Below are 42,412 nucleotides of genomic sequence, written 5' to 3'. Positions count from 1 at the left end.
GGGTTAAAGTGGGGAGGTTTTGGGTGGGATTGGACTTTTTTGTGCGCCCAAGCGCGTAAACTTGAGGGGGTTTGCAGGAGATAGGCATAGAGACTTTTGGCAGTGGCTTTAAATTGCGTGGGTGTGGCAATAAAAAGCATGTAAAGAATTAGCCCTAGTGTGAGAAGCCACGCCCCCACCACCCCTACATAGGTTTCAAGCACTTCTAAAAGAGCTTTGCCCACCAAACCTTGCGCCCCCACTAAAGCCTGCCCGAGCAGTAGGGCTAAAAACCCCAACACGCTAGCAAACAAAAGCTCTAAAGCTCTCAGAGTGGCTTTACGAATTAAGAATATCACAGAAGCTAGATAGAAGGGAAAGATATAGGCGAATACACCAAAAAAAGCGACACTCCCACGCGCCACCACACCCCCCCACACTCCAGCCAGCCCGCTAGACCCAAAGACGATTGCTAAAAATAGCAGGCCTAAGAGGGCATAGACTAGTCCAAGAATTAGTTTGATCATTCCCTCCCGCACATGTCTACATAGGCACAATAGGTGCAAGCACTTCGATCCTCTGTTTGATCAAATGCGATTTCCCGTTTACAACTCTCTAAAATTTCTAGTAGTCTCCTTTGATCCTCTTGCAAATCAGAGGAGAGCCTCTTTGGCAAAGACCCCTTTTTAAGGTCATAAAAATAGGCATGCTCGCAGGCATAGCCTAGAGATTGCGCGCCCAGAGCGTAGATTGCTAGTTGGTAACCCTCTTCTTGGGGCTTAAGCGTGCTTTTGAATTTATAGTCTAACAACTCGTAGCCGCCCGCGCTGTTTCGATCGATACGATCGATGATCCCACTAAAGACAAACCCTCCAATAGAAGTTTCAAAGCGTTGTTCGCACGCCACTACTTGCGCTTGGGCGAGTTGCTCTGCTTCGCGAGCAAAGAAAGGGGCAAGTTTTTGGGCGACCACTTCTAGTTCTAAGCGTTGGAGCGCATTTAGGCTAGCATAGCTCTCTAAACTTTGCGCGGTTTTTAAAAAATGACTTAGAGTGATGGGGGCATGCGTGCTTTGGTAATGCGATCCGCTGTAATAGGCCTCTAAGATGGCATGCAACAAAGACCCCATATTGAAACTCTCTTGTGGAGCAGGGGCAAGTTTAGCCAAATATTGTAGATAAAAACGCCGTTTGCATGCCATAAAATCTTTAATTTTTGTGGCGCTGAATCTAAAACTTGGCGGAATGCAACCCGTGATCTTGTCTTGCACACATTCCCAAGTGCGTGCTTCAGGGAAAATCACAAATTCTTTCTTTTCATTCTCAAGCAGCGGTGTTTCTAGTCCTAACTCTGCGAGCATTTTAGAGGGGATGGCATTTTGCGCGCTGCTATAAGCGATGTCCACATGGGCGGTGTTTTTGAGAAGTTGGTAATAATAGTGTTTTTGGAGATTTTCTTTATCCTTTAGGGTGGGAATGCCTAAAGCGGTGCGAGTGAATGTATTTAAGAAGAGATCATTATCCTGCACATTGGGAACTAAACGATCGTTAAAATCTAAAATCACAATACGCTCAAAGTGCAAACCACGACACTCTAGGACATCCAAAACTTTCACCTTGCCTCCGGTGGTGTGATCGAGGCGCACCTCTTGCAAATTGCGCATATAGAGTTCTAGTAAATCCACTACGCTGTATTGTTGCAAGCTAGAAGCAATGGCATTATAGGTTTCAAAAAATTCCTGATGAAAATCTTGGAGCTTATGGGCAGTGTGTTTTTCTAAGAGGGCTTGGGTGTGTTCTTGAAGGGTGGCTAGGGGGTTAGAGGTTTGGCAGGTTTGCAGGGTAGTTTTGAGCGCTTCTAAATCTTTAAAAAGGGGTGCAAACACTTCTTGGATATTTTCTCCTCGTGCAAAGTTGAGGTTATAACCCAAATCTAACAATTTAAGAGCACTGAGAATCTCCGCGCTGGGGGTGATGATGGCCAGAGTGCTGGGGTCCAACCCTTGGCTTAACCACTCTTGCACCCTTTGTAAGGCTAATCCGACTTGATCTAAGCGTTGGTTAAAGGCATAAATAGAGATATGATCTGCACACAAGGGAGATTGAGGGGTGGCTTGCACAATGGGATTTTCCCCCCTGCTTAAAGCCTGCATGTCTAAGATATAGCTATGCTCCTCTTTTAAATTAACCCCTAAAAAGCGCAAACAAGACTGGTTATAGCGATCGCTGGTGATGTGCAAAAACAAGGGCGCATGGGAAGCGATTTCTAACAACATCTCTTGTTCAAACTTGCTCAAAAAGCCCTCTAAATAAAATTCAATGCGCTCAAATTTGCATAAAACTTCAGGTATAAGAGTGGGGCGTATGCCCAAAATGGGATCGTAGTAGCCCTGTGCTTGCAAAGAGGCTTTATAGTGGCTATGGATGCGCTCTAGCACTTCTAAGTGGTGTTGGTAATCTCCGTAGATGTCTTTAGTGGGGATTTGGGCAATGTCAATGTCAAACTTGGCTAGCTCGTTAAAAAAGCGCGCCACAAAGTTACTCCCATCCAAATAGCCCAAAAAGCTTTTCTCAAAAACGATAAGATGCGCTTCTCTCTCCCCTGTGTCTTTAGCCACCTCTTTAATCGCCTCCATCAAGAGCACTTGGCGCACACTCTCGGGGATTTTTACCAGCCCTTCTACAAAACTGATCTGATTATAAAACTCCTGCACACTCCAAGCGATGGGCAAAAACCCTTCGGATTGTTTGGCATAAAAGGCATTACAAGCGCGGCGGCTACTAAAGACATACAAAGTAGGGGGGGTGTTTAAATCTAACATGACTCTTCTACGAGCGTGCACGCCCTCTTAGCGATATTTTGCGCACTAAAGCCAAAATGATCAAAGAGCACGCCCCCGGGGGCAGATTTACCAAAACTCTCCATGCTCAGCACGCTGTGCGCAAAACGCCCCCACTCCAACCCCCGCCCCGCCTCTACAGCCAACACTTTACCTCTAAACAGACTTTTTAAATACGCTTCATCCTGCTCTAAGAGCAGATCAAAGCAGGGGACACTCACCACCTGCGCCCCCACACCTTGATTTTGCAAAATCTGCACCGTCTCTAAGCAGGGGCTAACCTCGCTCCCACTACTCACTAGAGTGATTTGGGGATTAGGGTGGGCATGCACCACATACCCCCCCTTTTGCACGCTCTCTAAAGGCATATTAGCGTGCACGGGCAAGTTTTGGCGTGAGAGCACAAAGGCACAGGGTTTATTTAAAGAGAGGGCCACCTGCCAACAACGCACATTTTCATGCGCGTCCATGGGTCTAAAGACATAGAAATTTGGCAGAGCCCTTAAGTGGCTTAATTGTTCGATAGGCTGGTGGGTAGGACCATCCTCGCCCACCCCAATACTATCATGGGTAAAGATATAAAAGACTTGATTACCCATCAAAGCACTCAAGCGCAAGCTAGGGGCCACATAGTCGCTAAAGACAAAAAAGGTCGCACAAAAGGGCACAAACAAGCCATAATTAGCTAGGGCGTTGCTCATAGCCCCCATAGCGTGCTCACGAATGCCAAAATGCAGATTGCGCCCAAAGTGAGGAGATAAACAATCTTGCTGGGCTTTCAAATGGGTGTTATTAGAGGGGGCTAAATCTGCGCTCCCCCCCAAAAAGCCTAAATACGCCTCACTCAAGGCGTTTAAGATCGCCCCATTGCTCGCGCGTGTGGCGATCATTTTGCCCGCTTCAAAAGTGGGGTATTGGACTTTAGAGAAGTCTTTAGCCTGCAAGTGGGTAATGCGTGCCTTTAGATCGGGCTGACTCTCTAGGTAGCTTTGCCACTCTAACTCTAGGCGTTGTCCCTTTTCTTGCATGTTGAGCGCGCGCGCCACTTGCGCAGGGATGACAAAATCCCCGCTCAAACCCAAAGCCTCCTTAGAGCGCGCCAGCACCTCAACCCCTAAAGGCGCACCATGCACTTTTGCACTCCCCTCCAAACCTAAAGCTCCCTTGCCAATGGTGGTTTTAGCGATGATTAAAGTAGGTTTTGTGGTGGCTTGGGCGCGCGTTAACAAGCGATCGATCTCTAAAAAGTCGTGTCCATCGCCCTCCAACACCTCCCAATTTTGCGCCTTAAAGCGTTCGCGCACATTCTCACCAAAGGCTAGATTGGTGTCCCCCTCAATGGTGATCGCATTGCTATCATAGATCACAATCAAATTATCTAGCTGTAGATGCCCGGCTAAGGATGCGCTCTCATAGCTAATCCCCTCTTGCAAGTCCCCATCTCCACAGAGGCAATAAACTTTGTGGCTAATGCTTGTACTATCTAGTAAGTTTTGGGCGATCTTAGCTCCCAAAGCAAAACCTACCGCGTTAGCAAAACCCTGTCCTAGTGGTCCGGTGGTGATCTCCACGCCCGGGGTGTGCCTAAACTCTAAATGCCCGGGGGTTTTGGAGTCAAGCTGTCTAAAGGCTTTTAAATCGTCCAAGTTCAGATCAAAACCCCATAGATGCAGGAGCGCATATACCAACGCACTGGCATGCCCTCCGCTAAAGACCAGGCGATCCCGATTGAGCCAATGCGGGTTGTTAGGGTTGAGGCGCACATGCCGCCCCAAAACTACCCCCACCTCTGCCAAGCCCATCGCCACGCCCGGATGCCCGCTATTAGCCCTTTGCACCATGTCCGCGCCTAAAAAGCGCAGGGTTTGGGCGCACTCCCGCAAGAGGGGCAAATCCTGCTCTGTCAGCCTGTTGTCCATACAAGAAACCTTTAGAAGAATGCCCTCATGTTAACAAACTTGCTCTTAATCTAGGGTGCGCGCTAAAGCGATGTCTTGGCTAATCTGAGCTTTGAGGTCAGCTAAATCGCCAAAGTGGCGGTTGTCGCGGATTTTCTTTAAAAAACAAACGCGCAACACAGAGGGGGGGATTTGGATATGGCGATCTAAAATGTAGGTTTCAAATGCCATTTTTCCATCCGTGCTCAAACGATGTCCTAAAAAACTCACCGCGCGGCTGCATTGTTTGGCAAGAGGCACATTGGTGATATAGACCCCAGGGTGAGGCAATAATTCGGTTTGGAGAGCTTGGGTGTTGAGGTTTAGGGTAGGGTAGAGATGTGAACTGCCTAAGTTTTGATCGGCGATGATATGCCCTTGCAAACTAAAGGGACGACCTAAAAATTGGTGGGCTAGGCGCACATCACCCCGCTGGATACACTCCTTAATATGATAAGAGTGCAAAGCGATCCCCTTGATCTTGATGGCTTCCATGACTTGAAGCTGAATTTTAGGGGGCAAAAGGGCGCGCATTTGCTCTACACCCATGGATCGTCCCTGCGCGCATTTAAAATCATAGCCCACCACAATTTTTTGCAGATTGGGAAATTTGGCCTCTAAGAGGGCAATAAACTCGGATGCGCTAATGCCCCGTGCTTCCTCTAGGGGCAAAAAGTAGATGTGCCGGGCGTAACGCTCTAACAAGCGCGCGCGCTCCTCCAGGGGGCTCAAAGCCATTAAGGGATGGGTACGCTCCACAACTAAGACCGCACCTTGAGAACCTAGTGCGCTCAGTAGGTGCTGGTGTGCTAAGTGCACCCCGTCAAATTTTCCGATTGCCAGACTTAAACTTGTCTCATCTTTGGATATGGATAAAAATTTCTGCATTCCCAGCTTTACCTTTGATCTGTGAAGTCTCCAGCGCACACACACGCCAGCCCAAGAGCCCAATCTCTGTGAGAAACTCTTCCAAACGCGCGCTAATAGCATTTTCGTCGCACACCACGCCCCGCTTATCGCGTTTAGCCTTGATTCCCACTTCAAATTGAGGTTTGAAAAGCAACAACGCCTCTTCACTCAAAGCGCATAACGCTTTTAAAATTTTACTCAAAGAAATAAAACTCACATCACAAGTGAGCAAATCGTAGTGCTCTTGGGGAGTGAAGTGGCGAATGTCGCATTGCTCGATGACTTGTATACGGCTATTCTCCATTAAGCGTGCATCTAATTGGTTTGTGCCCACATCTACACAGACCACCTTTTTGGCCCCCTTTTCTAGCAAGACCTGTGCAAAACCCCCTTTGCTCGATCCCACATCTAAAATCACCTTACCCTTACAATCTAAAGGGTGACACGCCAAGTAATGCCATAATTTTTCTCCCGCGCGACTCACAAACACCCTTTGGAGTAATTGCACCTCTAGGCAAGCAGATACATCTAGGCTAGGTTTGCTCAAAAGTCGTCCCCCACTGGCTACCTTGCCCTGCAAAATTAAATCTTTAGCCTGTGATCGGCTTTGGGCTAGCCCTTTGTGCACCAAAAACTGATCTAAGCGCATCTAAAAGGTGGGGGCGGGCACTTTGTAGGCAAAGTTAAAGGTGATTGTGCCCAAACCCGCGATGTCCATTTCTAACTTGGCTTCCTCTTGTGCAATATGATTAAGCTTGTCAAAGGCAACTAGAAAGCCACGCGCATATTTATTGGTAGTATGTAGCACGCTGTCGAACTCGTCTTTGCTAATCTCGCGCACCCAAGCGGGGGTTTCAAACCCACGCAAGCCATAGAGTTTATAAGAAATCGCATCGTTATCCAAAAAGCTTTGATCCTCGGTAAAAATCTCTACAAAGAAAAATTCACGCGCATGGTAGAGCACGGGGTCGACATCGTTCAAATGCGTGGCTAGCGCGCTTAATACGGGTCGCAGATTTACGATGACTTCGCCCTTACGGGTGGCTTGCGTGCGCTTTTCGGCCAAAAAATCTGGTTTGTAAGCCTCTGCAAAATTATCGCTGCACGCCACTAAGCCCAGCATTAAGAGAGATAAAAGAAACCTAGCCATGCTATAATCCCACCCATGTTAACCCAACTTGTGCACACTCGAGATTTGAATCATAGCGAAATTTTGGCCCTTCTACATCGTGCCAATGCTTTTTTGCGCCAAGAAGCCGTCCCAATTAACTTAGCGCATAAACATATCCTCGCCCTTTTCTTTGAAAACTCTACCCGCACGATCGCCAGCTTTCAAAATGCCGCCGCGCGCTTGCAAGCCCATTTTAGTGTCTTCAATGTTCAAAAAAGTTCCACTAGCAAGGGGGAAACCCTCCTAGACACCTTGCACAATATCGAGGCGATGGGTGTGGATTTGATCATCACACGCCACCATCATTCTAGCTCTGCGCGCTATTTTGCTAAACATCTAGAATGCGCCTTTATCAATGCTGGGAGTGGCACACTCTCTCACCCCACCCAAGCCCTGCTAGATTTGCTCACGATCTATAACCACTTTGAGGGCACACTAGAAGGCAAAACCATTGCCATTGTGGGAGATATTAAAAACTCCCGCGTGGCTAATAGTAATCTCGAATTATTGCCCCGCTTTGGGATAAAAGTTATTTTGGTTGCTCCCCCCCACTTCTTACCCCCCACTTCTTACCCTAGCACGCATTCTTTAGCAGAGGCACTAGAGGTAGCAGATGTGGTGATGGGGTTGCGCACCCAAACCGAGAGGCATAGCCTGCAAACCTATGGATCGCTCAAGGACTACGCCAAAGATTTCTGCTTGACGCGCGCGCGCTTGAAAAATCGCTCCATCCCCATCTTGCATCCGGGCCCTGTGCACCGCAATATCGACATTGAGGACGCACTTTTGGACGATCCGCGTTGCCAGGTATTAGAGCAGGTCAAATTAGGCGTATTTTTGCGCATGGCATTGATGGAGTGGATGCTTGGGAACACTTAATCCAGAGAAAATGCATCCCAAAAGACACTAAAGGTCTAGGTCTCCCCTAAAGGGATTTCTAGCCGGGAAGTCAACGGGGGGGCTTTACATTCACTTAATAGCTGTTTTGGGCCGAGAAAAGTTCCCCCAATTTTTTGAGAAGCACGGGTGCGTCGTCTCTATCCATCATCACTTCAATCAGAGCTAGTTTGTCGGTATGTATGCGCGCATGCTCTAAGGCTTGAACCAGCTCCTCCACGCAGGAGGCTTTAAATTGTAGAGCTTTGCGATTCAAGCTTACATCAAACATGTCGATGAGCTGCGTGTAGTGCCACATATTGATATCATTGTATTGGCGCTGAGGGCCATGGATGCATCGTTCTACCGTGTAACCATCATTATTGATCACAATGATAATGGGGTTAATATTTTCTCTGAGCATGGTGGAGAGTTCTTGTGCGGTGAGTTGCAAAGAGCCATCCCCTATCAAAAGAATATTTCTGCGATCCCTATTAGCCAAACAAGTCCCCAGCAGAGCTCCAAAAGTGTATCCAATCGATCCCCAGAGAGGTTGTCCCACAAAAGTTACTCCATCGGGCAAATTGACGGCCACTGCCCCAAAAAAAGAAGTACCTTGTTCGGCAATCAAAATATCATGGGGTTGCAGATGTTGGGCAACTACTTGGAAAAATTTTTGCTGGGTGAGTTTACCAGATAAGGGCACATCTTCCTTAGGAAGGGATGTGTGGGAGAAATGCGTGTTAAATTTTAGAGTGGATAACTTTTTAAGCACATCTTCCATCAAAATATCACTGTAAATTTTCTCGCCAATCTTACTATAGAGTGGGTGGATTTCAATGGTAGGTGTAGGGTCTTGGCAGATGTAGTTAAAGCCGGCAGTGAGCGAATCGGTTAACTTCACTCCGATTAAGAGGGCAAGATCAGCATGCTTGATGGCCGAAGTGACTTTTTCATCGCTCAAAATGCCATTGTAAATCCCTATGAAATTGGGATGATTTTCTGGAAACACCCCCTTACCCATAGAAAGTGAGGCAATGGGCAAATGAGTCTTGTGGATAAAATCATAAAGGGCTTGGTTGAGAGAGTAGCGGTTAACCTCGTAATCGGCTAGCACAATTTGCGCCTTAGAGCGTTCAATTTCCTGTGTTACTGCCTCAATAAAGGCGTTTAAAATATTCTGATCACTCTTGGGTTTATATTGGATGGAGGCAGACACTTCAATTTGCAGATTGGGCACATCTACGGGCATTCCAATATAAACGGGCTTTTTTTGCAAATAACACTCTCCAAGCACGCGATCGATCTCATGTTGGGCGTTCTGCTTGTTTAAAATGGTTTGGGCTACCGTTACTTCTTCGTACATGCGATAAAATTTCAAGAACTCGCCATCGCCCAAAGTGTGGTGGACAAAGCGCTTATTTCCCGATACATTCCTAGAGGGCATTCCCACGATTTTAACCACGGGCACGCTTTCTGCATAGGCCCCAGCAATGCCATTGATCGCGCTCAATTCGCCCACGCCAAAGGTCGTTACCAAAGCTCCCATAGGCTTGATACGACCATACCCATCTGCAGCGTAGGAAGCGTTGAGTTCATTGCAATTACCTACCCAATCTAAATGCGGATCGTCTTCTATCAAATCCAAAAAGCCTAGATTATAATCCCCTGGCACCCCAAAGAGGTGTTTAATTTCATAATCCTTTAATCTATCCAAAAGATATTGTCCAATGCTACATGTCATGCAAACACCTTTCGTAATCTAATCGCCAATTTCATTCATGGGAGAGCAACACCACCAGCGCAGTTACGGCTAGAAACCCCTGCTCTAAAGAGAATTATAACACAACTTCAATGGGCATTGTTTTAGAAGAATAGGCTATAATTCTATGCAAAAAGGCTTTTTAATGCTCCGTTTTGCGCCCTCACCCACCGGGAACATGCATATTGGGAATGTGCGTGCAGCCCTGCTCAATTTTATCATAGCGCGGCAACTCCAACGCCCCCTGATGGTGCGCATTGAGGATACAGACGAGGCGCGCAACATCCCGCACAAGGATCAGGAAATCTTGGAGCTCTTGAGCGCAATAGGCATTTCTTGGGATCAGCTAGTCTATCAAAGCGCTAATTTACCTACACATTTAGAATACGCTCAAAAACTCTTAGATCATGGCCTAGCCTTTTACTGCCACTGCACTCCAGAGTTTTTAGAAGAACAAAAGCAACGCGCCTTGCAGGAAAAACGCCCCTTTAGATACCACGATACATGGGCTCTCCTGCAAAAACAAAGCAACCCCCACCCTGTAGTGCGCCTGAGGGGAAGCGCGCATGCCCTGCAATTTGCAGATCAGATCAAGGGTACGATTCGCTTCGAGCCCCATGAGCTTGATAGTTTTGTGATCTTGCGTGCTAACAAAGCCCCTACTTACAATTTTGCCTGTGCATGCGATGATTTTACTTACCAAATCAGTTACATCATTCGGGGCGAAGACCATGTGAGCAACACCCCCAAGCAAATTCTTATCCAGCAAGCACTGGCTAAGGTCTTAGAAGTCAAATGCCCTGAGATTACCTATGCGCATTTACCCTTGATTTTAAACCACGAAACCGGTAAGAAAATGAGCAAACGCGATGCTGCCTCGAGCGTGTCGTGGCTCTTGCAACAGGGTTTTTTACCCCAAAGTGTCGCCAATTATCTCATCACTCTAGGCTATAGCCCCCCTAAGGAGATTTTTAGCCTGCAGGAAAGTTGTGCTTGGTTTGATATAAATAAACTGAGTGCCTCTAGCGCGCGCTTTGATCTAGCCTACCTGCGCCACCTCAACCATAGGCACCTGCAAAATTTAGAACTCTCAGAACTCCAAACACTCCTAAAGCTCGACCATCCCCAAAAAGCCCAGCTCGCTAAACTCTTCTTAGAAGATTCGAGCACTTTGTGTGAATTACAAAGCAAATTGACCTTGATGTTCAGCCCCAAAGATATCACCTGTGATTATGAGGGAGAAAATTTCTACGATCGTTGCGCAACTCTCTACCAGGCCCTACAAACCCTATGCCTAGAAGAATTAGCAGATTTTCAGGCTTTCAAACAAGCTGCTATGCAAGCTAGTCAACTCAAGGGCAAGGACTTTTTTAAGTCCTTGCGCATCTTGCTCACCGGACAAGCCCACGGCATTGAGTTGGGTCTGCTCTATCCCTTTGTGCGCACCTTCGCGTCTGAAATCCTCACTCTAAAGGACCCCCATGGTTGTTAGCACTATTCTAGGCGCATTTGCCACGATTTTGCATAGCCTAATCACGATCTACACATGGGTGATTATCATCGCGTCGATTTTGAGTTTTATCAAACCCGACCCCAATAATCCCTTGGTGCAAATTCTCTACCGCCTTACAGAACCCGTTTTTGCAAAAGTTAGATCGCTTTTGCCCTTTTTGGTCTTTAATGGCCTTGATCTCTCTCCTCTGGCTGTCATCATTCTCCTGCAATTCGTGGACATGACTGTGGTCAAACTTTTATTCGTCTACGCACAAGGCTAAAGCGTGTTGCGATTGTTGTGCTTTTCGTTGTTGCTCTGCCTCTTGGGGGCTGAACCCCTGACTTTGGATTTTTTAAAAAGCAAACCTGCGGGTATTGCGCGTGATTTTTACATTTGGATGTTTCTCAAAGAAGCAGACACCACCACACAGGAAGCCAAAAGCGCTTATCAATTAGTCACCTACAAGAGTGCCGCCATCCAAGAGGCCATGCGCGCCAAGAACGCTTTGGGCATGGGTATCACCAATCTGTGCACCAGCCTCTCTCTTCAAGAGCTTGTTCTCAAAGATTCCCAGTGCATTGCGCTGGGTCTTACCCTTTCTAAAGTATTTGCCAGTGCCAAACGCGCTTCAGAACGCCCTCTTTTGCAGCGCATGCAGAATCAATTGCTCAAGGACTACCCCAAACTCAGCGCCTCCATTGGAATTTTACTCCACCATGATATCCCACAAGCCCTCTTTGCCAGCAGTGTTACCACGCTTGTCTATCTCTACAATGCCCTGCCCTACAAGCAACGCCTCCAACTCTTAGATCACTCTATCGAGCCCAAACTCCTTGAATCCTTTATTAACCAAAATAACCCCAAACTCAACCAGATTATCCAACGCATTATAGTTGACGCGCGTTTCTTGCATTTTAAGAAATCCCTAGCCAAGGCCAATATCACCAACACGGACGACAAGACTTTTTTCCTGCTAGGGATCAACGCCTTAGTAGAAAAGCAAGAGGACAGAGCCCTAGATTATTTCAAGCGTACAGCCTACCAAGCTAGCACACCATTCCTCAAAGACAAGGCCCTCTTTTGGCAATACCTCATCACCCAGGATCGAGCCATTTTAGAGAGCTTAAGTGAGAGCAATAACCCCAATCTTTTCAGTCTTTACGCCAACTTCAATCTCCATAAAACCCCACCCTATCAACTTGTTACCACCTTGCAGGCGCGCCATAAAAAACCCCCTTTTGACATTACAGACCCCTTTGCATGGCAACTCTTTCGTGATCAGACTCTTGCGCTCAAAGATGAAAATGTGCGTGCCAAGAGACTTGAGAGTCTTAAGACTCCCCAAACCCTTCCCCATTTAGCCTATTTTTTATCCCGTTACAATAAGCAAAAGCATTATTTTCTAGCCCCCTATGAACACATCATTACATGGAGTTCTCTACCAGAGAAAGCTTTAGCTTATGCCATTGCGCGTCAGGAAAGCCTCCTTTTACCCGCTCTCATTTCGCGCTCTTACGCGCTAGGCCTAATGCAAATTATGCCTTTCAATGTGCCTCATTTTGCCCAACAAATGGGAGTAGGACCCACTAAACTTACAGACATGTTTAATCCCAAAATTGCCCTGCCCTTTGGCAACTACTACCTCAACTATCTCAAAGCTGAATTTGAACACCCTCTCTTTGTCGCCTATAGCTACAATGCAGGCCCGGGATTTTTTAAACGCCTCTTGACTCAGCGGCATTTTTTTAGACCTGGTAAATTTGAGCCATGGTTGAGCATGGAGCTTGTTCCCTATGAAGAAACCCGCATCTACGGGCAGAAGGTCATGGCTAACTACATTATCTACCAGCGCATTTTTGCCCCGCATGCCAAACCCATGGACATCAACGCCTTTTTTAACGACACACTTAAGTCTAGGAGATAATATGATTAAAAAATGTCTGTTTCCCGCGGCGGGCTATGGCACGCGCTTTTTGCCTGCCACTAAGGCGATGCCCAAAGAGATGTTGCCTATCGTGAATAAACCCCTGATTCAATATGGTGTAGAAGAGGCCATGGAAGCCCAATGCGATACCATGGCCATCGTAACAGGGCGGGGAAAGCGCGCCATTGAAGATCATTTTGACATCAGCTATGAACTCGAGCACCAAATCAATGGGACTAATAAGGAGCAATTTTTAGAAAGTATCCGCACTATCATGCAAGCCTGTAAATTCTCTTATACTCGCCAAAATGAGATGAAAGGGCTAGGGCATGCCATTTACACCGCCCAAACTTTAATTGGCAATGAGCCTTTCTGTGTTGTGTTAGCAGACGATCTTTGTATTAACCCTCAAGGACCCGGAGTGCTCTCCCAAATGGTCGCCCTTTATGCTAAATACCAATGCTGCATTGTAGCCATTGAAGAGGTGCCCATGGAGGAGGTGCATAAATACGGAGTGATCAAAGGACAGGAGATTGCCTATGGGGTGTATCAAGTGATGGATATGGTCGAAAAACCCAAGGCCCAGGAAGCCCCCAGTAATCTAGCGATTATCGGGCGTTATATCCTCACCCCTGATATTTTTGCCGTGCTTGCCACCACCAAGCCGGGCAAGAACCAAGAGATCCAAATCACAGATGCGCTCTTAGAGCAAGCCCAGCGTAAACAGGTTTTGGCCTATAAATTTCAGGGCAAGCGTTATGATTGTGGGAGCATGCATGGGTTTGTGCAAGCCACTAATGATTTTTACGAACTGGTGAGGGGCTAATGACCGATCTGTGGTTTTACGCGATTTACTGGAGTGCGGGTTTCTTCCTAGCCTTTCCCATTTTCATTATCGGTCTGATTTACACCTACTTCCAACCCCCTCCTCCTGCTAAAAAACCCCCCGCTCTCAAAGAACTCATCAGCAATTCCGCCATGCTCAAGACCAAAGAGGAGTTTGACACCCTTGTGGACAACTTCATCCGCTATTACAACATCCTCCCTAAAGATGCCAAAGAGGGCGATTGGTTAGGACTCATTGAGAGTATCGCTGAGAGCGAATACATAGACATCGATTCCACGATTAAATTTGGGCATGATCTAGAAGAGGCTAATCCCAAACTCTCTAAATCCATCGCTAACACCGTGGGGCTCGCACTCAAACATAAAAAGAAAGATTAAAGGGAAATTGTGGATTATTTGGAAATCAAGGGAAAGCAATCCCTATCTGGAAGTGTGGCGATTTCAGGGGCTAAGAATGCGGCTCTACCCATCTTGGCATGCACGCTCTTGGGAAGTGCGACACAGATCGCAGGTTTACCTGCTGTGGCCGATGTGCATGCCATGGCAACTCTGTTGCAACATTTGGGGGTGCAATTGACCTGGGATAGCCCCCATGCTCTCAAACTCGATGCCACACATATCACTAGCCTAGATGCGCCTTATGATATTGTGCGCAAAATGCGCGCCTCTATTTTGGTCTTGGGTCCACTTTTAACGCGTTTTGGCAAGTGCAAGGTGAGTTTACCGGGGGGTTGTGCTATTGGCGCGCGCCCAGTGGATCTACATCTCAAAGCCTTAGAAAAAATGGGGGCACAGATTCATATCGAACAGGGTTACATTGTTGCTAAAGCTAAAAAGGGATTGCGCGGGTGCGATATTGTCTTTGACAAGATTAGTGTGACGGGCACGGAGAATGTCATTATGGCTGCCGCACTGGCTAAGGGGGAGAGTAAGATCGTGCACGCCGCCCAAGAACCCGAAGTGGTGCAACTCTGTGAGTTTTTACAAGAGGCGGGCGTGGAAATAAGCGGTGTGGGCAGTAGTGAAATCCATATTCAAGGCACACAGCAAGAAACCTTAACATTCCAACCCATAAAAATTATTCCCGATCGCATTGAGGGAGGGACTTATCTGTGCGCAGCTGCTATCACCAATTCCAGTCTCTCTATTACCCATGCCAATGCTCACCATTTAGAAGCCATCTTGGGCAAACTCAGTGAAATTGGTTTTGGCCTAGAAATCGAAGAATTAGCCCCCCATGAGCATACCATTTACATTCACCCCGCCCCCACGCGTACACCCTTTGAGATCATCACCACTGAATACCCCGGTTTTCCCACCGACTTACAAGCCCAATTCATGGCTCTAGCCACCCAGTGCGCGGGCGAGAGCTTGATTGAAGAGCGCCTCTTTGAAAACCGCTTCATGCATGTGAGTGAATTACAGCGCATGGGGGCACAGATCAATCTTAAGGGGTCATTAGCGCGCATCAAGGGGCAGAGTGCGCTCATAGGCGCAGATGTAATGGCAACAGATTTGCGCGCTTCTTCTGCGCTTGTGCTGGCTGCTCTAGTGGCTAAGGGGAAGAGTCGTGTGCACCGCATCTACCACTTAGATCGCGGTTATGAAACCCTAGAATCTAAGATGTCTGCCTTAGGCGCGCATGTTAAACGCTTGCAAGAATAATGCATTTTGGTTTCAAAAAATCCTATTGACGATCTGCATTGGTGGTGCGCTGTGGATAGCTTTCACACCCACAGACGCTTACCACGCCGCTTTGTGGGCGGACTTTGATGATACCAGAATTCCCTAGCTTTAGCTATGGGGAGTATGTCAATATAGAAGAGGGTGCAATCTAAGAGATAGTGGTAGCTGTGATATGATTGGAGTATTTAGGAGGGCGCGTTAGGGTTTTACACATTGTGTTCTAAGCAAATGATTAGCCCCCTTAAACTGCCACACACAGCCGTAATTTCTAAAGAAGGCGCACAACGCCTTAACGTCCATAATCGCATCTTCTAACCCGATAAAGACCTCCAAGCGCACTCCCTTAGCGCATAAAAACTCTAACTTTTCAGGGGCATAGTAGTAGTTGAGCAAGGTTTGCAAATCTTGCAGACTACCTAAATGCGTATAACGCGCTAGGCTGGGGTCCTGTGCTAAGAGCGTGCTCCAACCGATTTTTTCAAAGAAAGCTTGCATATAAGCTTGGGGGTTTTGCTGGTAGGCTTTGAGTTGTAAATTTTTAAAGGCTTGGCTTTTGTGGGCGAGCATGCAAGGGGCGATTAAGACGAGGTGTTGCACGCGTTTTTCCTGCTTAACTTGCTCATAAGCATACTCTAGCGCGCGTATCGCCCCATAGCTAAAACCGGCCACATCGTAGCGCGTGCATTTTTCTAAAATCCAGCCAAAAAGCCAGCTCTCATTGGCAAAACCAAAACCGCTGAAGTAGGCACCCACCATCACACAAAGGAATGTAAAATCTCTTGGATTTGGGGCTTAGAGAGCTTTTCTTTCTCTAGCAAGATTTTAGCCATCGCCTGCACCTGTATTTTAGAATTGCTTAAAAATTCCTTTTGTTCCTTATACAGCGTGCCTAGCAACGCCTCCATGTCGGAGCGATCCCCGATGAATTTATGCCCCATCGCATAATCCTCACACATGCGTTTGGCGATTTCAAAGGCATGTTTGAGATCGTCTTTGGCTAAGGTGTAGTGTTCTTGAAAAAATAACTCTAGGATGATCATCCCACTTAGATACACCTTGATACTATTGTTCATCTCGCTTTGGCTACGCACCTTTTGATCGCTAGCAATCAAAAAATCCCCCATCAACAAGACCTTGTCAAATTCCACTTCTAGCCAGTAGGCACTAAATGCTTTCGCACTTTGATATAGAGCATAGAGATTTTTTTCTTGCTCACTCAGGGCGACATTTTTCTTCTTGCCAAAGGCGATCTTATCCTTGACCTCTAAAATGTCCTTCATGGTGATGATTTGGGCGTTGTGGCGCAGAGCATTGAGCGCGCTCTCATTGACTAAAGATGCCAGCATCGCCCCGCTAAAGCCCACGCAGATTTTAGCCACTTCTTTACAATCTAAACTATGTTGCTTGTCCTTGAGATAAGAATCTAAAATCTGTATGCGTTCTTCTAAATCGGGTAGAGAGATAAAAATGCGCCGATCAAAACGCCCACTGCGTAGCAAGGCTTCATCCATCACATCAATTTTATTGGTCGCCCCAATCACAATCACTTGAGAGCTTTCCTCAAAGCCGTCCATCTCGGTTAAAAGCTGGTTGAGCGTAGCTTCCCTCTCGTCATTGCGCTGGTGGCCTCTAGCCTTGCCCACCGCGTCAATCTCATCAATAAACACAATGGAGGGACTAAAGGCTTTAGCCTTAGCAAAGAGTTCGCGCACTCTCTTAGCCCCCACACCCACATAAATTTGCACAAACGCGCTCCCGCTATGATAAAAGAAAGGCACTTTGGCTTCAGAGGCTAGGGCTTTAGCAATCATTGTCTTACCCACCCCCGGGGGTCCCACCAAGAGCACGCCTTTAGGCAATTTGATTTTCAAATCTTGGTATTTCTTGGGGTTTTTGAGATAGTCTACGATCTCATAAAGCTCCTCCTTGACCTCCTTAGTGCCCGCGACATCTTCAAAGCGCACGCTAGGCAGAGTGGCGTGCAAAGAGGGCATGGGCGGGCTTTGGGCTTTGAGCGCGCCCTCATAACTGGTTTGCAAGGGAAGATTTTTGCGCGTCCATGCAAAGCGCAGGAGCAAGGCCAATACGATGAGGAAAAAGAAAATGATCACCATGTCTAAGAGCTGTTGGGTGGTGTTTTCTTCCTTGAGAATCTCAATGGGGATATTGCTGGGGAATTGTAAATTCTCTTTCCAGCCTACGCGCGCGGTCTTGTAAATCTTAAAATTCACCTTCAAATAGATGTAGCGATCGTCCATTTGGATGCTTTGGATTTTATCCGAATGCAAGAGAGCGTTAAAGTCCTTGATACTCACCAGTTTAACTTGATCTCTAAAGAACAAAAATGCCACGACAATCGCACCTAGCAGCACTCCTAAGCCCCCCAAGATCACCTTTTTATTAAAGCGTCGCATAAGTGATGTCTTTTTGCACATGATAAGTATCTAAGCGCACCCATTTTCCCCGCAAATCCTGTGTAGAGGCAATTTTAACGGGGTTAAAATACTGATCACTCCCGCAATAATGTCCCTCTTTGTAACTCTCCACCAATACCTCTAGGGGGGTGTCTTGGGTGCGCACACGGAAAGTGTGGTTATTTGTTTGCACGCACGCGCTAAGGCTTTGCAAACGCTTTTTGGCTACATCGCCCCGCACGCGCTCTGGCATGGTGCTAGAGAGCGTGCCCGCACGCGCGCTATAAATAAAGGGGTGTAGGTGAGTTAAGGGTAACTTTTTGAAGTTTTCTAACGCGCTTTGCCAAATTTCCTCACTCTCATAAGGGTGCCCTACAATAAAATCTGTGCCCAGTGCAAAGCCCTTAGAAGCGATCTTTTCTAATAGCTGGAGATCGCTGTGTGTGCGGTTGCGCCGCCGCATGTGTTTGAGCATGGTGTCATGGCTGTGCTGTAAGGCAACATGCAAATGCTTTTCTAAAATGGGGTGATCGAGCAGTTCTAAAAACTCTGCATCAATTTGACTAGGTTCTAAGCTCCCAATGCGCACGCGCTTAATCCCCTCAATGCGCGCGATTCTTTTAATCAAGCGCGCGATATTGCTACGGGTTTCCTTACCATAACTCCCTACATTGGTCCCTGTGAGTACGATCTCCAACACTCCGCTTTGAGCTAATACTTGGCATTGCTCTAAAATCTGACTCTCAAGCAAAGAGCGGGATTTGCCCCGCACTAGAGGGATTACGCAATAACTGCATTTAAAATCACAGCCCTCTTGGATTTTCACAAAGGCGCGGGTTTTGCCCACAAAGAGAGGTACGATGCTAGAATCCACATGCGCGAGGCTATCTGCATGAAAAAATCCCTCTTTAGCCTGCAATAGGGTGTTGATCTGCTCCTTGCGATCGTGCCCAAAAACCCCAAAGGCATGCCCTTGCTCAAAGAGTTTTAAACCCTGTGTATGCGCCCCACACCCCGTGAAATAGACTTTTTTGCCCAAAGTACTCATTTTTTTGGCATAAGCGCGCGCGCTATAGTCTGCGTCATTGGTAACTGTGCAAGAATTGAGCACCACAATATCGGCTTGATCCTCCCTTTGGGTGTGTTCAAAATCTCTCAAATGCGCCAACATCACCTGTGTGTCAAAGAGATTAGTGCGGCAGCCAAAGGTTTTAAAGTAGACTTTCTGTTTCATGTTTTTCCTATATAGTCCTTATTGCCAAATCCATCGCCCACATCGCCCACAAATTTGGTGGTGCTGTAGGCGATCCAAATATCGGGCTCTTTTAAGAGAGTCTCGATGATATCACTAGAAATCTTAGACTTGAGCGCAAGGGTAGCATAAGAGTTAGTTTGATACCACACAGAAATTTGAATCCCATCCTTTTGTAGAGCCATGAAAACCCTAGGATTCACGCTGGTGTTGCGCAGAGAATATTTGGTGCGCATCTTGCCCAGCTGTTTATAGGTCATCTCAGTATACTGCTTGGCATGCATGTTGGCGACATCTAGCGCGATTTCCATCGCCCTCTTGTGGTTGGAGTCAAAGGTGATGCAAAAAGTTATCCCATCCCAAACACTCTTCATGCCAAAGTGGCTGTAATTGGCGAAGAGATTTGTAAAGACATAATTGTTGGGGATAAAAATGATGCGCCCCGCGCGGCAGTCGTTCTCTGTGTAGCTGGTGAGAGTTACATCCTCTAAGATAGTGATGTAGAGCATGGAAATATCCAACACATCGCCCACATAAGTATTTCCATCCTTAGAAACTTTGATGCGATCTCCCACATGCACATTCCCTCCCACAATAATGGTGAACCATCCAAGCACACTCATAAACAGATCGCGCATGGCAATGGCAAGCCCTGCGCTGGCAAAACCTAGCACGGTAACTAGGTAAGAGACATTTTCCAGGTAAGCAAATAAGAAAATCAACAGGATGATGTTGGCGTTGATGAAATTGATCGCCTTGTTAATCGTGTAAGCGCGCTCATTGCTTTGGACATATTTATGGCTAATAACTTTTAAAGCCCACGCCAAGACAATGCTTACCAACACAATGAGCATGACATACAGAAGCTTGAAAAGCTGGGCTTTAATTTGGGTTTGGATGTTCGCGCTCACTTCCTCAATGTCTTTAGCATACAAGTCCATGCTAGTTTTTAAGAGTTTTTGTGCCCCTTGTAATTCGATCTTTTTAATTTGTTCCTGATAGAGTTTTTTAGCTGTATTATTATTCTCTTGCAGGGCTTTTAGTTGGGTGAGCACACCCACTTCTTGCTCTAAAAGCTCTAAGGCCTGTATCAAGAGTCTATGATTGCGCTGCATTGTCGCGTATTGTGCTTTGATGGTTTTAATAAAGGAAATCCCCGTTACAATGGCCAAAGGGTTACTGATGAAGGGAATCGTGCCAATTTGGGGTTTTTCTATAAGCTCTTTAAAGGGGTTGACTTTGTATTGCTCCAAGAGCTCCTCTTGGTGCTTGAGAGCTTGCAGAGTATGGTTTAGAGTGCTGATTTGCAGCGTATCCTCCCCTTTTGCATGTTTGAGCACATTGATTTGGCTCTGGATTCTCTGAATCTCCTCATAGATTTGATCGTAACTTTCCACATTGTTAAATTTCTTAAGCCAAATATTATTGCTGGCTTCTAGGCGTTTTTCTAAGTGTAGCAATTCTATCTCAAGTTGCGCCAACGCTTCCCTGCTAGGTATGGAATCCTGAGAACCCATCAACACACCAACACATAAGCACAGAAACCACCATCTCATGAGGCAGACTTAGGAGTGATAAAAATATCTTCCGCCTGTTCAAAGGCCTTGATGATCTCTAGGGCAATCTGAGTGCGCAGTCCTAGCGTGTCGTAGGCACTCACCAAGTAGGAAATATATAGGCGCATACCCTCCTTTTCGGGCATGAGAGCTATTTTAGGTTCAGAATCCAGAGTACGCAACGCGTATTTGGCACGCATTTTATCGAGCTGTGTGCGGGTAATTTGGCTAATAGACTGAGAATGCCTTGTAGCGATCTGTAGAGCGACATCTATGGCACGCTGGTAATTAGAGCCAAAGGGAAGTAAGAAGTCTAAGCTATCCCACACAGCATTTAAGCCCAAATGGGTGTAATTAGAAAAAAGCCCTGTAAAAATGTAGTTATTAGGCACAAAGATGATGCGCCCCGCGCGCCCGTTATTTTTGGTGTAGGTGGTGAGGGTTACTTCTTCTAAAATAGTGAGGTTGAGCATGGAAATATCGAGCACATCGCCCACATAGGTGTTCCCGTCTTTGGTAATTTTGACACGATCGCCCACATGTACGCTCCCCTTGAGAATAATAGAGAGCCATCCTAGCGCGCTCATGAACACATCGCGCATCGCAATGGCAAACCCTGCGCTAGCAAAACCTAAAAAGGTGATCAGGTAAGAAACATTTTCCAAATAGGCAAAGAGAAAGATCAAGACGATGAGATTCACATTTACAAAGTTGATCGCTTTGTTGATAGTGTAAGCGCGCTCATCTCCGGCTAGGTACTTATGACTCAAGCGTTTGAACAACCATGCCAAAAACACGCTTCCTAGTGCGGCAAGCATCACCCATGCCAATTTAAAGAGCTGATCCTTGATTTGATCTTGGATAAGCGCGCGCGTGGCTTGCACATCCTTAGCGTAGCTTTCTAAACTTGCGCTCAAGAGGTTTTGTGCGCTTTGAAACTCAAGAATTTTAACTTGCTCTTGGGAGGTTTGCACGCTCAGTTGTGGATTAGGGCTGAGAGTATTGAGTTGCTCTAAGAGAGCACGTTTTTCTTGGATTAGGGTTAAAGCGTGCTTTAAACTCTCTAAATTGCTCTGCATACTTTTGTAGCGCGCTTGTAGGGTTTTTAAGAAAGAGAGCCCCCCGATAATAGCAAATGGGTTTGTGATTGTGGGGATATTGAGAACAGCAGGCTTTTCTACCAACTCTTTAAAGGGAGGATTTTTGTAAGATTCCAAAAGTTTTTGCTGGTGTTGGAGGCTCTGTAAATTGTGCTCCAAGGTGCTTATTTCTAGGTTATGCCCTCCTTTGGTCTTGAGAGCTTTGAGTTGTGCTTGTAAGTGGCGAATCTGCGAGGAGAGCTGTTGGTAATGTTCAAAATTCTTGAATTTTTGCACCCATGCATTGGGTTCGAGTTGTTTATCTAAACTCTCTAGCTGGACTTTGAGCACGCTAGGGTCTGGCTGGGCATATAACCCTGCGCACAATGTCCATAGTAAGACAAGGATTCTCAAGCCCATGCATCCAATACCTCGTATACCACACTTTGAGGCACGCCATCACATATCTTAAAACTCCCTATGTCTGTGGGCAAAATGAAACGCACGCCGGTGCTATTTTTCTTGTCCTGTTGCATAGTGGCGTAGAAATTCTCCATGTTTTTGATTTTATAGGGTAGGTCTAAGCCATAGGCGTGCAACAATGCCTCTATGCGCACATAACTCTCATGCCCAAGCAAGCCTAATTGCAGGGCGAGTGCGTTAGCCATGCGCATACCTACCCCTACTGCCTCCCCGTGCAATAATTCCGTGTAGTTACCTTCCTTTTCAATAGCATGCGCGAAAGTGTGTCCGTAATTGAGTGCCATGCGCGCCCCACTCTCTCTCTCATCTGCTTGCACCACTCTAGCTTTGATTTGCACACTCTTAAAGATCGCCTCTTCTAGGTGCGCCTCTATGGGGTGGTTGTGTAGCCACTCAAAATAGGGCGCGTCCAAACAAATTGCTTTCTTAACCATTTCTGCCACACCCGCCCTAAACTCGCGTTGGGGTAAGGTCTTTAAAAAATTTGGATCAATATAAACGGCTTTGGGGGGATGAAAAGCCCCAATGAGATTTTTCCCATGCGCGTTGTTGATCCCCGTTTTGCCCCCCACGCTTGCGTCCACTTGGGCGAGCAAGGTCGTGGGGATATTGTAAAAATCAACGCCCCGTTTATAAATCGCGCTGGCAAAACCCACCATATCGCTCACCACTCCACCCCCCAAGGCGATCATGCAATCTGAGCGACTCAAATGCGCGCTAAAGGCACTCTCTAAGATACCCTCTAAGGTGTCCCAAGTTTTAAAGGATTCGCCTGTGGGCACTAAGTGGGTTGCTATGTGCGCTGCCTCTATACGCTCTAGCAAGGGGGCTAAATACAGCTCCCCAACTGGCATGTCGCTCACGATCAACACTTTACAAGGCAGTTTGATCTGGGGCAATGCCCCGATATGCACGGCATAAGCCCCTTGCCCTGCTTGAATCTCCAGGTGCATCATTCTACCACAGGGATAAAGAGTTGAGGATGAATATCGCTTAAGAAAGCAATCTTTTCGACTTTGGTCGAAAACATCCAAAAGAGCTCGCTCTGGGTGATACAGGATTCAAAGGGCAAAAATTGCATGATGGAGGTTTCGAGTTTTCTTAAAAATAAGATAGGGTTTTTCATAGAGGTGCGGATGATCTTGATCTTACGATTGTAGATATGAGAAAGGTGTTTGTAATTGTCAATGACTTCCACCTTGTAACGCTTGTCCGGGTCAAAGTCATATAATAGCATGTCTAAGCTCATTTGTGCGCAAACATCGAACATTACAGAGGAGATATCCTCACTTTGTTGCATGCTTTCATTGAGCACTACCATGCCTTTTTTGATGTCGTCCAGTCCCCTAGCATTGGTTTTAAAAATGGGAGTGGTGATTTCAAAAAGGGTTTGGCGATTTTGAGCAGAGCTAAAGATTTCCTTGCCTACTACCACTAGGCCAATCTTTTTTTGGCTATCCAAGCTCAACCTTTCATGAAAAGTGCTCCCGCTAAAATCTAAATGCACATGGATATCTTCTCTTTCAATAGCGCGTATTTTCGAAGCGCTGAGTTTGGGATTGAGGATGTAGATATACAGAACCAAACTTTTGAGATTCTCATGCAAAAAGAGGGCTTGCTTGAGATCACGCTCGATGGCCTGAGGACTCTGTAAGTGCATGTCTATGTATAGGTAAATGTCGCGTCCAAAGGGCACTGGAAACTGCCCTACATTGCTTTTTACCTGCAAATAGACATTATTGAGCACTTCTGGATTACCCACTACCAAGAGTTGATCGCGGGGTTGAATAATGGTAGATGGGCTACTTAAGAAAAACTTATTTTTGCGATAAATCCCCACGATTTTATAATCTTTTTGGCGCAAAGCCCCGATGTGGCGGTAGGCAAAAACACTCCCAAAGGGCACACCAATTTCCATCACTTCCCCTTGTTCCAATCCAAACCCTTGAGGCACATTGGGCACATTGGGAATTTTGGCGATGCACTTGTTGGCAATGATTTGGGCATTATCCATCAATACTAGTTTATCATCTTTGCCTCCCTCCCACTCTGCTCCACTCTTCAAAGTTACCACTAAACGCACTTCTTTATTTTTTTGGCGGATGATCTCATAGACGGCTTGTTGCTCTTTGGTATTCCCCATGATGAGGAAAACATCACTGACTTGTGCGTCTAAGAGGGGGTGTAGATGGTAGGCAGAGGTGGGGTCAAAATGGTGCACAGCAAAGGTGCTGGGCAAGCTAGCGGGTAAACAACTGGGGTCTTTGGTGATAATGAGGTAAAAATTATTGCTAAAATACTTGGTGGCTACCACCTCGATACATTTTTTGGCAACAGTCCCCTCCAAGATCAACATAACCCTTTTCAAGCACTTCCCATTGTTTTTGGTTATTATATAGTAAAAATATTAAGGTCATTGATGGAAGTGAGGTTAGACGCTCAGGATGTAAATGCGCGAGCATTGACTTTAAAACTAGCGCATGGTGTAGTGCAAACCCCGGTTTTCATGCCTGTGGGTACACAAGCTAGTGTTAAAAGCCTGGATACCCAAGACCTCCATGCGCTTAAAGCCCCTATTATTTTAGCTAACACTTACCATCTCTATTTACGTCCTACCCATGAGCGCATCGCCAAACTAGGAGGCTTGCATGGCTTTAGCGGGTTTAAGGGGAATTTTTTAACCGATAGTGGGGGCTTTCAAGCGTTCTCTTTGCGCCACAACACTAAAGAACACCCTGAGGGCATTGTGTTTAAATCTCATATTGATGGGAGTAGCCATCTTTTCACCCCCTCTAAGGTCTTAGATATTCAATATGCCCTCAATAGTGATATTTGCATGGTTTTAGACGATTTAGTGGGTCTGCCAGCTTCCTATAGTCGCCTCTTAAAGGGGGTGCAAAACACTACAGCGTGGGCACAAGCAAGCTTGGAACACCATATCCGCCATGCCCGCCCTTATAATCGTATTTTTGCCATTGTGCAGGGAGGCACACATCTAGCTCTACGCACGCAAAGCGCGTTGGAATTAAGCGCATTGGATTTTGATGGGTTTGCTATCGGTGGGTTAGCAGTGGGAGAGAGCGCGCAAGAGATGTATGATACGATCAGCCATACTGCGCCCTTATTACCTGCTAATAAACCCCGCTACCTAATGGGAGTGGGCACGCCCCGAGATTTACTAGAAGCCATCGATCGGGGCGTGGACATGTTTGATTGTGTCATGCCTACGCGCAACGCTAGAAATGGCACGCTCTTTACCATGCAGGGCAAGATCAGTATTAAAAATGCCCACCATAAGGACAGCGACATACCCTTGGATTGTACCTGCATCTGCCATACCTGCACGCATTACTCCAGAGCGTATTTACACCACCTTTTTAGGACGCGAGAATTGAGCTATTTTCGTTTGGCGAGTTTACACAATCTGCATTTTTATTTAGAATTGGTGCGCGGGGCTAGAGAGGCGATTTTACAAGGACGCTATGCAAGTTACAAAACCTGCATGCTTGAGAGACTGGGTTAGTCTTTTTGGTGGCGCAAAAAGGCTGGCTTGTCTAAATCGATGCCCTGGTAGGTCTCCCCACTACTCACCAGTCTAATATCCTCCAAAGCGCTTTTAGAAAGGCTAAAAGAAGATTCAGATTTAAGCTCTTCTTTAGGGGCAGTGGGCTTTTCAAAACCCGTTGCCACGATAGTCACTTTCACATGATCGGTAGGGGTGTTGGTGGAGGTGCACTTTCCAAAGATAATGTCTGCGTCCTCATCGGCCATCGACTCTACAATGCCCACTGAAGTGGTGATCTCTAAGAGGGGATAATCCGGATGGCACTCAAAATTGATTAAAACCCCCATGGCACCATTAATGGAAACATTGTCAAACAAAGGTGAGGCAATGGCGTTCTCTACTGCTACTGTGGCGGCATTGACCCCTGTGGCCTCACCAATGCCCATTAAGGCTAATCCGCGATGATTCATGACAGTTTTCAGGTCGGCAAAGTCTACATTAATGTCGTTTTCCCCATAATTGATAATCATGCTAGAAATGCCATTAACAGCCTTGGCCAATACATTATCCACTTCCTTGAAGCTCTCCTTGATGCCCGCATTTTTATCGATAAAACCAATCAGTTTTTCATTGGGGATCACCACGATTGAATCGCTCACAGCTTTTAGCTCTTGCAGACCTTCCTCGGCGATTTTAGCCCGCTTACGCCCCTCAAAACTAAAGGGTTTTGTCACCACAGAAACAGTTAAGGCCCCTGCATCTTTAGCGATTTGAGCAATCACAGGGGCAGCCCCCGTCCCCGTTCCTCCCCCTAAACCAGCTGAAATAAAGACGATATCTGCCCCTGAAACCATCTCTTTAATGACTTCGACACATTCCTGAGCAGCCTGTTTGCCAATTTCAGGTTTCATGCCCGCTCCCCTGCCTCCGGTAACTTTTTCTCCCAAACGGATTTTATTCTTAGCATTAGAAGATTTAAGGGCCTGCCCATCCGTATTGGCAACGATGAGAGTGATGTCTTTATAAGTACCCGTAGCGATGAGATGTGCTATCATATTGGACCCACCACCGCCTACGCCAATAACGACGATCTTCGCCCCATTGGTTTCAAAGATTTCTTCTACTTCTACGCCCGTTTCATTCAATACCGCCACCCATTGTCCTTTAAAATAACTTTGATCCCCACTCTTTGATCCGCTCAAAAAAGCCCGCTTCCTTAGGCGCGTTGCTGTAGGGGTACATTATATCTTTTTTCCGCTCTTTTCCACTCTCTTTAAGAGGTTCACTATTATGCTTGAGATTGGTGAGATCGGTTTCAATATAGTTACGCTCAGGCGCATAAGTGAAAGTGGGTTGGGCGTTATGGCGACTCTCCTTGTAGCGAATCGTCTTCTCAGAATCCTTTTCGTAATTAGTGTGCCCTCCTGCCCCATAGAGGATCAAACCGATTGCTACCGCGTAAGTGGGGTCTTTGAGCTCTTCAAACAGCCCACTAATCTCCATAGGTTTAGCGATGCGCACGGGCATGTTTCCAAAGATCGCACCAGCGACATTTTGGATTCCCTGCATGTGGGTCATCCCTCCTGTAAGCACCACACCCCGCCCTAAACTATCCTTGAGCTTGCTACTAATCAGCGCGTTGTTGAGTAAATTAAAGACCTCTAACACACGGGTGTTGATGATTTCATGTACAAACTTCAGAGGAAAGCGGTTTTTCTTATTTTCCGCTCCCACGGCAGGCACTTCGATCTCTTGATCGCTCTCTTCGGCCAGCAAATTCCCATACTCGCGTTTGACAAATTCGGCCGCGCCCAAAGGAGTGTGCAGACCAATGGCCAAGTCATCTCTAATATGCTCCGATCCCACAGGCACATAGCCATTAAAGCGCATAGAATTGCCCTCATAGACCATGATATTGCAGGTACTCCCCCCAATGTCAATGCAGGCCACGCCCAAGGTCTTCTCATCTTCACTTAAGACCGCAATGGAAGCCGCATAAGCACTCAAAACGATATTTTCAATCTTCACCCCAGCGATTTGAATCACCCGACGCAGATTTTCTAAACTACTGTGTTGCACGGTAACGATGTGGGTAAAGACCTCTAGGCGCGAACCACTCATCCCCATCGGGTCTTCGATATTGTCCTGATTGTCCAACTTGAATTGGTAGGGCAGAATGTGGATCACTTCATGCCCAGCCGGGATAGAGGCATTGTGCAGGGCGGTATCTAACCCGCGGTTGATCTCTTTGAGCGTGATCTCATTATTAGGCACATTGATAATTCCAGAGCTATTTACACTCTGGGTATAAGCCCCCGATATGGAAACGATCGCTTTTTCTACAAAGTCCAAACCTGCCATACGCTTGGCATCTTCGATGGCTTTTTTGACGATTTCACCCGCTTGGGAAATATTGCTCACACTCCCCTTGCGCACTCCCTCAGATTTTTGTGTGCTCGCCCCGATGATCTGAGGAGTTCCCTCTTTGAGTTCAGCAATGATGGCGCAAATCTTGCTAGAGCCAATATCCACACCAAGTATGATCGGATTCACGCTTTACTCCTGCAAACTCTTGGCATAGATTGTAATGGGATACTTGCTTCTAAGCATAGCCACCAACGCCTGATCGAAGTCCTGAGTTTTGAGATTGCTCGCTATTTCTTCTAAGTAAGGCTTGTTGTGCAAGACATGCGCAAAATCCTGCTTATAAATTCGATAGAGCACAGCCTTATCCTTCAAAACAAGAAAACCTTCTAAATCGGGTCTTTTGAAAATGTAAGTAACAAGTTCTTTGGCTTGTGGAGGGTCTAGTTCCTGGATACTCCCCTGAAATTCGGGTGAAATTGCACCAATATCACTCCCTTTGAAATTTTTAAGTTCCTTGCGTGCCTGTTCCTTAAGCCATGCCTGCTGTTCTGTATGGGTGAGAGTTGCTAACACTTCAGGCCTTGCCTGCTCAAAGCTCTTGAGCGCATTGCTAGATTTTTTAACCAGTTTGAGGACCATGTAGCCCTCCTGGTATTCTAAGGGTTTGAGTACCTCTCCAGGGCGCATCTTTTCTATCTGGGCATTGATTTGTTCAGTATAAGGCAAGTCTGTAACAGTCTGTTCTGCAAGGGTCAATTTACCTTTTTTTAAGGCGAGATACTGCTCCAAAGCGCGCTCTTTAGCCTGAGCTTGCAGATAGTCATGGGTCACCCTAGACTTGGCATGCTCAAAATCCTCTAGCTTGCCCTCTGCACTTATGTAGGCGCTCTTATGAGATTGGTAGTGTGCGCGCAACACAGCCACATCGGGAGTAGTCTTATCTGGTTCTACTTGTAGTACTGCCAAAGTGTAACTGGTGGGCAATTTGTAAGTATCCTTATGTTGCTCATAATAGCTTTTAAGGGCACTCTCCTCAATTTTGATGGGCGCGTCTTTAGCGTGCAAAATCTTAATCACCGCGCGATCTTGGATCTTCAAAGGATAGGCAAAAGCATTCCTTTCTAAGGGCGTAGTGGCCTTAGGGAAGAGAGCAGAAATTTTCTGCACCAGCAGAGCATTGCGTACATTGTCTTCAAAGGCACTCGGCCGGTAGTGATTTTGTTGCAAGAGCTGCTTGTAGAGAGATTCGTCAAAACGCCCGTCTTTTTGGAACATCTTACTCTTTTGGATTTCAGCGATAATTTCGGCATTGCTCACACCCACTCCCAAATCTAACGCAAGATTCTTGAGATAGGCTTGGTTAATAAGGAGATTGAGCGCACTCTTTTCAAGTCCCATGGCCTGTAGCTGTTTGGCATCCAGGTCTTTGAAGTCAGGAATAGACTCGCTATAAGCGTCTACAAGCCGCTTGTACTCCATCTCCAATTCCTCTTGGGTGATCAGCACCTGCCCCACTTTGGCCACACTATCATTTCCCAAAGAAAAGTTATATTGCCCCCAGCCGATCATGCCCGCAGCCACGAAAGCGATCGTGCTAATCCAAATGGTAACAACGAGGTATTTTTTATGCTTCTGCATCCAAGTGATCACGAAAGCCCCGCGTTTTTTAAAGATGTTCCAAAATAAAGGCTTATTTTAGTGAAAGCTGACTAAAATTTGCTTTAAGATTTTGATTTTTAGCTAAATTGACGATGTAGAAAGATTCAAATGCACACCAATGCCCACTACCATGATTGGGATATGCGCTACATTTGGCACCCTTGTTCCCAGATGTATGACCATGCGCAGCTCCCCTTGGTGCCTATCAAGCGCGCGCAGGGTATCTATCTCTACGATTTTGAAGACAAGGCCTACATCGATGCGATTAGTAGCTGGTGGGTGAATCTCTTGGGGCATAACCACCCCTACATCAGCCAGCAACTCAAACACCAAATCGACACCCTTGAGCATGTCCTATTAGCGGGTTTCACCCATCCTCAGATCATCCGTCTCTCTGAGAGGCTCTGTGCCCTAAGCGGGTTTGATAAGTGCTTTTACGCCGACAATGGCTCTTCGTGCATTGAAGTTGCCCTTAAAATGAGTTTCCACTCCCACCTCCTAGCAGGACACAAAAGACCTAAGTTCCTATCTTTGAGCAATAGCTATCATGGCGAAACCCTAGGTGCGCTCTCCATTAGCCATGTGGGACTCTATAAGGATACCTATACGCCTTTATTTTTAGAAAATTTGAGCACCCCTGTGCCTCAGGGAGATGAGGACATTCCTAATGCCCTAGCCCAACTGGAGCAAATTTTGGACAAACATAGCTTAGAGATCAGTGCCTTTATCTTGGAGCCTTTGATTCAATGTGCTGGGGGCATGCATTTTTACAGCGCAGAATATGTGCGCCAAGCTGTGCGTTTGTGCCAAGAGCATGGTGTGCATGTGATCTTTGATGAAATTGCGGTTGGATTTGGACGCACGGGGACTCTCTTTGCTTATGAGCAGTGTGGTGTAATGCCCGATTTTCTCTGCTTGTCCAAAGGGATTAGCGGAGGATACCTACCCTTGGCAGTAGTGCTCACTTCTAATCGCATTTATGATCAATTCTACGCCCCCTATTCTGAAAATAAAAATTTCTTGCATTCACATAGTTATACGGGCAATGCCTTAGCCTGTGCCTGTGCTAATGCTACTTTAGATGTTTTAGAACAAAATCAAGTGTTAGAACATAATCGGATGTTGAGTGCACACATGCAGGCTTGTTTGCAGGAGTTTTTGGGGGATGTAAAAGGAGTGGCGAATTTACGCGCGCTTGGCATGATCTTTGCCTTTGAGCTGGTAGGGTATGCAGGTAGCCAGCGCGTGAGTTTGTGCGTCTTTGAGAAGGCTCTTTGCAAAGGTGTGCTCTTGCGTCCCCTACACAACACTATCTACTGCATGCCCCCCTACTGCATTGATGAAGCCCAAATCCGACACATTGCCTATACTTTTAAAGAGATTGTCGTAGAATTGACGCAATCTTAAGTCTTTTTGCTATAGAATGCGTCCTTCAATCACTGAAGGGAGTCCATGCAAACCAAAGGGCATAAGAACAAGCGGGCATTGGTCAAATTTTCCGGCGAGGCTTTGGCAGGGGAGAGTCATTTTGGAATCGACATCCAAATTTTAAGTTACATTGCCAAAGAGATCAAGACGCTTGCAGATCATGGGATTGAAGTGGGCATTGTCATTGGTGGTGGAAATATTATCAGAGGGGTAAGTGCAGCTAAAGGAGGGATTATTCGGCGCACCAGTGGGGATTATATGGGAATGCTGGCCACAGTAATTAATGCAGTGGCCATGCAAGAGGCCTTGGAACATCTAGGCTTAGATGTGCGCGTGCAAAGTGCCATTGAGGTTAAAGAAATCTGTGAAACCTACATCTACAGGAAGGCTATTCGCCATTTAGAAAAGGGGCGCATTGTGATTTTTGGAGCGGGGACAGGGAATCCCTTTTTCACTACGGACACAGCTGCCACCTTGCGCGCCATTGAGATTGGGGCCGATGTGATCGTGAAGGCCACTAAGGTAGATGGGATTTACGATAAGGACCCGAATAAGTTTGAAGATGCTAAGAAAATTGATACCATGAGTTATAATGATGCCCTGATTGGGAATATCGAAGTGATGGATGACACAGCTATTTCGCTAGCTAAAGACAATAAACTCCCCATTGTCGTGTGCAATATGTTTAAAAAAGATAATCTCCTGCAAGTGGTAAAACATAATCAAGGTATATTTTCTGTGGTAAAATAGGGAGTTAACCTAGAAAAGGATTCAATTGAGAACAGAAGAAATTGTAGCCCAAGCCCTTGCTAAAGTAGACAACGATCGTTACATTCTTTCCAACTTGGTTTTTACAAGAGTAAAACAGCTGGGCGCGGGAGCAAAACCGCTGGTGGCCATGGACACTAAGAATTACAAGCTCACAGACATCGCGATCGTGGAGATCGCACAAGGAAAAATCAGTCTTGAGTGCATTGACGCAAGATATTAAAAGAAAAAGTTATGAGGATTTGCTTGAAATTCTAGGAGCGCTCAAGGAGGTTTGTGGGCCACATGAGGCCACGCATGTCTTGGAAAATGTCGCAGAAATCACTCCAAGGGTTGCGCAAGCTTTAGAGGTGGCGCATCGTTTTCACGCAGGCCAGACTCGCAAAGGGGGAGGTCCTTATGTTACTCACCCTATTTGCGTTGCGTGTATTGTCGCCTTTTGTGATGGAGACGAGGCGATGCTGTGTGCGGCCCTTTTACACGATGTAGTGGAAGACACCGAGTGCAGCATCGAGTATGTGGCGCGTGAATTTGGCGAAGATGTGGCCAATCTCGTCGATGCTCTGACTAAAATTACTGAGATTAGAAAAGAAGAGTTCCCCATGGAAGCCCAAGACTCTAAATTATTGGCTTCCGCTCTGACTTTTAGAAAAATTTTAGTGGGCGCAATCAACGATCCACGCGCTCTCATTGTCAAGATCAGCGATCGTCTGCACAATATTTTGACCCTAGATGCTCTCCCTAGAGATAAGCAAATCCGTATCTCTAAAGAGACTTTAGCGGTGTATGCGCCCATTGCCAGCCGTCTAGGGATGGCTTCCATCAAAAACGAGCTCGAGGACAAAAGTTTTTATTATATTTATCCCCAAGAGTATCAAAAAATCCAACTTTACTTGGATCAGAATCGCCAATCTCTTTCCTTGAAACTCAATCGTTTTGCGGGCAAATTGGAGAAAATGTTTTTTGAAGCTGGATTTGGAGAAGGGGATTTCCAGCTCACCACGCGCATTAAACGGCCCTACTCCATCTATCTCAAGATGCAACGCAAGGGGGCAGTGAGCATGGATGAGATTTTGGATCTGATGGCTGTGCGGGTTTTAGTTAAAAACCCCCTGGATTGTTACCGCATTTTAGGGATTGTGCATCTACGTTTCAAGCCCATTATCTCACGCTTTAAAGACTATGTTGCGTTGCCCAAAGAAAATGGCTACCAGACTATCCACACCACGATTTTTGATCAATCTTCCATCTACGAAATTCAAGTGCGCACCTTTGAGATGCATGAGGGAGCTGAATATGGCAACTCGGCACACTGGAAGTACAAAGCCGGGGGTGCGGAACCAGAGGCACTCAAATGGTTGCATAACTTCAAGTATCAAGGACACGATTCCAAATCCAATCCCAAAGAGTTCTACGCGCTGGTGCAAAACGACCTCTATCGCGAAGACATCACGGTTTTTTCCCCCGATGGGGATACCTACACATTGCCTGCGGGGGCGATCGTGCTGGACTTTGCCTATATGATCCACAGCGATCTAGGCGATCGGGCTAAAAAGGCCTTTGTCAATAATAAAAAAGCTAGTCTTAATCAAGAGCTCAGGAGCGGGGATGTTGTCAAGATTGTCAAAGGGGAGCGATCGATTCCGCGCTACATTTGGATGGATCAGCTCAAAACTTCGCGTGCTAAAAACCATCTCAAGCTCCAACGCAAAAACCAGCTCAAAGAGATTGATGCTAAAAGTATGATCAATATTTTAACTTGTATTTTTGAAGCTCCCATTTTCGCCGAGGAAATTGAACCAAAAGACTACACGCTGTTTGAAAAAAAGCTGGTTGAATGCGGGGTGGAAATTTCCTTAAGTGAAGCCAATAGAAATATTGGCAGTCTAAAGAAACTGGTTGAAGAAATCCAAGAGAAAGTCAGAGAAACGCCTAAGCACATGAAGAAAAAAGTGCAGTACCACGAATTTGGTTTTCTCATGAAGAATTTGTTGCAATTCCGTCTGACCCACAAAATGCTTAACCTCATCAACCCTCATATTGGTTTGAAAAAGTCCTATTTAGACAATTTCATTGTCTACACAAACCCTTATGTGCATGTCAAGCAGGTGCTTTTTAATGATTGTTGCCATCCTAAATACGGCGATGAAATTGTGGCTATCATGCGTAGCTATAAGGAACACAAGGTCATTGTGCACCATAAGCTATGTAAGGCAATTGGTGCAGAGATCGATTTGGGCTTGCCCATGGTCTTTGTGCAATGGAGTAAGAAGAAAAGGGAAATTTACAAGGGAATTTTCTATCTGGAGGATAAAAAGAGCGCGCTGATGCATTTGTTAGATTTTTTAACTAAAAATGATTGCACGATCACAGGCGTGGATTATTGTGGCTACCGTGATGAATTTTCTTCACATTGCGAAGTATTGCTAGAATACACAGCCAAAGAGGCGAGTGCGCTCAGAGAGATCCTCTCGCAAAAATACCAGGAAAGATTAGTCAGCTTTTCTAGTCTTAAAGACGCCTATCAAGCCTAAAGGACAAGCATGGAAGTAGAGAAAGCGATGAGTGCTATCACCCAAGGCATGGGGGAGTGTATTGGTCTTGAATATCTTCAGAGTCGTGTAGCGCATTTTTACCAAACCGGGCAACGCTTTATTGTCAAGGCGGGTTTTGATCCCACTGCCCCTGATTTACATCTAGGGCATGCTGTGCTCTTAGAAAAGCTGGCTACTCTGCAAAAGCATGGCGGGTTTGTGAAATTTCTCATCGGGGACTTTACCGCACGCATTGGCGACCCTAGTGGTAAGAGTGAAACTAGAAAACCCTTGAGCGAAGAGGAAGTGCAAAAAAATGCGAAAACCTATGCAAAACAAGTGTTTAAAGCGCTCGATCCAGCCCTCACAGAGGTGTGTTTTAACTCTGCTTGGCTTAACCCTCTAGGGGCTTCTGGGATTCTCGCCCTCACTTCCAAATTCTCCGTGGCGCGCATGCTCGAGCGCGATGATTTTGAAAAACGCTATCAAAACAACCAACCCATTAGTATTGTAGAGTTTCTCTATCCGCTTTTACAAGGCTACGACTCAGTCGCCCTAGAGTGCGATTTAGAATTGGGTGGCACAGATCAAAAGTTTAATCTGATGGTGGGACGCTTTTTGCAACGCGCCTATGGGCTCAACAAAGAACAGAGTGTGCTCACCATGCCCTTGCTAGAGGGTTTGGATGGGACACACAAGATGAGCAAGAGTTTAGATAATTACATTGGTATCACGCAAGAACCTGCTAGTATGTATGCCAAGCTTTTAAGTATTAGCGACACCTTGATGTGGCGTTACTATGAGCTCTTAAGCACCAAGACCCTCACTCAAATTGCCTCCCTACAGCAGGGTGTGCAAGATCAACGCCTTCACCCCAAAGCAGTCAAAGAAGAGTTAGCCCTAGAGATCACCACGAGATGGCATTCTGCTCAAGAAGCCCAAGGCGCTAAGGCCGAATTTGACAAAGTCTTTAGCCAAAAACAGACCCCTAGCAAGATGCCAGAATGGCATTTTGAAAAAGGAGTATGGATTGGCAATGTGCTCAAGGAGAGTCAACTTTGCCCCTCTAGCTCGCAGGCGCGCAGAGACATCGCTGGAGGAGGAGTGCGTCTCAACCACGAGGTGCTCACAGATGCCCACTACCAATTTAGCCAAGGGTCTTATATTGTGCAAGTGGGAAAAAGAAAATTCGCCTTAGTTCACATCCATTAAAAGGGTCATGCATGCTGTCCACACTCAAACCCCTTAAGATCGGCAAACACACCCTCAGATATCCCATTTTTCAAGGGGGTATGGGGGTGGGAATTAGTTGGGACGAATTAGCTGGCAGTGCTGCCAAAGAGGGTATTTTGGGCGTGATCTCGGCAGTTGGCACAGGCTACTATAAAAATATGCGTTTTGTCGAGAAAATCGTCGCCAAAAAACCCTTTGAAGCCTTGAATTTCTACTCTAAACAAGCTTTAAATGAGATTTTTAAAAATGCCCGTAAGATTTGTGGAAACAATCCCCTGGGTGCTAATATTCTACATGCAATCAACGAATACGGACGAGTGGTGCGTGACGCGTGCGAAGCGGGAGCTAATGTGATCATCACAGGAGCAGGCTTACCCACCAACATGCCCGAATTTACCAAGGACTTTCCCAATGTTGCCCTTGTGCCTATTATCTCTTCTATTAAGGCTCTACACATCATCTGTAAACGCTGGAGTGCACGCTATAAACGTGTGCCTGATGCAGTGATTGTAGAAGGTCCTTTGAGCGGGGGGCATCAGGGTTTTAAATACGAAGATTGTTTCAAAGAAGAGTTCCAACTAGAAAACTTAGTTCCGGGTATTGTAGAGGCCTCCAAAGAGTGGGGCAATATCCCTATCATTGCTGCAGGGGGTATTTGGGATCGCAGAGATATTGACACCATGTTAAGCCTAGGGGCTAGTGGAGTGCAGATGGCAACTCGCTTTTTAGGCACAAAGGAATGCGATGCCAAGGTTTACGCTGATATTTTGCCCTCTTTGCAAAAAGAAGATATTTTACTCATCAAATCCCCCGTGGGCTATCCTGCCCGTGCTATCAATACAGGAGTGCTTAAACGTATCCAAGAGGGTAATGCCCCAAAAATCGCCTGTGTGAGTAACTGCGTCGCACCTTGCCATCGCGGAGTAGAAGCTAAGAAAGTGGGTTATTGTATTGCAGATGGCTTAGGGCGCAGTTATCAAGGCAATCGCGAAGAGGGTCTCTATTTTACAGGGGCGAATGGTTATCGGGTTGAACGCATCTTAAGTGTGCACGAACTCGTGCAAGAATTGATCAGGGGTTGAATGGGTGCGCTTTATACTTTGTTTGCTCATGGGAATCTATGCCCATGCCCTGAGTATCACGCAGGTTGTGCCCTTTGGTACGAGCAGTGTGCGTTTGAGTTTCGATCAGAATATTGATAAGCATCACTTTAAAAAGATCCATTTAGGTAAATTTAAAAGCGCTTTAGAAATCAAAGCACACCTTAAAGTCCCCCCCAAACACTATCGCTTCGAGAACCAAACCTCAATCAGCATCTCTCATGAAAAGATGGGCATGACTAGGGTGCTCATTCTTTATCCAGAAGGCACTTACAAGCTCAAACATACGGGTCGTCATCTCTACATTATTATTACGACACTCCATACTAAAAGCGCGTCACCCTCGCAGACTTCCAACTCTCCTAAACGCTTCAAGGTGGTTGTCGATGCCGGGCATGGTGGACATGATTGTGGTGCTAGGGGGGTAAATGGCGCATGCGAAAAGTGGATTGTGCTTTCTGTGGCTAAATATCTACAACAAGAACTACAAAGGCGTAACTACATCGTTTTTATGACTCGCAACAACGACACATACATTAGCCTCAAGGATCGCACCGACTTTGCCAATGCCAAAGGCGCTGATCTCTTTATCTCAATCCATGCTAACTCCATCCCTAAAAACTTCCCCACTAACCCTCAAGGGGTAGAGACCTATTTTCTCTCCACAGCACGCAGTGAGCGCGCACGCAAGGTGGCTGAACAAGAAAATCAAGATGATGTCAAGGTCATGGATTATTTTTCTAAACTCTCCTTTTTAAATTCGCTAAATTCTCAAAGACTAATTACCTCCAATAAGCTTGCCATCGATATCCAATTTGGAATTTTGAGTCAGTTGCGTCGTACCTATAAGAATGTGGTAGACGGCGGGGTGCGCGAGGGACCATTTTGGGTGTTAGCCGGCGCGCTCATGCCCTCCGTACTCATTGAAATTGGCTATAATTCTAATCCCTTTGAGGCCAAGCGCATTCAGAATAAAACCTACCAGCAAGGATTGGCCAAGGGAATTGCCAATGGCATTGATAGCTTTGTAAGCAAGAATTTTTGATGTTTTCCAAAAAGGCTACACCTTATAAAGTCTTCGTTGCCTCTGTGTTCTTTGTGCTGGTAGTGTGCAATGCTCTAGCCTTGCTATTCTCGCATTTTAACCACAACTTCGTCCAGCTATTCAGTCTCTTGAACGAACGCTTTTATCCTAAATTCGTGTATTCACTCCATTTTCTAGGATCATTGGGCTCACTTTTCTATTTTATACGCGCTTCCAAACACAATGCCTTAACGCCTAAACTGATCGCACTGGGGAGCTGTGTGGGATTTCTATACTTAGCCTTACTAGATGGGCATGTTTTTTTTATTTGGGGAGCCTATGCACTAGTCCTTATAACTTTGGGCGGATTGTGGACACATTATGCCCGTATTCCCATCTTGCTAAATTTCGCGCCCTCACTCAACACTTGTATCATCTGGGTATTTGCTTGTGGATTTCAAACTTATTTATATCCCCAGTGTAATACACTGGATTTTGTTTTCTTTGTAGCTATGCTTGTGGGTCTTGTGGGGTTGATAGCCCGCCATAAAGAGTATTTGGGAGTTTATGAATACGCGAATTTGTTGGTATTAAGCGCAGGCTTGGTTGTGTTCATGCTCTGTGCCCCCGTAATCGTGGATCAGGAAAACGCACGGCAGGCTTTTTTCTGGCTAGGGATTTTAGCATGGATGGGGGAGTGGATGCATGAGAGCATGCGCAACACAGATCATAGCACAAAGCTTCATTAGCTGATTTGGTACAGATACAATCCACACAGTGTAGCATTTTATGCTAGAATGTTTTAATTTTGTCAATGGCGGAGGATGGTATGAGCATGACAAAGAGTGGTGCATGCCGTGTAACTTTAGGCGTGTTGCTAGGTTTTTCTGTGGCTCTTGCTGATCAAAAGGTAGACGAATATCTCTCTGCAGCTAAGGAAGCTTATAGACATAAAGACTATGCCAAGGCTCTAGAAAATTATCAACAAGCTGCGGAATTGGGGAGCGCAGATGCTTACCGGGGCTTAGCAAATATGTATTTAATTGGTGCAGGTGTACCCAAGGACAGCCAAAAAGCTAGCGCGTACTTTCGAAAGGCGATGGACATTGCCCATGCCCAACGCGAGAATCCGCAATCTGGCATAAAAACACAGCCACAGGTGCAGCAACCCAAAGTCACAGAGACAAAAAACGCAACTGCGCCTGCAGGGGCTGAGGCCTATATGCGCTTAGGAGAAAACCATGCCAACGGGCAAGGTGTGACTTTGGACTTTAAAAAGGCCATAGAAGCCTTTGAAAAAGCGGGCGAAATGGGGGATGCGCGAGGATATAATGCCATCGGAGATTTGTATTACAACAATGGCAAGGGGGTCGAGCAGGATTATGCTAAGGCTTTTAGTTATTACCAAAAGGCTGCCAAGATGGGGCAAGCCAAAGATTATAGACTGGGAGTGATGTATTACTATGGCAGGGGGGTAGATCAGGACTACAACCAAGCTTTAGAACACTACGAAGCGGCAGCTAAAAAAGGAGACGGGCAGGCTTACCATTTTTTAGCGTTTATCTACCAGAATGGCAAGGGTGCACCCTTAAACTATCAAAAGGCACGTGAATACTACCAGCAAGCCTTGAAACACTATTTGGAAGCTGGCAATAAGGGTGATGCGAGCGCGTATGTGCGCTTAGGCAATATGTACTACGAGGGCGATGGCGTGCCTCAAGATTACCAAAAGGCTATGGAATATTATCAAGAGGCTTCTAAGTTGAAAAGTGGCGATGGGGAATACCGCCTGGCAACCATGTTGGCGCGCGGCAAGGTTAAGGGTGTGTCTGAAGATAAAGAGGCGATTAACGCACGCTACCAAAAGGTGATCGAATTTTATAAAGAGAAGGGAAAAAATGGAGATGCTAATGCCTATGCCATGCTAGGCAGTATCTACAAAGACGGGGTTTATGTGTATAGATGGTATGTTAGACAAGATTACAAGCAGGCTTTAGAATACTACCAAAAGGGCGCAGAGATGGGCAATGGAGCCAGTTACTACGAAATCGGGCGGATGTACAACAATGCGCAGGGAGTTGACTATAACTGGGAAAAGGCACAAGAACATTACAAAATTGCTTGCAAAATGGGCTTTGAAGAGGCATGTGGTAAAGTGCGCTAACCTCCAAAGATTGGCATACTCCCCATAGCTAAAGTTAGGAGTTTCGTGGCACAGGGGGCGGGGACTTCACTCAGGCTCAAATGAACCTTAAAGGCGTATGCCTGCGAGGTTTTGCTCTTCAGTTTATCCAGATGGATTGTTCGAGCTCCTCTAAGGCCGTCTTGTCATTCCGACAGGGTGGTGTTTTTTCTTAACGACAGCAGGACTTCAGCGAAATTCCACTATAATGCGGGGCTCTAAAAAGGCTTCCTTTAATGGACCTTAACTTTTTCAAAGAGAATTGAAATGCTAGCAAATTCTCAAATACCTAAGATATCAAAATGGTACTCGGCGTTACCTTGTGGCGGGTTCTTCCTAGTTCTCACTCTGGCTTCCACCGCCTCATTAAGAGCAGACATCAGAAATGGGTTCTTCGTAGCCGGAGAGTTAGCCGTCACTAATATAGAGGCAAATCGCCAAAAGGACCCCACTCCAGTTACCACTTTTAATCAAATTCCCGCTAAGGCACTCCAGCAATCTTTCAGCACTCAACTAGGTAAGGCTAAAAATGCCTTGGATCAATTGATAGCCAGCGTAGATGCGCAACAAAAAACGGGATCGCCTCTGGCTATCAACCCAGATCAGCTAAAAAGACTCCAATCTTTCTTGGCGGGAGCGCAACAAGATTTACAAAAATTAAAGGGAGTGCCCGAGAAAGCTACCCTGCAAAATATGGAACAAGCCCTCCAAAACTATGAAAAAACTACCGCGAGTTTTTTGGAGGCAGTTAAACAATATAATGCGACTATGAATCAAGACACACAAAATTATGACCAAGAGGTCGCTAAAGTAGACCGAGATCGCCAGCAGTATCAGGCAGTAGCAGACAATATCAAAAATGAATTGACAAATCCCGTTGGTGTAAATCCAGACGGGACTTTTAATAACAATGTCAGTATGCAAGCCCTGCTAAACCAGATGAATGCGGTGTTGCAAAACTTTGAAGAGATGGCTAATAATGGTAACAACTATAGAATACTGACACCTCGTGAGTACGAGAATGCTGTACAATATGGACAGAATAGCGTATGCAACACACAGAGTATCACCTTTGAGCAGTGTTTCCAAAAGAGTTTTAATTTTGGAGGACCCAGTCCGTTTGATCCTAATGGGGGGGTTAATAACCAAGAGGTGATCGCCGCTTTTGCGTGGTTTCAACGCGAACTTCTCACTATTCAACAACTCGCAAATGCCGGGAAACTTGGGCCAGGAGTCGCCCAGATAGCCCTGGCAGGACTTCAAGCTGTGTATGACACGCAATTAACTGTACTCAATGCCACACAGGGTAGCAGTCTGAAGGGAGTGTTAGGCACTCCAGAGACTAATTTCCCTTCACCTACCAAACCGGCCCCTCCTAGCTGGAGCACTCCTACAACACCCCCCAGTCCATTTTTTAATCCCCTCCCTGCTTCTGTGGGTGTTGCTGCTAAAACTTTTATCAATTCTCTATCTCACCACACTAGCTCATTTTGGCAAGATAAGAGTTATAGTGTCGGAGCTGGGTTCGGTGGACAATACTTCTTTTTAAAACACCTGGGGATAGATGCTAGCGCTCTAGGGGGCTACACTTTTTATGACCCCGCTAGCGCAGATCAAGTACTAAAAAAGCTGAATGCGGCTTATGTGCTCTTTTCGGCTAATTTGCTCGTAGATCTACTTGTAGGCAAAACCAACTTCTTTGGTGTCTACGCGGGTTTTGCCGAAAAGCTACAGTTTTCAGACTATGGCTCCAAGAGATTTCTTTGGGATCAAACTATGTTTGATATCGGTTTAAGATACCAGCATGCTAGATGGGTTTACAAATTAGGGGTTAGAAGCCCCTTTGCAGGGACTAAGACATTCATGATAGACTGGCAAGATGCCCACTATTTCTTAGACAACAAACCTTCTGATCTCAGTGTCTATTTCATGCTGGAATACTTATTCTGATTCAAACATGGGTGATCCAGATACGGTGGTATGATAAAAACTCGATAACCTAGATCAAAACCTCCCTCCGTTGTGAGGTCTTTAAAAAAGGCAAAAAAGAGGCAGGCACGCTGGGGCGTTTGCGCGTGTGCACCCTAGAGGGCCAAGAGGTGTTTAGCTGTTACACCATGGAGAATGCAGGCATCCCTACTGATGAGAGCAACAAAGACAAGCCCATAGTGGCGCGCACTTATAGCCTACACTGGGCAGATAGCTCTGTCTGCGTGCCTGCTGCCTATAAAAACAAGGGGGCCAATGGGCGGCATAAGGCCATCTGGTTACATGACCCTAGCAACCCTAACTTTGCCAAGAGGCGTATCATGATCCACATTGGCAATGATGCCATAGATAGTCTGGGCTGTATTCTACTGGGCAAGGGTTATAATGCGCAAGCAGGCTCTATCACCAATTCCAC

The 42,412-nt window shown here is 46.2% G+C and carries 35 protein-coding genes and 1 pseudogene; 19 read left to right on the top strand and 17 right to left on the bottom strand.

The features are described 5' to 3' along the window. From KCO92_RS03990 to KCO92_RS03965, 6 genes and pseudogenes are all read right to left on the bottom strand, one after another. A pseudogene (locus KCO92_RS03990) lies at positions 1 to 506 on the bottom strand (hypothetical protein); the annotation flags it as partial. After that, a complete protein-coding gene (locus KCO92_RS03985) occupies positions 503 to 2,800 on the bottom strand; it encodes a PD-(D/E)XK nuclease family protein (RefSeq protein ID WP_104696222.1) in 2,298 nt (765 codons plus the stop codon). The pseudogene KCO92_RS03990 and the gene KCO92_RS03985, both read right to left, overlap by 4 nt. Next, positions 2,794 to 4,737, bottom strand: coding sequence for a transketolase (gene tkt, locus KCO92_RS03980; RefSeq protein WP_104696221.1), 1,944 nt, complete (start codon positions 4,735 to 4,737; stop codon positions 2,794 to 2,796). Before tkt ends, KCO92_RS03985 begins: the two co-directional genes overlap by 7 nt. Before the next feature lie 45 nt (positions 4,738 to 4,782). After that, a complete protein-coding gene (locus KCO92_RS03975) occupies positions 4,783 to 5,643 on the bottom strand; it encodes a bifunctional riboflavin kinase/FAD synthetase (protein WP_104696220.1) in 861 nt (286 codons plus the stop codon). Further along, complete coding sequence (gene tlyA / locus KCO92_RS03970) at positions 5,612 to 6,313, bottom strand: 23S rRNA (cytidine-2'-O)-methyltransferase TlyA (RefSeq protein ID WP_104696219.1); 702 nt, start codon at positions 6,311 to 6,313, stop codon at positions 5,612 to 5,614. Before tlyA ends, KCO92_RS03975 begins: the two co-directional genes overlap by 32 nt. Continuing rightward, a complete protein-coding gene (locus tag KCO92_RS03965) occupies positions 6,314 to 6,814 on the bottom strand; it encodes a hypothetical protein (RefSeq protein ID WP_199766205.1) in 501 nt (166 codons plus the stop codon). A gap of 15 nt (positions 6,815 to 6,829) precedes the next feature. Here KCO92_RS03965 and KCO92_RS03960 point away from each other — a divergent pair, with 15 nt between their 5' ends. After that, a complete protein-coding gene (locus tag KCO92_RS03960; RefSeq protein WP_104696218.1) occupies positions 6,830 to 7,714 on the top strand; it encodes an aspartate carbamoyltransferase catalytic subunit in 885 nt (294 codons plus the stop codon). Between the two features lie 94 nt (positions 7,715 to 7,808). Here the strand turns inward: KCO92_RS03960 and KCO92_RS03955 are convergent, their stop codons facing one another. Continuing rightward, entirely contained in the window at positions 7,809 to 9,455 is a 1,647-nt protein-coding gene (locus KCO92_RS03955; RefSeq protein WP_104696217.1) for an alpha-keto acid decarboxylase family protein, read from the bottom strand. Positions 9,456 to 9,618: 163 nt separating this feature from the next. Between KCO92_RS03955 and gltX the strand changes: the two genes are divergently transcribed. Genes gltX through murA form a run of 6 tightly spaced genes read left to right on the top strand, consistent with a single transcriptional unit; the run spans position 9,619 to position 15,403 of the window. Continuing rightward, positions 9,619 to 10,965, top strand: a complete 1,347-nt coding sequence (gene gltX / locus KCO92_RS03950; RefSeq protein WP_104696225.1) for a glutamate--tRNA ligase — start codon at positions 9,619 to 9,621, stop codon at positions 10,963 to 10,965. Next, positions 10,955 to 11,248: a YggT family protein gene (locus tag KCO92_RS03945; protein ID WP_104696216.1), complete on the top strand. Its 294-nt coding sequence runs from the start codon at positions 10,955 to 10,957 to the stop codon at positions 11,246 to 11,248. The genes gltX and KCO92_RS03945 overlap by 11 nt, the downstream gene beginning before the upstream one ends. A 3-nt stretch (positions 11,249 to 11,251) precedes the next feature. Then, a complete protein-coding gene (locus KCO92_RS03940; protein WP_233710525.1) occupies positions 11,252 to 12,892 on the top strand; it encodes a lytic transglycosylase domain-containing protein in 1,641 nt (546 codons plus the stop codon). 1 nt (position 12,893) lies between these two features. Then, complete coding sequence (gene galU, locus KCO92_RS03935; protein ID WP_104696215.1) at positions 12,894 to 13,718, top strand: UTP--glucose-1-phosphate uridylyltransferase GalU; 825 nt, start codon at positions 12,894 to 12,896, stop codon at positions 13,716 to 13,718. Next, positions 13,718 to 14,116 (top strand): hypothetical protein, encoded by a 399-nt coding sequence (locus KCO92_RS03930; RefSeq protein ID WP_104696214.1) that lies wholly within the window; start codon positions 13,718 to 13,720, stop codon positions 14,114 to 14,116. The genes galU and KCO92_RS03930 overlap by 1 nt, the downstream gene beginning before the upstream one ends. Before the next feature lie 9 nt (positions 14,117 to 14,125). Beyond that, positions 14,126 to 15,403 carry a UDP-N-acetylglucosamine 1-carboxyvinyltransferase gene (gene murA, locus KCO92_RS03925; protein WP_104696213.1) on the top strand — a complete coding sequence of 426 codons (1,278 nt, stop codon included), beginning with the start codon at positions 14,126 to 14,128 and terminating at the stop codon, positions 15,401 to 15,403. Between the two features lie 219 nt (positions 15,404 to 15,622). Here murA and bioV read toward each other — a convergent pair whose 3' ends face one another. The 7 genes from bioV to KCO92_RS03890 are packed head-to-tail and all read right to left on the bottom strand — an operon-like array spanning position 15,623 to position 24,576. Next, entirely contained in the window at positions 15,623 to 16,180 is a 558-nt protein-coding gene (gene bioV, locus KCO92_RS03920; protein ID WP_104696212.1) for a pimelyl-ACP methyl ester esterase BioV, read from the bottom strand. Further along, complete coding sequence (locus tag KCO92_RS03915) at positions 16,180 to 17,838, bottom strand: AAA family ATPase (RefSeq protein ID WP_104696211.1); 1,659 nt, start codon at positions 17,836 to 17,838, stop codon at positions 16,180 to 16,182. The genes bioV and KCO92_RS03915 overlap by 1 nt, the downstream gene beginning before the upstream one ends. After that, entirely contained in the window at positions 17,825 to 19,072 is a 1,248-nt protein-coding gene (gene mtaB / locus KCO92_RS03910; RefSeq protein WP_104696210.1) for a tRNA (N(6)-L-threonylcarbamoyladenosine(37)-C(2))-methylthiotransferase MtaB, read from the bottom strand. Before mtaB ends, KCO92_RS03915 begins: the two co-directional genes overlap by 14 nt. Further along, entirely contained in the window at positions 19,069 to 20,646 is a 1,578-nt protein-coding gene (locus KCO92_RS03905; protein ID WP_104696209.1) for a mechanosensitive ion channel domain-containing protein, read from the bottom strand. Before KCO92_RS03905 ends, mtaB begins: the two co-directional genes overlap by 4 nt. Beyond that, a complete protein-coding gene (locus KCO92_RS03900; RefSeq protein WP_104696208.1) occupies positions 20,643 to 22,145 on the bottom strand; it encodes a mechanosensitive ion channel domain-containing protein in 1,503 nt (500 codons plus the stop codon). Before KCO92_RS03900 ends, KCO92_RS03905 begins: the two co-directional genes overlap by 4 nt. Further along, on the bottom strand, positions 22,136 to 23,164 hold the full coding sequence (gene aroB, locus KCO92_RS03895) for a 3-dehydroquinate synthase (protein ID WP_104696207.1): 1,029 nt from the start codon (positions 23,162 to 23,164) through the stop codon (positions 22,136 to 22,138). Before aroB ends, KCO92_RS03900 begins: the two co-directional genes overlap by 10 nt. Next, positions 23,161 to 24,576, bottom strand: a complete 1,416-nt coding sequence (locus KCO92_RS03890; protein ID WP_199766204.1) for a COG3400 family protein — start codon at positions 24,574 to 24,576, stop codon at positions 23,161 to 23,163. Before KCO92_RS03890 ends, aroB begins: the two co-directional genes overlap by 4 nt. 51 nt (positions 24,577 to 24,627) lie before the next feature. On the opposite strand from KCO92_RS03890, the gene tgt reads away from it, so the two are divergent. Continuing rightward, positions 24,628 to 25,731, top strand: coding sequence for a tRNA guanosine(34) transglycosylase Tgt (gene tgt / locus KCO92_RS03885; protein ID WP_104696205.1), 1,104 nt, complete (start codon positions 24,628 to 24,630; stop codon positions 25,729 to 25,731). On the opposite strand, the gene ftsZ is transcribed toward tgt, so the two are convergent. From ftsZ to KCO92_RS03870, 3 genes are read right to left on the bottom strand one after another with little or no spacing between them, the layout of a single operon-like run. Continuing rightward, positions 25,728 to 26,867, bottom strand: a complete 1,140-nt coding sequence (gene ftsZ, locus KCO92_RS03880; RefSeq protein ID WP_104696223.1) for a cell division protein FtsZ — start codon at positions 26,865 to 26,867, stop codon at positions 25,728 to 25,730. The two genes, tgt and ftsZ, sit on opposite strands and share 4 nt — an antisense overlap. A gap of 10 nt (positions 26,868 to 26,877) precedes the next feature. After that, positions 26,878 to 28,266, bottom strand: coding sequence for a cell division protein FtsA (ftsA, locus tag KCO92_RS03875; RefSeq protein WP_104696204.1), 1,389 nt, complete (start codon positions 28,264 to 28,266; stop codon positions 26,878 to 26,880). A 3-nt stretch (positions 28,267 to 28,269) separates the two neighbouring features. Further along, positions 28,270 to 29,730, bottom strand: coding sequence for a peptidylprolyl isomerase (locus KCO92_RS03870; RefSeq protein WP_104696203.1), 1,461 nt, complete (start codon positions 29,728 to 29,730; stop codon positions 28,270 to 28,272). A gap of 117 nt (positions 29,731 to 29,847) precedes the next feature. On the opposite strand from KCO92_RS03870, the gene KCO92_RS03865 reads away from it, so the two are divergent. From KCO92_RS03865 to KCO92_RS03815, 11 genes are all read left to right on the top strand, one after another. Next, complete coding sequence (locus tag KCO92_RS03865) at positions 29,848 to 31,146, top strand: adenosylmethionine--8-amino-7-oxononanoate transaminase (RefSeq protein WP_104696202.1); 1,299 nt, start codon at positions 29,848 to 29,850, stop codon at positions 31,144 to 31,146. Between the two features lie 45 nt (positions 31,147 to 31,191). Further along, on the top strand, positions 31,192 to 31,917 hold the full coding sequence (gene pyrH, locus KCO92_RS03860; protein WP_104696201.1) for a UMP kinase: 726 nt from the start codon (positions 31,192 to 31,194) through the stop codon (positions 31,915 to 31,917). A gap of 25 nt (positions 31,918 to 31,942) precedes the next feature. Continuing rightward, positions 31,943 to 32,158 (top strand): DNA-directed RNA polymerase subunit omega, encoded by a 216-nt coding sequence (locus KCO92_RS03855; RefSeq protein WP_104696200.1) that lies wholly within the window; start codon positions 31,943 to 31,945, stop codon positions 32,156 to 32,158. Next, positions 32,133 to 34,469, top strand: coding sequence for a RelA/SpoT family protein (locus KCO92_RS03850; RefSeq protein WP_104696199.1), 2,337 nt, complete (start codon positions 32,133 to 32,135; stop codon positions 34,467 to 34,469). The genes KCO92_RS03855 and KCO92_RS03850 overlap by 26 nt, the downstream gene beginning before the upstream one ends. Before the next feature lie 9 nt (positions 34,470 to 34,478). Next, the gene (gene tyrS / locus KCO92_RS03845) at positions 34,479 to 35,681 is read left to right on the top strand and encodes a tyrosine--tRNA ligase (RefSeq protein WP_104696198.1); all 1,203 of its coding nucleotides are present in this window, start codon (positions 34,479 to 34,481) and stop codon (positions 35,679 to 35,681) included. An 11-nt stretch (positions 35,682 to 35,692) separates the two neighbouring features. Continuing rightward, positions 35,693 to 36,784 carry a nitronate monooxygenase gene (locus KCO92_RS03840; RefSeq protein WP_104696197.1) on the top strand — a complete coding sequence of 364 codons (1,092 nt, stop codon included), beginning with the start codon at positions 35,693 to 35,695 and terminating at the stop codon, positions 36,782 to 36,784. Between the two features lie 28 nt (positions 36,785 to 36,812). Continuing rightward, the gene (locus tag KCO92_RS03835) at positions 36,813 to 37,847 is read left to right on the top strand and encodes an N-acetylmuramoyl-L-alanine amidase family protein (RefSeq protein ID WP_199766206.1); all 1,035 of its coding nucleotides are present in this window, start codon (positions 36,813 to 36,815) and stop codon (positions 37,845 to 37,847) included. Continuing rightward, complete coding sequence (locus KCO92_RS03830) at positions 37,847 to 38,575, top strand: hypothetical protein (protein ID WP_104696195.1); 729 nt, start codon at positions 37,847 to 37,849, stop codon at positions 38,573 to 38,575. The genes KCO92_RS03835 and KCO92_RS03830 overlap by 1 nt, the downstream gene beginning before the upstream one ends. 86 nt (positions 38,576 to 38,661) lie before the next feature. Beyond that, entirely contained in the window at positions 38,662 to 39,990 is a 1,329-nt protein-coding gene (locus KCO92_RS03825) for a tetratricopeptide repeat protein (RefSeq protein ID WP_158653038.1), read from the top strand. A 285-nt stretch (positions 39,991 to 40,275) separates the two neighbouring features. After that, positions 40,276 to 41,958, top strand: coding sequence for a hypothetical protein (locus KCO92_RS03820; protein WP_104696193.1), 1,683 nt, complete (start codon positions 40,276 to 40,278; stop codon positions 41,956 to 41,958). 149 nt (positions 41,959 to 42,107) lie between these two features. Continuing rightward, positions 42,108 to 42,412, top strand: a 305-nt coding sequence (locus KCO92_RS03815) for a DUF5675 family protein (protein ID WP_345719212.1), incomplete at its 3' end; no start/stop codon positions are given.

Source organism: Helicobacter salomonis, from assembly GCF_017979425.1.
GTDB classification, from domain to species: Bacteria; Campylobacterota; Campylobacteria; order Campylobacterales; family Helicobacteraceae; genus Helicobacter; species Helicobacter salomonis.
This window is presented reverse-complemented; position numbering and strand designations above follow the sequence as displayed.

Coding starts and splice junctions, on each gene's coding strand:
- bioV (WP_104696212.1), bottom strand. CDS start 16,180: ATGGTGGGTGCCTACTTCAGCGGTTTTGGTTTTGCCAATGAGAGCTGG.
- KCO92_RS03830 (WP_104696195.1), top strand. CDS start 37,847: ATGTTTTCCAAAAAGGCTACACCTTATAAAGTCTTCGTTGCCTCTGTG.
- KCO92_RS03820 (WP_104696193.1), top strand. CDS start 40,276: ATGCTAGCAAATTCTCAAATACCTAAGATATCAAAATGGTACTCGGCG.
- KCO92_RS03965 (WP_199766205.1), bottom strand. CDS start 6,814: ATGGCTAGGTTTCTTTTATCTCTCTTAATGCTGGGCTTAGTGGCGTGC.
- KCO92_RS03945 (WP_104696216.1), top strand. CDS start 10,955: ATGGTTGTTAGCACTATTCTAGGCGCATTTGCCACGATTTTGCATAGC.
- KCO92_RS03905 (WP_104696209.1), bottom strand. CDS start 20,646: ATGAGATGGTGGTTTCTGTGCTTATGTGTTGGTGTGTTGATGGGTTCT.
- KCO92_RS03985 (WP_104696222.1), bottom strand. CDS start 2,800: ATGTTAGATTTAAACACCCCCCCTACTTTGTATGTCTTTAGTAGCCGC.
- tyrS (WP_104696198.1), top strand. CDS start 34,479: ATGGAAGTAGAGAAAGCGATGAGTGCTATCACCCAAGGCATGGGGGAG.
- galU (WP_104696215.1), top strand. CDS start 12,894: ATGATTAAAAAATGTCTGTTTCCCGCGGCGGGCTATGGCACGCGCTTT.
- KCO92_RS03955 (WP_104696217.1), bottom strand. CDS start 9,455: ATGACATGTAGCATTGGACAATATCTTTTGGATAGATTAAAGGATTAT.
- mtaB (WP_104696210.1), bottom strand. CDS start 19,072: ATGAAACAGAAAGTCTACTTTAAAACCTTTGGCTGCCGCACTAATCTC.
- tlyA (WP_104696219.1), bottom strand. CDS start 6,313: ATGCGCTTAGATCAGTTTTTGGTGCACAAAGGGCTAGCCCAAAGCCGA.
- tkt (WP_104696221.1), bottom strand. CDS start 4,737: ATGGACAACAGGCTGACAGAGCAGGATTTGCCCCTCTTGCGGGAGTGC.
- KCO92_RS03835 (WP_199766206.1), top strand. CDS start 36,813: ATGGGAATCTATGCCCATGCCCTGAGTATCACGCAGGTTGTGCCCTTT.
- KCO92_RS03865 (WP_104696202.1), top strand. CDS start 29,848: ATGCACACCAATGCCCACTACCATGATTGGGATATGCGCTACATTTGG.
- KCO92_RS03960 (WP_104696218.1), top strand. CDS start 6,830: ATGTTAACCCAACTTGTGCACACTCGAGATTTGAATCATAGCGAAATT.
- KCO92_RS03840 (WP_104696197.1), top strand. CDS start 35,693: ATGCTGTCCACACTCAAACCCCTTAAGATCGGCAAACACACCCTCAGA.
- aroB (WP_104696207.1), bottom strand. CDS start 23,164: ATGATGCACCTGGAGATTCAAGCAGGGCAAGGGGCTTATGCCGTGCAT.
- KCO92_RS03975 (WP_104696220.1), bottom strand. CDS start 5,643: ATGCAGAAATTTTTATCCATATCCAAAGATGAGACAAGTTTAAGTCTG.
- KCO92_RS03825 (WP_158653038.1), top strand. CDS start 38,662: ATGACAAAGAGTGGTGCATGCCGTGTAACTTTAGGCGTGTTGCTAGGT.
- pyrH (WP_104696201.1), top strand. CDS start 31,192: ATGCAAACCAAAGGGCATAAGAACAAGCGGGCATTGGTCAAATTTTCC.
- KCO92_RS03900 (WP_104696208.1), bottom strand. CDS start 22,145: ATGGGCTTGAGAATCCTTGTCTTACTATGGACATTGTGCGCAGGGTTA.
- tgt (WP_104696205.1), top strand. CDS start 24,628: ATGGAAGTGAGGTTAGACGCTCAGGATGTAAATGCGCGAGCATTGACT.
- gltX (WP_104696225.1), top strand. CDS start 9,619: ATGCTCCGTTTTGCGCCCTCACCCACCGGGAACATGCATATTGGGAAT.
- KCO92_RS03930 (WP_104696214.1), top strand. CDS start 13,718: ATGACCGATCTGTGGTTTTACGCGATTTACTGGAGTGCGGGTTTCTTC.
- KCO92_RS03915 (WP_104696211.1), bottom strand. CDS start 17,838: ATGCGACGCTTTAATAAAAAGGTGATCTTGGGGGGCTTAGGAGTGCTG.